Raw genomic sequence first — 45257 nt, forward strand, 5'->3', positions numbered from 1 at the left:
AATTTGAAGAACAATTTTTGTGGCTAGCGTCTTATTTCTTGAGGCTGAACACTTCTGTTCCGACCGCCCATTGACATACTCATTTTAACTCTTTATTCAACAGTTATTCACTAAAACATGGTTATCCCTTGATCTTCAACGTCAACGCATTCAGTGCTACGACTACGGTACTTAATGACATCAAGACGGCTCCAATCGCTGGGCTTAACAAAATCCCGATTGGCGCAAGAATACCTGCTGCTAAAGGAATGGCAAGAATGTTGTAACCAGCTCCCCACCATAGATTTTGAATCATTTTCTTTCGCGTTTGTTTGGCTAGATCCAAGAAATGCAGGATATCTTTTGGATCACTGTTGATCAAAACAACATCCGCTGAATCGATCGCAATATCAGTTCCTGCTCCAATCGCCATACCGATCGTCGCACGTGCTAAACTTGGGGCGTCGTTGATTCCATCACCTACCATGATGACTTTTTTTCCTTGTTCCTGATAACGTTTGACGATGTCTTCCTTGTCATTTGGTAAAAGTCCGCCATAATACTCTTCGATACCTAAGTATTGTGCGACCACTTCTGCTGCATGTGGATTATCACCAGTCAACATCACCGGAGTGATCTTTCTTTCTTTGAGACTTTGGATAAAGGTTTTTGCTTCTGCTTTGATGATGTCGCCTAAAGCCACTAATCCCACTAAACGATCATCGATCAATAGAAAACTGACTGTATTCCCTTGTTCTTCGTAAGGTGTCAATCGTTCCTTCGCCATCTCAAGTCCTAAACGTTTGATTTCTTTTTCGTTGACTACTTTTACATCTTTATCTGCTACTGTTCCAGTCAAGCCGACACCTGAAAGATTTTTTAGATTTTCTGCTTGATAAGGAGAAATATTTTGTTCCTTCAAATAACGCATGATCCCAATGGCTAACGGATGATTGGCGTTCACTTCTAAGGCACCTAGATATTTCAACAGTTCTTCTTTAGGATAATTATCGTTCAAACTTTCGATACCCGTGACGGTGAATTTTCCTTCCGTCAACGTACCTGTTTTATCCAACATGATGACATCTAGCTCATTGGCTTGTTCTAATGCACGGCGACTTTTGAGTAACAACCCATTTTTAGCCGCAATCGACGTCGAACGTGCCACAACTAGAGGAATCGCTAACCCTAACGCATGGGGACAGGCGATGATGAAGACGGTGACCATGCGTTCTAAAGCAGTAGGTAGATCGGTCAAAAGAAGCCATACAACAAATGCCAATAGGCCGGCGATCAATGCGACATAAAACAACCATTTCGCTACTTTATCAGATAATGACTCTAGTTTTGACTTTTCCCCTTGTGCTTGACGGACCATATCCATGACTTTGGCTAAATAGCTATTTTCACCAGTTCCAGTCACTTCGATCTCAATGGTGCCGTCTCCGTTGATCGATCCTCCGATCACTGAGTCAGGTGCTTGTTTTTTGACCCCTTTTGATTCACCAGTCACGGCAGATTCGTCCACGATCGTTTCACCTTTGAGGATCTTCCCATCCGTTGGCATTTTATCTCCTGCTCGAACGACTAAGTGATCTCCTTCTTTGACTTCTTTTAGAGAAACCGTCTCTTCTGTCCCATCTGTTCGTAATCGTTTGACCGTTTCGGGTAATAATTCTGCTAATTTCTGTAACGCATTACTTGCATTAGAAACGGCACTCATTTCGATCCAATGCCCTAATAGCATGATGACGATCAACGTCGCCAATTCCCAGAAGAAGTCCATCACATGAGTATGAGGGTTGATGAGATTTGCGATAAAAGAATAGACACTATAAACATATGCCACAGTGATCCCCATGGCAATCAAGGTCATCATTGCTGGACTTTTTTGCTTCAATTCCATTTTAGCGCCACTTAAAAAGGGTTGTCCGCCATAGATGAACAAGATGGTTGCCAGGATCAAGACGAGCCAATCAGAGCCAGGGAAAGTCACTTGAAAGGGAAATTCCATGCCCATCATGGGAGAAAACAAGATGATCGGAATCGCTAGCAACAATGACAGCCAAAATTTCTGTTTAAAATTTCCCATGTGCATCGAGTGATCCATCCCACCGCTCATATGGTCATGATGATCCATTGAACTGTGGTCCATTGAGTGCTGCTCATGCGTCATTGTCTCATGGTTCATTTTCGTATGATCCATCCCCGTATGATCCATCTTATGATGTGTCATGTTCGTTTGTTGTTTCGTTTCATCATGATGATGCTCTTGCATCGTTCGTTTTTCTTGCTCGTTCATTTTCATTCTGTCCTTTCCTTTGTTGAACCGCTTATTTCTTCATTTTTTGGTTTAGACTTAATGAATTGAGTAACACACTGATTGAGCTAAAGGCCATCGCTCCTCCGGCAATGATCGGATTCAGTAAGCCAAATGCAGCAAACGGAATGCCGATCGTGTTATAAATGAATGCCCAAAATAAGTTTTGTTTGATTTTTTTCAACGTCACACTTGAAAGCTCGATCGTTTGTCCAATCGACGAGAGTTGACTATTCATCAACGTCACGTCAGCAGTTTCCATTGCAATATCAGTGCCACTGCCCATGGCAATACCGACATTGGCTAAAGCCAAGGCGGGGGCATCATTGATACCATCGCCGACCATTCCCACTTGTTTTCCTTCTTTTTGCAATTTTTCGACATAGCCTGCTTTTTCATCAGGTAATACTTCAGCAAAGATGTGTTCTGGCGAGATACCCACTTCTTGTCCGATCGTCGTTGCAACCGATTGATTGTCCCCAGTGACCATATAAACTGCCAATCCTTGGTCTTGTAATTGTTTGATTGCTGATCGTGCGTGGTCTTTGATCTGATCAGCCACAGCGATCATCCCCAATACTTGTCTATCATCCGCAAGAAACATTACGGTTTTTCCTTGTCCTTCTAATTGTAACGCTTGTTCTTGATACGCTTCAAATGAAACGTTCATCTCGACTAGTCGTTTTCTCGTACCAATAAAATAAGATTTTCCATTGATTTCTCCACTGATCCCAGCACCCGGATGTGCTTTTGCTTGAAGTACAGGCAACGTCGTGATCGCCTGTTCTTTTCCATAAGTCACAATGGCTTTGCCTAAAGGATGCTCTGATCCTTGCTCTAATGTGGTGGCGATCGTTAACACTTCTTCGTCACCGATAACGTCTGTGACTACTGGTTTCCCTTGTGTGATCGTTCCAGTTTTGTCTAAAAGTATCGTGTCTAGATGTGTCGCAGCTTCTAATGCTTCTCCGCCTTTGATCAAAATACCCTTTCGTGCGCCTAGTCCTGTACCAACCATGATAGCAGTTGGTGTCGCTAGTCCTAACGCACAAGGACAAGCAATAACCAACACTGAAACACTATGGATCACTGCCAGTTCCCAGTTGCCACTGATTAGTCCGGTTGCTATTAAGGTAACGAAGGCAATGACTAAAACGATAGGTACAAAAATACCAGAAATCTTATCAGCAATTTTTTGGATCGGTGCTTTGCTTCCTTGGGCATCTTCCACCATTTGGATGATTTGTGAAAGGACAGTTCCTTTACCCACTTGAGTCACCGTCATTTCAAGAATCCCTGTGGAATTGATGGTTCCGCCGAAGAGTAGATCCCCCGTTTTTTTCTCAACTGGTACACTTTCTCCCGTCAACATCCCTTCATCGATTGCACTATCCCCTTTGATGACTTTTCCATCTGTTGGGATTTGTTCTCCAGGTCGGACGAGTAAGATATCCCCAATTTCTACTTCCTCGATCGGGATAGTCTTTTCTTCGCCATTTTTTATGACCTGTGCTGTTTTTTTCTGAAGAGACATCAACTGTTTGATGGCATCGCCGGTTTTGCTTTTCGCTGTGTGTTCCAAATATTTCCCTAACAAAATCAGTGTGATGATCATATTGCTACTTTCAAAATATAAGTCCGATGAATGTGTACTGAAAAAACCATTGTATACACTAAGCGCAAATGCGGCGGTCGTACCGATTGCCACTAATACATCCATATTGGGTGCATTTGTTTTGATGGCATAATACGCTCCTTCATAAAAGCGCCAACCAATATAAAACTGGACAGGGATTGCTAAAATCAGTTGAACCCATGGATCATGGAAAAAATGGACAAGCGTTCCATGAAAGCCTAACATCATTGCAATCATCGCAATCATCATAGGAAGCGTCAAGATAGCACCTATGATGACATCTCGCTTCATCTTTGTTAAATAAATTTGCTTTTCTTCTGCAATTTTTTGCTTATGTGCCTCATCATATAAAATCGCACCATAACCAATGGTTTCAACACTTTGGATCAGTTCTTCGATTGATACTTCCTGATAATTGACCGTCGCTTTTTCTGTTGCCAGATTAACAGTCGCAGATAATACACCCGGCTGTTCATTCAACTCTTTTTCGATTCGTGCAGCACAATTTGCACAAGTCATTCCAGTAATCACGAGTGTGTCTTTTTTAGCTGGATGCTCCATTTAAATCACCTCTGCTTGATAGCCTAAATCATTGATTGCTTGACATATCGTTGATGGTTGGATCACTGTTTCATCTAATGACACAGTTCCAATCTCTTTTTTTAAGTTGACATTGATTTTTTTAACACCCGGTAGTGCATTGACCGTTTCTTCCACTCGTGCAACGCAATGTTTACAGCTCATTCCTTTGATCGTTACTTTTGTTTTCATCGCTGGTTTCCTCCTAGTTGTTTTGATGGCAATGACATTGTCCTGGAATGCAATTGCACTGGATAGTTGTTACTGGCTCTTTTTTCTTTAGTTCTGCCATGATTTGGTCGATATCTGCTTGTGTCAAAGTTGCTTCTGAAACAAGATCTGCAATCGTCTCGCCGATTTTCTTCGCACAAATATGTGAGAATAGATTCTCTGCGGCACTTTGCACGGTATCTGTTTCAGACACAGCTGGATGATAAATGAATTTTTTTCCTTCTTGTTCTGTCCAAATCGCTTCTTTTTTGACAAGTCGTCCTAATAATGTTTTGACTGTTGCTGCTTTCCAGCCCATTGATTCAGAAAGGATCTGTGTGATTTCTTGGGCAGTGGTGTCTCCTAATGTCCAGATGACACGCATGATCTCCCATTCTGAATCACTGATTTTGATTGGCTTTTTCACTTCTTCCATATGTATCACTCTCCTCTTCGTTTACAACTGTAAACTTCATTCATAAATACAGATTACACTTGTAAACGAAAAGTGTCAACTACTTCTACTTCGCCATTGCTCTAAAAATTTTTTTTGCTGTCGCGGACCATTCAAAATGACTAATTTTCCTTCTGCTCCGTGTTCATAGATTTTTTTGATTGCTAAGGGTTCTCTTTCTTTCTTGAAACGCCAAACAAAAAGTAAAAAGTCCAAATATTCTTTGTCGAATTTTTCTATAAATTCTTCTGGAACATCTGGACGGGTACTTTTATCTAATTTTCGTTTGAGCGAACGTTTGACCACACGATACATCGCTCGGTATCTCGGCAAGCGAAGCATTAGGATCAAGTCAGCTTGTTCAATTCTATCTTTTGCAATCGATAGATAATTCCCTTCGATGATCCAATCCTTGTTATCAGCCATAAATTTTCCCTGTTCTTTTAACAACCACTGCTTGGCTGCTTTTCCATAGTCCGTTGCTAGCCACAATCGATCAAGGGCTAAAAGAGGGCTTCCTGTCGTTGCTTGTAAGCTTCTTGCAAGTGTGGATTTACCTGCACCGGACTGTCCAATAATCATTATTTTCATCTTGTCCTCCTTCGAATGGTCATCTTTTTATTTTACCTCTTATTCTTAATAACGCAAAAAAAGACCGAACCAATCGTTGGACTGATTCGGTCAAATTTTTTTAAAGTTGAGAAACTGGTTCTTTCAATGGATTTTTCTTATTATCACGACGTGCGATCGCTGGTAAGATCATACCTAGTAAAATCAAAATGATCGGTGTGACGATATTTGAGATCAATTGGAACCACCAAGCTTGTGGATCAGCAGCGTATTCCACTTTTGGTACCATTCCCAAAATACATGCAAACGCAGTGAAAGCAAAACACCAAGCACCAAAGATGAACCCAACTTTAGGATTTTTCACGAACTTATATTCTGACGTGAATTTTTTGTATGCTTTGTTCAACATCATATAGGCTAGGAATACCCATAAGTAACGCATTGGCATAACGACTGAATTTAAGTTCGTCAGCCATTTAACTAATTCATTCATATCTTTGATACCAATAATCGGTAATAGGATGATGATACCGACTAAGATACCAGTTAACATGTAACCATTGACCAACGTTCCTTTACGGTTACGTCTACGTAACCAACTTGGTACAAATTCTGGATCTGCATCGGCTAACAAAATCTTCAATGGCGCATCAATAGAAAATGCCAAGGCAGAAATTTGACCGACCATATTCGTCAATGCATAGATGATCATCAATGCATTACCGATACCATAATAGTTACCTAAGATTTGGAAGGCACTGTACGCACCGTTTGCCATTAAATCTTTAGGAATATTATCACTTGCAAATAACATACCCATTGCCACAGAACCTAAAACAGCACAGATACCGACCATCGCTGCTAAAAAGATCATCCCTTTTGGAAATTCTTTTGCGGGATTACGGGTAGAATTGACATAAGGAGAGATTTTCTCAGCGCCCCCTACAGCAAAGACTAACATCGAAACAGTCGTAAAGTAACTAAAGTCAAATTTAGGAATATACGTTTTGACTTGGTTCATATTCGCTGTTGCAAATTCCATCGTTGGATTGATGAATGGCGCAGTAACAGCAAGTAAAATGAATAATAATGACATGACGAACATCGCTGTACCTGCTAAACCACCGATAACTTTCAACGTTGATAAACCTTTTGTTGATAGATACAAGAAAGCTAAGAAAATGATCAATGAGATCACTGCGACCATTTGGACAGACATCGTATTGACGATATCGCCATTTCCTTGAACTGCCCAACCAGCTGCAATCAAAATCGCTTGTGGTTTTTGTGCTAAGTATGGAATGTGTACGACCCAATATGTCCAGGCAGCATAATAAGCTAAGCGTTTATTCGAAGTAGTATTTTCTACCCAAGAACTAACGCCCCCTTTACTATCTTTGAATGCTGATCCTAATTGACCGACGATCAGTGCATAGGGGATAAAATAAATAGCTAGGATCAATAACCATGAAGTGATTACTGAGATTCCTTGTTGCGCGTAGTTATTGACGACATTCCCCATACCCCAGACCATGTTGAATGCAATCAACGCTACTGTAAACCAGCGCAGTTGTTTTTCGTTCATCTGATTTCTCCTTTATAAATATTTAATAATTATTCATTGACTATCATATTCAATTTCCATAATGTTTACAACACTTCGTTATTTTATTTGTGGATTATTTTAGGTAAAACACATTGTTTTTACATTTATTTTTCATTTTATACTCTAACACCTAATCTAAAGGCTCACAAACACGAATTATTTTCTAACTATTTTGGAATTTTCAGAACAATTAAAATCTTCCGGTTATTTTAATCGCAGAAAAACCACAGTCCTCAAATAAATGATTACTGTGGTTTAACGGTGCTTTTTTGACTGTTTATTTGACTTTTTTAACAGATAGCCCACGCATGGCGTTTAAAACTGCTATCAGGGTCACGCCGACATCGGCAAAGACTGCATTTCCCATAGAAGCAAAGCCAATGGCTCCGAGAACCAATACGATTACTTTGACCCCAATGGCAAACACGATATTTTGTTTGACGATTTTCAACGTTTTTCTAGAAATTTGGATTGCCTCCGCAAGTTTTGATGGCTCATCGTTCATGATGACGACATCGGCTGCTTCAATGGCTGCATCACTACCCAAACCACCCATGGCGATTCCCACATCTGCTCGAGCTAATACCGGTGCATCATTGATGCCATCACCGACAAAGGCTGTTTTTTGAGCCGTTTCGCTCATCAATGCTTCTAATTTTTCTACCTTATCTTCTGGAAGCAGTTCACTATAGACAGTATCGACCCCTACCTCTTTTGCGACTTGTTCCGCAATCTTTTGGGCATCACCAGTCAACATCACTGTCTTTTTGACGCCGACTTTTTTCAATGTCTCGATAGCAAATGTTGCATCGGATTTGATCGTATCCGCAATAACTAAATAGCCCATGAGCTGACTATCGACAGCTAAATAGATCAATGTTCCTATTTCATGATTCTCTGGTTGCTCGACTCCATAACGAGCCAATAATTTTTGATTTCCGACAAGTACCTCTTGTCCCTTGACCTGTGCGTTGATTCCTTCACCAGCGATTTCTGCGGGTTCTTCGATTTCGTATAACGGGCCACTGTAGGTATCCATGACCGCCTTAGCGATTGGATGTGTCGATAGATTTTCCAGACTCGCAACATATTTCATAAATGCTTTCTCGTCGATGGTAGAAACAACTTTTTGTACGGCAAAATCACCCTTTGTCAGGGTACCTGTTTTGTCAAATACCACTGTTTCTGTACGAGCTAAAAGTTCTAGATAATTTCCACCTTTGACAAGTATCCCTTGTTTACTCGCTCCACCGATTCCTCCGAAAAAGCTAAGTGGAACAGAAATGACCAATGCACATGGACAAGAGATCACTAGAAATGTCAATGCTCGATAGATCCATTCAGAAAAATCTCCTCCATAAAGTAAGGGTGGGACAGTTGCTAAAAGAACAGCTAAAGCAACGACGATCGGCGTATAGTAACGAGCAAATTTAGTGATGAATTTTTCAGCAGGTGCCTTTTTACTACTTGCTGTCTCCACTAGTTCTAATAATTTACTGATAGTCGAATTTTCATAGTTCTTTTTTACTTCGATGGTTAAAGGATGGGTCTTATTGATAAAACCACTTAATACATTTTCACCACTCATCACTTCTTTAGGCAACGATTCTCCTGTTAATGCAGAAGTATCAACGAGAGATTGTCCCTTCAAAATCGTTCCATCCAAAGGAATTCTTTCACCTGGTTTGACCATGACCGACTCACCGATCTGCACTTCTTCTGGTTGCTTATTTACCAAGCCGGTTTCAGAGATCACATGAGCAACTTCCGGTCGGATCGCCAGCAACTCACGAATTGACCGACGAGACTGATCGACCGCAAAATGTTGGAAATACTCACCGATCTGATAAAACAACATCACAGCAACTGCTTCTGGATATTCACCGATCATCATCGCACCGATCGTTGCAATCGACATCAAAAAGTTTTCGTCAAACACTTGTCCTTTACGAATATTGAGGATTGCTTGCTTGATGACATCAAAGCCAATGAGAACAAAAATGGCGAAAAAAGTAATGAAACGAATAGGCTCATCAGGCTTCCATAAAAATAATAAAAGTAAGCTAAGTGTCGCTATGACGATACGCAACAACGCTGTTTTATTATCTTTTTCTGATTCATGATTTTTGCTTGTCTGGTTATTCACTTCGATTACTTTGACCTCTGGTTCTAATTGATGGATTTCTTCTGTTGCTTGCTTTTCAATCGCTTCAATGACAGCCTTGTCTGCATCGATCATCATTTTTCCAGTCGCAAAATTGACCGATGCTTCTTTTACACCAGGTATTGCTTGTACTTTTTTTTCGATTTTCATCGCACAATTGGCGCAATCTAACCCTTCTAATTGATAACTTTTCATTTCCAGTCCCTCCTCACTAAACATATGACTATCCCTTCATAAGTTATTATACATGAATGAGTATTCATATGTCAAATCATAGTAATAACAGAACATAATTTAAGTATCGTTCGGGAGAATCATTATTTCTGCGAGATGAAAAAGAAGTTTCTTATGTAAAAGTGACGAATGTTAAACTTTTACAATAGAAAATAAAGGAGGAAATACATGATTGATTTTAACGATCAATACCATATACTAGCAATGGCTTTACGACTGGGAAAAGCTGCCAACTTCAAAGCAGTCGGAAAGGAAGGAAAAGAAAACTATCAGTTTTTATTTTCAAAATTGATTAAAATGGTCGAAAATGATCAAGATTCCTTTTTTATTGAAACAGACAAAAAAAATGACTTGATACACTCTCTTGGACATACAATTGACTATTACGATGCCAAAAAAAAAGAAGACATTCAGCACATCATAGAAAACTTAAGAGAGGATGATCCCACCAGCTTTGTCATCATCCCCTCTTACTCTACTACAACAAGATTATTTCATGATCATATATACAGCTTGATCATTCACAAAAAGGAAGACTACATTGTCACTAAAATCGATAAATTAGAGTCAATGATCTCAAACTTTCAGCTTAAAGTTGATCCAAAAAATTTAGATAAACTCAGTGACATACTTTATTATTCCAAGTTTGACTATCGGAAAACAAGAATATCAGTAGACATATTCTCAAAACTTAAAAAAATATCTACTGAAAAACCCTTTGCTTTACATAACAAACTACGTGGTTATCCAGGTATTACAAATTGTCCGATACTTGAACCGTTAACAGCATTAAAATGGACTGTCTACAATTGCAACAAGCCAATTTTATCTGACGAAATCAAGAAGAAGCAAGTGATATATCCGAAGCTATGGCCATCAAAAGATCTTCGAGTGCGATTCTATCAAACATTTTTAGGTGACGATGAACAACATAATCGGCAATTTTCTATGTTATGGAATTACTACGTCATGCGAAAAATTGAAACTCAATTGGTTGATAAAGAATACATAGGAAAAATCCGCTGTCTTTCTATTAAATATTTAAGTAAAGTATTAAATGATCCAGCCATTCCAATAGAATTTAAGAAAAATCAAACAAATGAAGCAAGTAAAAGTAAATATAAAGTATTTCATTCAAGGTCAAAAAAACTAGAAACATTGCACACAAAAATAAGTAACATAATCAATAAAAAGTGCATGCCAATTGATGAATCTCAAAATAAAAACGCAGTGAATTCACAACATTTTACACTAAGTACTCGGATTGTTCCTACTTCATCAGATAACGTTAGCTACATAGGTTCTCCCTCAAAAAAAGAAAGCCAAGCGTGTTCAATACAAAGATAACTGTTTTCTTACGAATTTGAGATAAAGGGAAAAAAATCCAAGTAAAATCATCCTATTATTTCTATAGTAGGATTGCTTCAAGAAAATAAATAATAAGGAGAGTTATTATGCTTGATTTCGATAGACAATATCATCAATTGGCACTTGCTTTAAGATTAGGAAATGCAGCAGCTTTTGAAGTGGTCGGTTCAGATGGGAAAAAGAATTACCAATTTTTATTCTCTCGATTTATCAAAATGATCGAAAATGATGAGGACGGCACTTTGATCGATCACCCTAGAAAATCCCTAGTAATCCAGTCTTTAGCACGTACCATAACCTATTATGAAATGAAAAAACCGACAGAATTAGAAGCGGAAATCAGAAATATGAAAAGGAATGATCCAGCAAGTTTTATGATTATTCCCTCATACACCGTAAGTCCTTCTTCTCATCATAATCATATTTATACTTTGATCATCTACAAGCAAGAACATGACTATCTTGTCGCTAAAATAGATAAATTTTCGGCTAATACAAACATGGGTAATCATTTATCAACTATCCCAGCAGATCATTTGGAAAAATTAAGCAAAATACTTTTTGCAACAAAACTCGAACACCATAGCGAGTCTAAGATCAATATCATTGATGCAATCAATCAACTATCAGAAACGCCACCAAAGAACCTTGATTTTGACATGAGAGAATATGCGCTAGTTCCTGTTTGTCCTATCTTAGAACCACTTACTACCTTTCGAAGTGCCCTTTATCATTGCCAAAAGGCTACATTCACTCCACCATTTGCTGAAGGCAAAGTAAAACCAAAATTTTGTTCATCAATGGTATTTCGCAAGCGTTTCTATCAGACTTTTCTAGGTGAAAATACAAAGCATAATGAAAAATTTTCCCAGTTATGGAAACATTACGAACAGCGAAAAAACATCACTGGTCTAAAAGAAACTATCTCCAGAGATGATTTCGTCGATATTTCGGATGATTTCGTAAAGAAAGTCTACGAAGATCCTAAAACACCTAAAAAATTTGTCAAAAATCAATCCGTCGAGGTCGCGCCATATTATTATCATGTTTTTTATGATGGTTCCAGACGATTGAAACGATTGGATGCTCATATCAACGCAATCATCGATGGAACAGATCAACCATTAAAAGAGGGATTTCGACAAAAAGTAAAAGCTAAGAGCCAGCGGGTTGGGGGAACAGTCAAAACAGTCAAAGATAGGATTTTTTCTGATAGACAGACCTCTAAAAGTAACGCCACAGACGTGCCACTTCCAAATTCTCCAACACAAACGTCCCTTACACAAGCGAATTTTAATCATCGCGTAGTAGACGCAACCAACAAATCAAATTTTTTAAGTAAACAAAAGCCTAAAAGCCATACAGAAATCACTCGCTAAGTGAAACAAAAAAAGTAACTCTTTTGGACGATCAACTGTGCAAGAGAGTTACTTTTATATTTAGTCACTATTTAAACGATTTCTGCCCCAAATGGCATCAACGCTAGGCGTGCTAGTTTGAAGGATTGCTTTGCGAAAGGAATACCAATGATCGTGATACAAAGTAAAATCCCACTGATGACATGCCCTAAAGCAATCGGCAAACCTGACACGATCAACCAAATGATATTGACGATCAACGATACGCCATTGTTTGTATAGATGACTTCTTTTCCAAATGGTGCAAACGACAAAGACGCTAGTTTAAAACATTGCAGCCCGACCGGAATACCAACAATTGTGATACACCATAATACACCTGCTACCGCCCAACTAAGTCCGCCGAGTAAACCACCGAAAATAAACCAAATAATGTTTCCAATACAACTCATTGTTTCTTTCTCCATTCTAATAAGAGTCCTGATTTAACAATTTTCAAGCAGATAACGAGGTTGCGAAAGAAATGGTCAACCCGAAGAAATAAGGCGATGTTCGCAAAAAATACTTTTCAAATGTTTGTGGATTGCAACTTAGTTTCAAAGTGGTTACTTCTGTTCTCGTCGTTTATATGAGTTTAAAAAATCAATCTTTGCTTTTGTCTCAGACTCAATTGTCATAAGATAAGCGAATAGACCTTCGGGTACTTTGAAAACTGAAAAATCACTCGGACTTCCATTTTTTCATTTTTTCTATACTAGTATACCTATAAAATCAGCAACAAACAATTCTTCGTAATTTCTTCTTAATCTTTTGCGACTACTAATTAATGTTTTTTTGACAAAACTAGCCTATCGTACATCAGATTTACTTTTAACTAATTTAAGGTTACAAGAATTTGATTTGTGTCTTTTCTTTCTGAATAAATGATAGGAACAGCTCTTCTTAAAATTCGTTAAATGAACAAAATGCCCAGATAAGCAAACTAGCTCTTGAACTGACATGATGAATGAGCAAAGCAATCTTTTATCTATTAATTCTCTTTTTCCGCTGATTTTTTATACATCCTATATTTTAAACATAACACTTTTCTCCATTTTAATTTACAAATCCCCCCACATCAAACTCACTATATTGTTTTTTTAAAATAAAATTTCGAAAAAAAACTACGAAAATGTATGTAAAAACAGGCTTCATCCTCAAATATGTATCGTTATTTTTATAAAACGCTTATTTTTTAATAAAAACAAGAAACATAACAATCTCGGATGTGTTATGATATTATTGTAATCGATTACAACACTATAAAAATACATTATAAAGAGAGGGTTAATAGTATGATGGAAACAGAAAACGACCAATTGAATATGGAAAAACGTACAGTACCAGTTTTACTTGATCTCTCTAGTTTATTTAAATTTAATGGTGATGCTACACAAATAGACTCGAATACGGCTCAACTAACTACAAATGCACAATCTAAAGCTGGCGCATTGACGGGTATAACCGGCTTAAATATGATGAACGACTTTTCTTTAGATATGGATGTTAACCTAGGCACAAATAAAAATGGGGCTGATGGAGTGGGCATCGCATTTCATCAAGACTCGATTGGCGCTATTGGTAAATATGGTGGTGGCCTAGGGATTAGAGGTCTAAAGGCAGGAATTGGATTTGAATTAGATACTTTTTGGGAAGCGCCAGATGATCACGATACTTCATTTAACCACACTCAAATGAAAGGCCCTCATGCCGGATTTATTGCGACAGATAAATCTACAGATATTTTAGTTGCTTTAGCATCCATGCAAAATATTTCTGCACCAGACGGAAGCTTCAAAAATATTAAAATCAATTGGCGGGCTAGCGAAAATATATTAACTGCGGATTATGAAGAAAAGCATTTTGTACTCAATAATCCAGCTATAGATAAAAATGTAAAATATACATTCACTATTGCAGCATCTACCGGAGCAAGTTACAACGCTCATATTATTCGAATCAATACGTTTGATGCATCATTCACTAAACCAAAATTAACGGCAAACGATATCTCCGTTCCTAAAGATTCTGTGTTTGATCCATTCGATCCTAAAATTGGACTAAAAGCGACAGATGATAAAGATGGAGATATCACCGATAAAATCCGTGTGGCAAAAAACGATGTTGATACATCAAAAGTAGGAACCTACCAGGTTGTTTATACTGTGGCAAACAGTCAAGGCGAAACAGACTCAGCAACTATTTCAGTTAGAGTAATTGCACCAACCTGGCCTGATGGTGCACCTAATGGGTGGCAAAATTTTGCTGGTCAAGACTTAGAATTATTAAAAGATCCAGATAATTCATTATATGGTGACTTTGTTTTCCATTCTGAACAGCAAGCTGCGATCTTTAAACAATTTGTCGGAGAAGAAGCTCTTAAACCAGGAAACTACCGCGTTGTCGTGTATGCAAAGGGGTTAACAAGTAGCATTCCGACGCTTCCGTTAAAAGTTAGCTTGAAAAAAGATTCAGCTTCAGGGGAAAGTCGAGTATTGTTACTAGCTAATCCATTGGGGATTGGTGAAAAAGTTGAGAAAGGATATTATAAAGTATCTGCAGACTTTACTATAGCTAGTGATGAAACAAATCCGCTTATTACTGTGGAAAACTATCAAGGTGGATATATCGCCGGTATTTTTATTGATCCTATAGGCTAAAAATCAATAGAATTTTACAAAACGTAATAGTAAACTCAAAAAAAAACGCGCTGCAAATAATTGTTTTCGCTGAGAGCCAAACAAAATATTTAGCTTGCGGAGTAAGGGTATCAAGAAATACTAGACACTTGGTTAAATTAATAAGTAGCATTTTTTTCAAAATCTCTAAGCGATCGATAATTAAGAAAATCAAGCATCGTTTAGGTTGCTACAGGAGCTATGGCTATTTGAATATTCCCATTTGAGCCTGATCAATGACGCTGAATTACGCATCCTTGATCAGCGCTCTTTTTATTGTTTAGGTAAAAATATTGACACAAGTCCAACTAGTTAAAATAACTCTCTAGGTTGGCATTCTTTGAAAAAAGCTATTCGTGCGTATAAGAGAATCTCTAAAGTTGACGAAACACACTTGCTTGTCTGTAGTCTCTACAAAAAAGCGTCTACTTCAAACATTGGAAGCCATCAGGTTGAGCTAAATAGTGAGACATTCATCCCCCATTGAAATCGACTCTCTTGATTTTGCGTTTTTTTGCTTCTAGTAACCACTGTTCCATAAACTGGGCTGCTACTGTTCTTTCATGATCGACTGCTACAAAAATCGTTTGAACCAGTTCACCTGATTGCTGATCAGCTTCAGTCGTTTCGCTTTGTCTCGCTTGTCCAAAAGCGAAGATCATTGTTTTTTCTGTATCTTCCTGTTCCGCTACAATGGATATATTCAATGGATCTTTTATTTCTGTTAGCGTTAGTTCTTTCAAGAAGCGATTTTCTTGTTGCCTGATCAACGTATTGATCATTGGTAGATCTGCTTCGGTCGCTTGGCGAATGATCATTCAAACCACTCTTTTCTTTTTTTGACCGTTTCTATCCAAATATTGGCGATCGTTTCATGACCCAGTAGTGTCGGATGGACACCATCATCCCCTGTATATTTCTCATAGCCATAAGAAATGCCTAAAGAATTCAACGTGCCATCTAACGGAACGAAGACTGCTTGATATTCTTTTGCTAACTGACGAATCAAATGGATCTTCGGATCAAGATCACTACGCCAACTTCTACGATCGTCAGGCTCTGGCAAAACAAATGGTTCCATCAAGATGATTTTTTTGATGCCACTTTCCACTAAGCGATCAAGTAAATACCGATAATCGGCTTCAAAACGATCAAAAGATTCTTTTGTCGCAAAAGCTGCAGGTTCGCCTACATTGTGCCACGTATCATTGATACCGATCAAAATCGAGACGATATCAGGTTTCAAGTCGATGCAGTCTGTTTGCCAACGCTTCTTGAGGTCTGCCAACTTGTTCCCGCCGATTCCGCGATTGAAGAATGTCCAGGTTCTTTCTGGATCACTCGCAGCCAATTTTGCCGCTGTCAACAGTGCATAACCATGACCAAGATCGTCAGATCCTCTGCCCGCATCTGTAATACTATCCCCGATGAATAAAAGTCGTTGTTCCATCACACACCCTACTTTCTATGCCACTTTTACGTTATTATCCCACACACGCTTAGCCAAAGAAAGAAGGAACTGGCACATTAGTAATTTTGTAAGAGCTTTTTAAAAAACGCGCTCCACGAAAATTCGCAGAACGATTTTCGTGGAACGCGTCTTATTTCTTATGGGTAAATACGATTTAACAAACGTGGGAATGGAATTGCTTCACGTACATGATCGATCCCTGAGATCCAAGTCACTGTACGTTCTAAGCCTAAGCCGAAACCAGAATGTGGAACAGATCCGTATTTACGTAGATCTAGGTACCATGAGTATTCTTTTTCGTCTAAGCCATGGCTCTTGATTTGTTCAAGTAAGAAATCATAGTCAGTCGCACGTTCACTTCCGCCGATGATCTCGCCATATCCTTCAGGTGCGATCATATCTGCACAAATCACGACATCTTCTCTTGTTGGATGTGGTTTCATGTAGAATGGTTTGATCGCTTTTGGATAGTTCAAGATAAAGACTGGTTGTTCAAATGAGTTCGCAATGAACGTTTCGTGTGGTGAACCAAAATCATCGCCCCACTCGATATCGTCAAAGCCATTTTTCTTCAATAACTCGATGGCATCATCATACGTAATACGTGGGAAAGGTAATTTAGTATAAGTTTTCAATACTTCTTTATCACGTTCTAAGACGTCTAAAGCATACTCGCAGTTATCTAATACACTTTGAACTAAGAAAGCAACATATTGTTCTTGAACTTCTAAGCTTTCTTCTTGGTGTGTGAACGCCATTTCAGGTTCGATCATCCAAAACTCGATCAAATGACGACGTGTTTTTGATTTTTCCGCACGGAAAGTTGGTCCGAATGAGAATACTTTCCCAAATGCCATTGCAGCAGCTTCCATGTATAATTGACCACTTTGTGACAAATACGCTTTTTGATCAAAGTAGTTTGTTTCAAATAGATCTGTTGTCCCTTCTGGCGCAGAACCAGTCAAGATCGGTGGATCGATTTTAACGAATTGGTTGTTGTTGAAAAATTCGTAAGTTGCACGGATGATTTCATTTCGAATCTGCATCACTGCATGTTGGCGAGAAGAGCGTAACCATAAATGGCGATGATCCATCAAGAAATCTGTTCCATGTTCTTTTGGTGTGATCGGATAATCATGGCTTTCACTCACTACTTCAATGTTCGTGATCCCGATCTCATAGCCAAATTTAGAACGGCTGTCTTCACGAATTTCACCCGTTACAAGGATCGATGTTTCTTGAGAAAGATTTTTTGCCGTTTGGAAAACTTCCTCTGGCACTTCGCTTTTTACGACAACCCCTTGGAAGAATGCTGTCCCATCTCGTAATTGTAAAAAGGCGATTTTCCCACTTGAACGCTTATTAGCGACCCAAGCACCGATCGTTACTGTTTCGCCTACATGTTTTTTTGAATCGATGATTTGAATTTGTTCCACGTAAAATTCTCCTTTGTCCTATAATAATTTCTATTCGTTTTGACTTTTACTCTCAATAAAACGTCGGATTCGTCGGATTCCTTCTTCTAACGTTGCAAGATCCGTCGCATAACTCAAACGAACATTTTCCGGCGCGCCGAAACCTTCACCTGTAACTAAAGCAACCCCTGTTTCTTCTAATAGATCCTCGACCCACGGCGTCACTTGTTCATAGCCACATAGCGCTAGCGTTTCTTTGACGTTCGGAAACAAATAAAATGCGCCTTGTGGTCTTTTGACTGATACCCCGGGTAAATCAACAACAAGCGGAAACACGATGTCTAAACGTTCTTCGAATGCTTTACGCATCTCTTCAACGGTATCTTGTTCCCCTTGCAATGCTTCCACAGCCGCATATTGGCTGACTGCAGTTGGGTTACTAGTCGATTGTGAAGCAATCGCGATCATCCCATCAATGATTTTTTGATCACCGACCGCGTAACCGATACGCCAGCCTGTCATTGCATAGGTTTTTGAGACACCGTTGATGATCATCGTCTGTTCACGTATCGCTTTTGAAATCGTTGCAATTGGAGTAAACTCATTGTCATTATAAACTAATCGGCCATAAATATCATCAGCAACTATTAAAATATCATTTTTTACTGCCCATTCACCTATAGCTTGTAGTTCTTCTTTTGTATAGATCATCCCTGTCGGATTGGAAGGAGAATTGATAATAACTGCTTTTGTCTTGGGAGAACGTGCCTGTTCCAATTGTTCCAGAGTCACTTTGAAATCATTGACTTCTTGACCAGTGACAAAAACAGGGACACCTTCTGCTAATTTGACTTGTTCCCCATAGCTCACCCAATAAGGTACTGGAATGATGACTTCGTCTTTTGGGTCTAGGATCGTTTGGAACAAGGCATAGAGGGCAAATTTAGCACCGTCAGTCACAATCGTCTGAGAAGCGTCGTAAGTCAAGCCATAATAGGTTTTCAGATACGAAACGATCGCTTGTCTTAATTCTGGAATACCCGCTGTGGGGGTATAATAGCTTGCTTTTCCACTCTTGATGGCTGCAATCGCTGCTTCTTGGATATTTTCAGGCGTAGCAAAATCAGGCTCGCCTACGGTCAAACTGATAATATCTCTTCCTTGTGCTTTCAAGGCCTTTGCTTTTGCTGCAGTGGCTAGTGTTACGGAAGGCTCTAAGCGTTTCACTCTTTCTGACTGTTTCATCCCATCTATCCTTTCATCCGTCTTTTCTATATCTCGCTGATGACTTTGACTTCCTCTCCCGTTTCAAAAGAAAGTAAATAATAATTCAACTGATCATCAGAGGTTTTGGCCATGACTTCCCATACTGGTTCATCTTTGTACATCCCTAAAGAAGCTTTTTCCACTTGTTGATCGGGATGTTTCTGGCTGATTTCTTGGCGGGCAGCTTCTTCGGTCAACCCTGCTTTTTGCTCTAATACTTTTACTCGCTCACCCGATTTAGGAATGATCACTGCAATATCTTGCCCTTTATCATTTTGACCTGTTAATGAAAAATAAGTGGCTTCTCGAGTAAACCAATAGAATTGGTCCACTTCCTCAAGATTTGCATATTGTTCAGCTAGTTTTGTCGCCTCTTGTTTTGCTTGCGTCATTGGGCGTGTCGCGCGCAGATAAAAAATAGTACTGATCACGATTACTGCCAATAAAGCGATGATCAAGCCCAACAACACGCGATTGATCGTATGTTCTTTGTTTGTCTGATTCTTCAAGGACTGTCGCTCCTTCTTTTTTCATTGATGTCTATTATAACAGATTTCGAGGTAAAAATAGTCCTCGATCATGGCTTAATTTCTTCGTTTTTGTTTAAGAAATCATGGATGTCCTCACAAATTTGTTCAAAAGGTGCCTCTTGGACAGGCATCTTTTTAGGCAAGGCATGAATGATCCTCGCGCCATATTTTGCGGTCACCAATCGTCGATCTAAAATCAGCAAGACACCTTTGTCCGTTTCCGAACGGATCAAACGACCTAAAGCTTGTCTGACCTTCAGTGCTGCCTTTGGTAAGGATTCTTGATAAAAAGGATTGATACCTTCCGATTCTAAATACGCATTTCTCGCTTTGACCATTGGACGTTGTGGATGATCGAAGGGAAGCCGCGTAATGACGACTAGTTGTAACGCATCTCCTGGCAGGTCAACGCCTTCCCAAAAACTATCTGCACCGAATAGTACGCTCATATCAGAAAGAACAAAGCGTTTCAATAGTTTCTCACGACTGCCACCGATTCCTTGAGCTAAAATCTCTCTTCCTTGTTCAAGCATCGTCAAATGCATCCGTTGATACACCTTTTGTAAAATATCATGAGAGGTAAACAAGACCAAGATCGGTCTTTTTTCTTGTCTAATCAACTGGTATAACACATCCGTTAGATAGTCGACATACGCTGTACCACTTAATTGATTGATCTCTGGTGCTTCTTTTGGCACGAAGATCCGCGCTTGTTTTTCGTAATCATAAGGAGAGGCAATGACTTTCAGCGGAGTACCTTCAATTCCTAATCGTTTCGCTAAGTATTGACGATCTGGACCTACTTTCAATGTCCCTCCTATATATAAAATCCGTTCATAGCGCTGATACCAAACTGTATTTGGGATCAGTGCAGCAGTGAAATCGTGGAGATGGAACATCGTCTGCTGTGGTGTGGCTCCTGGAACGAACCAATGGACTAAACTTTCTTGCCAATTCTCCAGCCATTCTTCCATAAAACTTGCTTGTTGATCTAAACGATCAAACAAAGCATACAGACTTGCAAGATCGACCCGCATTTGCTTCGTCCAACTTTCTTGAAGCACTTCTAATCCCGAACGAATCCTGTGTTGCAATTCCTTTATTTCTTGGTAAAAAAGATGAAGATGGTCAATGGCTGTACTTGCCTCAAAAGATAATTTATCCATGTCTTCTTTCGAGATCATGACCTCTTCCGGGTAAACTTGTCTTTTTTGTTGAGGGATGATCTCCAGTAAACCTTCAGCTAAGCAAAGCTGTGCTTCACGAAGCGCGGACAACTCTTCTTTGTAAATATCAAGCCAACGCTGCCCCTCATGATTGGCTGGCAGATAGCCTTTGAAGCGATCGAACAAGCGGTCAGGCTCTTCGAATAATTGCACTTCCTTGTTAAAATAGCTCAAACTAAACCGTTGATCATTGACTTTTTCAGCAATCTCAGGCAAATGGTGCGCTTCATCAATCAATAAATAAGGACTTTCAGGCAACAACGGTGTCTTTCTTTGCGTTTCTTGGACTAAGAAAGCATGGTTGACGATCAAGAAATTGCTTTGCTTGATTTGTCGATGCAAAAATCGAATAAAATCTTGTTCATAAAATGCTTGTTTTTTTGCTAAAAAATCAAGCCCCCGATGGGAAACATCTGTAAAAAAGGCATGATTCAAATTCGTTAGATGCAACTCGTCTAAATCCCCTGTTTTCGTCTGTGTCAACCAGACAAGAACCGTCATTTGGTAGAGTGCATACTGCTTTTGCTCCTTTGGCTCAAGGAGTGTAGCTTTAAACCGTTGCAAATCGAGATAATGGCGGTAGCTTTTGATAATTGTTGCTTGGATCGGTTGATCGAATAATTGATTCAACAAAGGAATATCTTTTTCCATGATCTGCTCTTGTAAAACAAGTGAGACCGTACTGATCACTGCCGGCTTCTCCGGTGTAGCTAGATAGCTAAGAGGCAATAGATAGCCGATCGTCTTGCCCATACCAGTTGCAGCTTCGATCATCAAATTTTTTGATTCATCTTTGGTAAAATGATCATAAACAACATTCATCAAACGATTTTGTTCCTTACGATACATCAACGTTTTCCCAAATATTTTTTCTTTCGCTTGTTTTTTTCTTGGATAATCTTTATGACCATAGTAGACTTCTGAAAATAATTCGACTTCTTTTTTTTGTAAGGCGATTCCCTCGATGATTTCCAGTTCGTCCGATAAAGGTGGTGGCTGCTTTCTCAGCTCATTAGTGATTTGCTCGATGAATAACTTGGTATCCATCCCTGTATGATTGCTCAGTTTCACGATTTGTTCAAGTGTCACTAAAGGTAAGCGGCGCATCCGTTCTTCAATCAGTAAGAGCAACTGGGCTGTCACTTCTGCATCACTGTCTGCTTGATGGGGATTATTGTGGATAAAACCCAGACTTTCTGACAAATCAGCTAAACGAAAGCTCGGTTCGGTCGGTAAAAATATCTGTGCCAACTCGACCGTATCGATTCCCGGAATCTTTAATTTGGGGACACCACAGCGAGTCAATTCATGGTTCAAAAACTGATAATCGAAATAAATATTATGCGCCACGAAGATAGTATCCGCTAGAAGGTTGTAAATCGTTTGTGCTACATCTTCAAAATAGGGTGAACGATGGACACGTTGATTGGTGATCCCTGTCAAATGCTGGATCTGTTTTGAGATTTTTCGCCCAGGGTTGATATCCATCGAATAACGAGAGGTGATCCGCCCATCTTCGATCATGACACATCCAAATTGGATAATGCGATCTTCTTTTGGATTTGTCCCAGTCGTTTCAATATCGACGACTGCATAAGTTTTCGGTTTCAACATATCTTCCTCTTCTCTTCCCTCTAGTCTTCTTTTGAAATTATACTACAAAACACTTGAAAATTCTTAGGAAATCAACCTAATGTATACGTCTGTAGTTATCTCTGTTACTGAAAGAAGTAGTAAGTTCACTTCCTACCACCTTATCTCGTTATCTTTTATCCACCTAACCTGAGAGATGTTCTTAGATGAAGACGGTCAAAGAATATTATAAGAAAACACAAAAAAGCCCAGACCGCTAGGAACTAGCAGACTGAGCTTTTATTTAGTAGTGGGTTAATTAAGCTTTAACAACGTTAGTTGCTTGAGGGCCACGTTGACCTTCTTCAACATCGAAGTTTACTGTTTGGCCTTCTTCTAAAGTTTTGAATCCATCACCTTGGATAGCTGAGAAATGAACGAATACATCGTTGCCGTTTTCTGCTGTAATGAAACCGAAACCTTTTTCTGAGTTAAACCATTTCACTGTACCTGTTTCCATAATAAAAATCCTCCTTGTGTATCAAACACATATTTTGCAATTACTTGAATGGTGAATATCTGGAAGATGTTTATTTGAAACAAACTACCAAGATTACCGAACAAAAACTACATAGTTATTGTAGCACATTAATTACAGTTTAGCTAGCAAATTTTGGGCTTTTTTTATTTTTTTTTCATTCTTTTGCTTATTTCTCCAAAGAAAACGAACGTTTTTAATTTACGCTTAAAAAAAATTCAGTTTTCAGTTAGGTGATCTCCTCACATTTCTTCCTTGAGAAATAAGAAAAAGCCACGAAATCAAGTAAATGATCTGCATGGCTTTTCCTTACTTATTAAACAGATTATCCATAGTTTCTAGGTACTGTTCCTAGAGACTAATAACGCAATATCGCGGTCAAGCTCTTTTCGTCAGGCGCATCTTTTTGATCCAAGATAAAGACTTGTCCGCCATTGGTGATCACGTCGTCAGCTAGTTGATTCAATACTTGTCGACGGTCGTACTCTGTTTCTGGGTCTTCACCAAAACCGTCAGCGAGATTAGAGGTTGCGATAAATAAGTGAGAAATCTTTCCCTCTTTCGCTGCTGGCACGATGTCCACTAGTTGATCCAAGAATTTTTTATCTAGCAGTTGATTGTAGCTACTTGCTTCCTTCGCTGCCAGTTCATCCGAAAGTTTCTTTGCACCTGCTTCGATATCTTTTAAAGTTAATTGGGCAGGTGAAGCTGAGATCGCCACATCTGAACGGTAATAAGGGTTTTTCGCCACTTTTTTGAACATTGTTTGATTTTCAGGTAAAGCATACAAGTACACAGGCCATTTTTCAGGATTATCCAAGCTGTCTTTGAGAAATTCATCGACCGCTTGATAATAGTTGATCCAGTCAATTTCAACTTCTTCATCCTTAGGGTTAACTCCATGGAAAGTTGAACCTTCACTTCCGTTTGACGAGTAGTTGATCCCACCACCTGTCAGTTCAGATCCTAAAGCTGTCACCACATCTGTAGGTGCTCCTTTTGGTAGATCAACTTCTTTTACTTGTTTGTTGCTTACTTCGTAAAGCTTCATCGAGTCACGATTCAATCCTAGTAAATAATACGAGTAGTTAAAGTGTCCATTTTTGATGATCGCTAATAAATAAGGTAGGTCACTTACATAATATTGATCATCTACTGCAATACTCAAACGATGAACTATTGTACTTTCAGGAGACAAAATAACCGCGACACTCGCAGTGGCGCTGCGCCAAAATGAAGCATCTTCTAGTAGTTGATCGATCTTTTTTTGAAAAATCGACCAATCATGCTCCGCATATTTCTTTTCAAAACGTTTTTTTGCTTCTTTTGCAAAGTTCTTGAATTTGATCTGATCTTTTTCCACATCTTGATGTGCAACGTGAGTGTTTAGCATAATAGTAATAAATGGTCCTTTGACACCTGCTGAAGTCAGTTGTGACAGTAACTCTCTATCCTTTTTCGCCATAAACGTACCCCTCCTAAAAATCATTTCTTCAATACTACTAACTAAAGTCTACCACAACCATTTTTATCCATAAAACAAAATGGTCCCTGTACGAAAAAACGATTTCAGTTTCATCTTTAACTAAGCATTGCTTTCTTCAACTATTCTTCAAAATTTCATCAATGATTCGTTACACTTCCAAGCTAAATTATTCATACCTAACTGGTAACATGAAGAAAAGTAGAAATCGAGGTGTTTTTATGCAATTATTGATGATATTTAGTTTACTATGTATGACTGCTCTATTTGTATTCACTGCCTTTCGTCTAAATGAACCTGAGGCTCAACCTGTTCGAATCAAAAAGAATGAACGTTAACTTTCTCCTGTGTTCGTTTTTGTTTATCTAAAGTTTTTTTCAGAAAGATTGAAACTACGTACGCTCTCTGATAAAATTTTAATTTGTAGCAAATCAAATTAGAAAACAAGGAGATTGGACATGGGCACTAAGAAAAAACATTTCGCTTTACTGTTGGCAACGCTTCTTTTGACATTAGGATCATTTCTGCCAACTTTATCCGTATATGCAGATGAAACATTTTCTGTGAATTCCCAAGCAGCATTTGCTGTGGACGCAACAAGCGGAAAAATTTTATACGATCAAGACGGAGAAAAAACAATGGGGATCGCGTCGATCTCAAAAATCATTGGGTTGTACATCGTACTCGACCAAGTCAAAGAAGGAAAATTAGCCTGGGATGATGAAGTGGCAATCTCCGATTATGCTGAAACATTGAGTATCGCACCTAATTTATCGAATGTTCCCTTACATAAGGAGAATACCTACACTGTAAAAGAACTTTTTGACTCTGCTTTTATCCAATCAGCCAACGCATCAATGGTCGCTTTAGCTGAAAAGATCTCTGGCAGCGAAACAGCATTTCTGACTGTCATGAATGACCAGTTAAAAGAATGGGGCATTGAAAATGCAACGATCGTCAATGTTTCTGGCTTGAACAACGTGTACCTCGGCGCAAATCGTCCAGAAGGTACTGGCGAGGCAGATGAAAATCAAATGTCCGCAAAAGATGTAGCGATCATCGCACGTCATCTGTTACTTGATTTTCCCGAGGTACTAGAAGTGACGAGCACTGCAACAAAAATGTTTGGTGAAAATACACAATCACCGGTTGAAATGGTCAATTGGAATTGGATGCTTCCAGGTTTTATCAACTTCAAAGAAGGCGTTGATGGTCTAAAAACTGGAACGACTGATTTTGCTGGGGCTTGTTTTGTCGGTACCATCGAAAGAGACGGCAAACGAATCATTACAGTGGTCTTGAATGCGGAAGGCCATGAGCTAAATCCAAGCGTTCGTTTCACTGAGACGGCTCGTTTGATGGATTATTGCTATGATAACTGGTCAGTCAAAGAAATCGGCAAATCAAATGCAAGCATTCCTTCACTCAAATCGATCGATGTGAAAAACGGAAAAGAAACTTCCGTCAATGTCGTCTTAAAAAGCCCAGTCAGTGTCTGGGTCAGAAATGATATGGATACTGGTCAATTGACGATCACGCCAAAGATCGATGAAGAAAAAGTAAAAGACAATGAACTTGAAGCACCGGTCGTTAGAGGGACAAAAGTTGGCACAGCCACGATCACTTTAGCTAATGATCAATTAGGTTACTTAGAAGATGATGCCTCTCCAAGTACTGACATCATCACTGCTAGTTCGGTTGAAAAAGCGAATATCTTTGTGATTGGCTGGCGCAACGTCACTAATTTTTTCAGTAATCTATTCTAAATAAACATTCCAAAACGTTACATCAATTACTTACCCAAACAGTAAAAGGTGGCTCTTCTTCACGAATCGACGAAGCGCAATCAACCTTTACTGTTTGGGTATTGTTTTGTTTTTTACAGAAAATAAATGTATTTTCTATTTTTTCTTTTTTTATAACAGCATTTTTACAAATTTTTCGTTATACTGTAGATGGTAGATTGTTACTTGTAGGGTTGGTCTATGAGGGGCGAGTAACACTATCAGTTCGTGTTGAATAATCATCACTACTGTTATCCATCTGTTTTCCATTCGCAGTGATGACTACACGATTAGAAAAAGGAGTTGGTCATATGAATTTAACAAGAGATTTGATTTTTTCGATTCTCTATATTTTAGGGATGGTTGGGATCATCACCTGGCGTAGGAAACAAAAAGATCCAGCATTATTCTTTTATTGTGGTACTTGGACATTCGCATTGATGCTTACGTATTTCATTGTATTAGAGATCTTTTATGCGAGTTTTTATTTCTTGATCCCTCTCGCTTTTTTCAGTATCTTTGCTTTTTTTTACTTTACCGAAAAAAGGCGACTCCTGAATGGTTTGATATTCAATTTATTTTTGATTAGTTTTGGCACTTATTTATTACTTTTGCTTTTTGAGACCCAGAATATCTTTATTGGTGGTATTTTTGCTTTGATTGCGGTACCAGTTCTATTGATTTTACTATTTGGTGTGTATATTTTAGTCGTCTTTCTCATTTGGAATGGCATCATCGTCTTAAAAAGAGAATCACGTTCGTTAGCCAATCTTTTGACTTTGCTATTAGGGATTGCCTTGACGCTTTATTTAATAGCCACTGTATTTCTAATCAATTACTTGCCGGCGTGGGTCAATGTGCTATTTTCCGGTATAGCAGTCATTTTGATTTATCTGTTCATTGTCTTTTATAATTTTATGACTGTCTCTTTCTTATATCAGTTCAACCGACCACGTTACAACCAGAATTATATTATTGTGCTAGGAGCAGGTCTGATCAACGGGGAACGTGTCTCTCCTCTTTTAGCCAAACGGATCGATAAAGCGATCGCCTTTTATTGGGCACAAAGTCATGCTACGCTAAATCCTCCGATTCTTTTGATGTCTGGTGGTCAAGGTGCGGATGAAAAATTACCAGAAGCAATCGCCATGAAAAACTATGCTTTGGAAAAAGGGATTCCCGAGCGAGACATTTTAGTTGAAACAAATTCAACAACCACATTAGAAAATATGCGTTTCTCCAAAGAATTGATGGATCGTGAATCTGGCGGTGGCGCTTATCGTGCGATTTTCAGTTCCAATAATTACCATATTTTCCGTGCAGGACTCTTTGCGAAGCAAGCACAGTTAAAAGCTAATGGTATTGGTGCAAAAACAGCCTTTTATTATTTGCCGAATGCTTTTCTTAGAGAATATATTGCCATCTTGATGTTGCACAAAAAACGGCATATGGTCGTGTGTGGTACTATCTTTGGACTGACTGGTTTATTAGCTTTGATCACACTTATCGCCTAAAAAAAAGAAGTTGCGCTTCATGCAACTTCTTTTTTTCTTTCAATCAGTAAACTATTCTCTCTGATCTTTATTCATTGGTAAAAATAAAATTCCCTTTTTGATCATTACTTTTTGTGCGGAGTAGATTCCGTTATTTCCCGAACACATGAAACTGATCAAACAAATCATAAAAAAGAAACTAGCTGCTTCTCCTCCAAATAATTCGATCCCCATGACAAAACATGCAATTGGTGTATTCGTCGCTCCAGAAAACACGCCAATAAATCCTAATGCAGCTAGAAACGGAATCGAAACATGTAAGAGTGGTGCTAAAGTTGCCCCTAGAGTTGCGCCAATCTCAAATAAAGGGGTCACTTCCCCACCTTGATAGCCGGCGCCTAAAGAAAGGACAGTAAATCCTAACTTACCGATAAAATCATAGGAGTGTGCCTTTCCGGCAAAAGCATCCTGCAATAAAGGCAAGCTAAGTCCTAAATAGCGTTGTGTTTGTAAAATCAGTGCAACAACTACGACAATCCCTCCACCTATAAAATTTCTAGTGATTGGATTTTTGAACCATTTCATATACGACTTTTTCAAAAAGACGATTGAACGACTAAAGACCCAACCAATAATCCCAAAAGCGATACCCGCCACCATCAACTTGCCAAATAGTGCAGGACTCCACCCTGGAATTTCCCCCATCTTATAATGGATATGTGTGACACCAATGCTTTCCGTTACGAAGTTAGCAAATAAAGCAGCAAAAAAACTGGGAAAGATCGCTTCTGTTCGCATTTTGCCGATTGCTAGTACTTCAAGTCCAAACAATGTGCCTGCTAAAGGTGTCCCAAACACTGAACTAAATCCTGCACTGATCCCGCTGATGATCAGCACCTCTCGCTCGATAGGACTCAATTTTAATCCCCTTGCTAGATTTTCAGCTAAAGCGCCACCCATTTGGACTGCTGTCCCTTCTCGACCGACAGAACCGCCAAAAAGATGCGTCGTGATCGTACCGAAAAGCGTTAAAGGAATCAATCGGAGCGGGATTTTTTCTTCCCCGCCATTTCCTTGATCGATAACCAGATTATTCCCACGACTAGCATTTCCACCGTAACGTTGATAAAGAAACGCAAATAATGCCCCACTGACTGGTAATAGATACAATAACCAAGTATGTGCTTCTCGTAAATTCGTCACCACGGTTAAGCTATTTAGAAAAAAAGCGGAAAGTCCTCCCATTAGTACGCCTAAACAAGCAGTGATCCCTAACCACTTCACCATATATGTTCCTACTTTGAATGGACTAAGTAAACGTTGATCCATTTTTCTATTCCTCCCCACAAAAAAAGCCTACTAAAAAAACGGATTTTCCGATTTTTAGTAGGCGTCATTAGTCATCTATCGATCGACATTTAAAGGCGAACACCATCACCTATTCATTTACAGAAAGTCTATCATAAATTCCCAAGAAAAACAATGGCGCTATTTTTCTTTCTTCACGATGTCTGTAAATTCATAGAATGGTGCCAGCTTTACTAGTTGCTGATTGCACTGATCACTATCATGACAAATATAATTTCCTTTTTTAGTATACGTGCCATCTGATCCTGATTTCGTCGTGGAAAGAAACATCGAAACACTCGAAGTCTTATGGCAAATCGCGCAGACTCCTTTGATGATCGTCGGCGAAAGTGTGCCATGGACACCTTGTAGCCGCTCATCTGCATAATAGAGCAGATATTTCTTCTGTGTTCCTGGATCATTCCAGCCTACATAAGTATGCTCTTTAAGATCCAATGTTTGCCAATCTAGGTGTTTTAACTTTTTCACTTTTCGGAATATTTTTTCCACTTGGATTTTTGATGGTTGCTTGAATGGCGCAACATGTTCTTTTAAACGTTCGAGCAATTCTGTCGCTTTTTCTTTTTTCAAGTTTGTGTCCATAATTTGCTTCACAAAAGGTTCAAGTAAGGCGATTACTTGTGGATCATTTTCTACTACCTCATTGATTCGTTCTGTGGCTAATGCTTGGACAGTTGCAACAGTTTTTTTATCATTCACTGAATGATAGACATTTAACAGTTGCTCGATTTCTCGTTTGATAAAGAAATATTGATACGTTTTGATTGTTGTTTCCATGATTTTGAGTCCTTTCTTCTTTCAAAAGTAGCTCCTTTGAAGAAAAAAGAGTCCTTCAACAAAGTAAGCTTAAAAACTGAAGTCCTTGAACTCTGCTAAATAAGATACGTATGGCATCTTATCATCACCCCCTTTATGCTTTTTTCATCTATGTACATTTGCCTACTAAGAGTTAACCTTATAAATCTTGTTTCGTCAACTACTTTCCCACAAAAAAACAGTCAAAGGATTCCCATGATCGGGACCTTCAACTGTTTTCGTTCGGCTGGTCAAATAGTTAGATCGACTGTTTTTTTCCAAAATATCGTTGCCATTTTTGTTTCATTGTATCCGTTACTGGTTGCGCCGCTTCTTTCACTGCACAATACTTGTCAACAAATGTCACAATATAGCTTTCTTTGTATTTTGGTGGAGCGATCGTTGCTCCCCACATATGTTTCAAGATGATGTCGCGCTCTAAATCAGAAAGTTCAGTAATCTTTTCTGCATTTTTCAAAGCGATTCTAGGATGCACATACGCATGTGTTCCTTCATCAAATTTTGTCGTACGCCAGTCATAATAGAATAGGTCATGTAAAAGTCCTGCACGCGCAGTAGCTCTTGCATCTCCACCCCATTTTTTTGCTAATTTGTAACTATGATAAGAAACACTGATCGAGTGTTCTAATCTTGTCGAATGTACATGTTGAATATAATCAGCTAATTTTTGTACTGCTTCTGTTTCTAATAGATCTTCGATATAAGACATGTATTCTTCGTCTTCACGCCATTTTTCTGTCATAATTTTCGATCTGCCACCTTTTTGAATTTCATTTATCGTTGAAATTGTACATAGTATATCATTCATGTTCGGAATATTCTAGTGAGGTTGACTAAAAATCCAAAAAGCTTAATAGTTCCTTAATCAAGAAGAAAGATGATACAACAATATGCCCGTAGCTACGCCGACATTCAATGACTCAGCATGGCCATTCATTGGGATATAGATGTTTTTATCAGTTAACGCCAATAACTCTGACCGCACACCTTGCCCTTCATTCCCCATAATGATCGCATAATTTTTTGTTGGTACGACGGTTGGAAGAGAAACAGCTTCTTCGTTGAGTTCTGTACCGTAAATCGCAAATCCTTTTTCTTTCAATTCAGGAATGAGCGCGTCTAACTCTTGTTGGATGACAGGTAGATGGTAATTGCTTCCCTGCATACTTCTCAATACTTTGGTGCTATAAATATCTGCTGAGCCTTTCCCTAAGATCACACCTGCTAAACCAAACGCATCTGCTGTTCGGATCATCGTTCCGACATTTCCAGGATCTTGGACATTGTCTAAAAGCAACCAGCCTCCTGTATTGACTGACACTTGACTAACTTCTAACGGCATCACTGCTACGATTCCTTGTGGTGTCGGAAGATCAGAGATCACCGCCATCACCTCATCAGTGACTAAAAAGCAATCCAATGCGTGTTGTTCGACCCATGTCCCCCATTCTGACCAGCCTCTTTCTGTCAGAAAGATCTCTTTAGGCTTGAATTTGGCATTCACAGCTTCTTCGATCAAGTGGAACCCTTCAAGCAGGTATTCCTGTCCTTCTTCGCGGTGCTTCTTTTTATGTAATTTTTTTAATTCTTTGATTCTAGGATTTTTTGCTGATTGAATTTTTTTCACGTTTTCCACCTCACTTCATTATAGCATGGAATCAATCGTTGGGCTTGTTAGTTTTAGAAAAAATCGTTATCATAAATTTATCAAATAGAGGAAAGAGTGGTGCTTCAAATGAAAAAAGTTAAAATGAATGTTCAAGGGCGTGTCCAAGGTGTTGGTTTTCGTTATATGACAAAAATGGTGGCTGATCAATTGGGCGTGACCGGAACAGTTAAAAACGAAGATGATGGTTCTGTGACGATCGAAGCCGCTGGTGAGGAGGAAACTATCGATCAGTTCATCAAAGAAGTCAAGCAATCACCTAGCCCCAGTGGTCGTGTCCAATATGTCGACTTGCAAGAACATCCGATGATGGAAGAACGAAAGAAATTCGATGTGATCGGCTAACTTTTTCTTCTTGAACGCACATATGAAGAAAGTCGTTGTTGCCTTCTACTGGAAGATGATCTTCTCAATTGTCTGTTCTTTTACGTGCTCTTCCCTGTCCCTCGCATGATCTGCTAAACTTAAGGGGATTATTTGAATTTTCTATGAAGTTCATTGAATTATTCTCATATTTTTAGTATAGTTAAGCTTGTGTAAAAATTTTAAAAGAGGAAGTATTTTATGAATAAATGGAAAAATTGGTTACTAGGTTCTGGTCTTGTAACACTCTTACTTTTCTTATCTGGTTGTGTCAGAATGGATTCTGAAGGAAACCCTGATACATCTGGGATCGTCTATCGCGTATTAGTACATCCTATGGGACAAGCGATTACATATCTCGTGCAGAATTTCAACTGGTCATACGGTTGGGCTGTTATCTTGATGACTGTGATCGTGCGAATCATCATTTTACCTTTAGGAATCAGTCAATCGAAAAAGACGATGATCCAATCTGAAAAAATGCAAGCATTGAAACCTCAAGTCAGTGCCGCCCAAGAAAAATTAAAAGCGGCAACGACCCGAGAAGAACAAATGGCTGCACAAGCAGAAATGCAACAAGTGTATCGCGAAAATGGGTTAAGTATGACTGGTGGAATCGGTTGTTTACCTTTATTGATCCAAATGCCGATCTTCTCAGCGCTGTACTTTACTGCTCGCTATACAGAAGGTATCCGTGAATCGACTTTTTATGGTATCGACTTAGGAAATCCAAGTTTAGTCTTAGTTGCGATTGCCGGGATTGCTTACCTTATTCAAGGGTACATCTCAACGATCGGTATTCCTGAAGAACAGAAAAAAACAATGCGTACGATGTTGATCGTTTCACCTGCGATGATCGTTTTTATGTCGATCAGTGCTCCTGCGGGAGTGACCCTTTACTGGGTAGTCGGTGGTATCTTTAGTTGTCTACAAACATTTATCACAAATGTGATCATGAAACCACGATTAAAAGCACAGGTCGCAGAAGAATTGAAACAAAATCCACCGAAACAAGTCGTGACACCTCGCAAAGATGTGACACCTGAAGAAACGACGAAAACAACAAAAAAAATCAATACACAAGCAACAAAGAAAAATGCTAACGGTCGAAATGCCGGTAAACAACAACGTAAAAAATAAAAGGTTTGGGATGTTCGCATCCCAAACCTTTTTTTTTCAAGCTTTCACTTGATCCGTTTTATTTCGTAATGATTTGATCAAGACTAGCAATGCTTAAAGCCATGTCAGCGATTTGTTGCAACTGTGCTAAACGGTTGTTACGGACAGCTTCATCTTCGACCATGACCATCGTTTGATCAAAATACTGATCGATAACTGGTCTTAAGCTGACTAATTGCTCATAGTTTTCTTTAAGTGTACGTTCCGCAAACTGAGCTTTCACTTCCTCAACTGCTTCATACAATGCTTTTTCGGCATCATTTTCAAACAAGCTTGGATCAATCTCATTCGTTATTCCTTCGGCTTTTTTCGCTAGGTTCATCACACGCGTCAAGGCTTCCATCGATGGTTTGAAGTTTTCATCTTGCAAACGTTCTTTCAACAGACGTGCAGCGGCAAAAACGGTTGTTAAATTACTTTCCTTCGCATTCAAGACAGCATCGATCACATCATGGCGAATCGCTTTAGTCATCAACCGTTGACGCAAACGACCTTTGATAAAGTCGATCACATCGCTTCCTTGAACGAAGGCTAATCCAAAGCGCTCTTGATTTTCATTGATTGCAGCATTCACTTCTTGTTGTAATTGTGCTAATGGGAAAGCCCACTGTTTTTCTTCAATGATCCGAACGATCCCATAGGCTTGACGACGTAATGCGTAAGGGTCGTTTGAACCACTTGGCACCATTCCTACAGTGAAGAAAGAGAAAATACTATCTAATTTATCGGCAATGGCCAAGACCGCACCAATCGTCGTTTCTGGCAATTCACCTTCACTAGCGATCGGTAAATAATGTTCACGGATCGCTGTCGCAACTGCTGGATTTTCTCCATGCAACAACGCATATTTTTCACCCATGATGCCTTGGAGTTCTGGAAATTCTCCAACCATATTCGTCACTAGATCAAACTTGTAGATTTCGCCAGCACGTTGTAATACATCAAGTTCTTCTGTTGATAAACCGACAGATTTGCCGATAACAGATGCAATCACTTGCACACGTTGCATTTTTTCATAAATACTACCGATCTTCTCATGGAAAGTCACTGATTTCAACTTATTGACATAATGTTCGATCGGGAATTTTTTGTCTTCATTGTAAAAGAATTCCGCATCTTCTAAACGCGCAGTCAGTACTTTTTGGTTCCCACGAATAACGTTATCTAACTTCACGCGATCGCCGTTTCGTACAGCGATAAAATGTGGTAAGAGTTGTCCTTCAGCATTTCGCACATCAAAATAGCGTTGGTGTTCTTTCATGGAAGTCACGAGTACTTCTTCAGGTACAGACAGATATTTTTCTTCAAAATCACCAGCAAAGACAGTTGGATACTCCACTAGATTATTGACTTCTTCAAGTAAGTCTTCATCAAAATCAATATGCCAATCATTTTCTGTCGACAATTGCGTGGCTTGTTCCATGATCATTGCTCTTCTTTTTTGTGGGGAAGCAACTACAAATTGCTCAGATAGCTTTTCTTCATATTCCGCTGGATGAGCAAATGTCACATCTTCGCCTAAGAAACGATGCCCGCGAGAAGTACGTCCAGTTTTCACGTCTAAAAATTCAAACGGGATCACTTCTTCTCCGAATAGTGCTACGATCCAATGAATCGGGCGAATATATTCAAAGTCAAAGGAAGACCAGTGCATTGTCACAGGGAATGTCATACTTTTAATGACATCTATCAATCCTGCCAAGACTTCGATTGCTGGTTTACCTTGGGTATATTTCGTCACATAAACATATTCCACACCTTTGATTTCTCGGAAAGTGATATCATCTGTCGTCAGTCCTTGACCACGAACAAATCCTTGAGCTGCTTTGGACCAGTTGCCTTCAGCATCTAACGCGATTTTTTTCGCTGGCCCTTTTACTTCTTCTTCACTGTCAGCTTGACGTTCTGGCACATTTGTTACTTTGATCGCCAAACGTCTCGGAGTAGAGAACGTTTCGATTGCATCATATGTCAATTGATTGTCAGTTAAAAACGCTGCTGTTTTTTCTTCTAATTGTTTCATGCTTGGTGTCACCACATGCGCTGGCATTTCTTCCAAGCCAATTTCTAATAATAAGTCCTTTGCCATCTTATTCACCCTCCTTAACAGTCGTTGGATTTTCTGATTGATTATTCAGCAATGGGAATCCAAGTTTTTCACGTTCTGCAACAAAGATTTTCGCCACAGATTTCGCCATGTTACGAATGCGTGCCAAGTAACCAGCACGTTCAGTTACAGATACTGCACCACGAGCATCTAATAAATTGAAGGTGTGACTACATTTTAAAATATAATCATATGCTGGATGGACTAAATTTTCTTCAATGCAACGTTTCGCTTCTTTTTCAAAGCGATCAAAATTGCTTAATAGTAATTCTTGATCACTCACTTCAAATGAATATTTTGAGTGTTCGTATTCTGGTTGTTTGAAGATCTCGCCATATTTGACACCTGCTGACCATTCTAGATCATACACACTTTCAACTTCTTGGATATAAGAAGCTAGGCGCTCTAATCCATAAGTGATTTCTGAAGTGACTGGTTTACATGGTAAGCCGCCGACTTGTTGGAAGTACGTAAATTGCGTGATTTCCATACCATCCAACCAAACTTCCCAACCAACACCGGCACAACCCATCGAAGGGTTTTCCCAGTTATCTTCAACAAAGCGGATATCATGTTCTAACGGATCGATCCCTAACAAACGCAAGCTTTCCAAGTAAAGTTCTTGGATATTTTCTGGTGATGGCTTCATCACCACTTGGAATTGGTGATGTTGGTACAAACGGTTAGGATTCTCACCATAACGACCATCAGCTGGACGACGTGATGGCTCAACGTATGCGGCATTCCAAGGTTCTGGGCCGATTGCTCGCAAGAACGTGTAGGGACTCATTGTACCTGCCCCTTTTTCTGTATCGTATGCTTGCATCAGCATGCAACCGTTCGATGACCAAAATTTTTGTAATGTCAAAATCATTTCTTGAACTGTTTGCTTCTTACTCATAAAATTACCCCTTTCATCTTAACCAAGAATCAAAAATAGTAACAAAAAAAGTCCCTATGTTTGCGTAAACAAACATAGGGACGAAAATCTTCGCGGTTCCACCCTACTTCCGAGCGACTCGGCAGCTTCGTTGATCGTACTCACAAGTGCCTCTTCAAAAAACGTTAGCATCCGGCTCACACTCTCCCGAACTCGCTTGTGCCACTTGATTTTCTACTGATCTTGGTCCTCGTACGTATGTGATTATCGAATGTGCATCTTGAATGACATTCATCTATTGAAAAAACAATAGTTACTATCTAGGCTTTATAATAGACGTTAACCAAGTACTTTGTCAAATATTTTTGAAAAAAATCCATTATTTCAAACAACTTTTCATTCTTCTGTAGGATTTTCCTTCGTTGCCTCGTTGCTCGGTTTCATGATATGTTCCCAACTTTTCATTTGATCAATAAACTTTTTACTTTTCAAATGGATGCCTACGTATTCTTCATATAATAGATCAATCAATTGGCGGATCTTTTGTTTGGTTTCTTCTTTGAGGTCGATTCCGCTGATGCGATCATACGAGATTGCTGAAAATAGCCGTACGAAGTGTACTGCCCGTGGGTCCGCGTGATATCGATGGCGATCTAACTCCCAGTGATTTTCACATAAGACGCCACCATATTTGGATGAATAATCAAATTTTCCTTGCGTTTTTCCGCACACTGCACAATGGGTCCAGACTGGCGAGATGCCGAAGCGTTGCAATAATTGGATCTCAAAAATATTCGTAATGATCTCTGGGTCATCCCCTTGATCCATGCGTTGCAATGCTTGATGTGTAAATTGAAATAGATTCGGATCATATTGCCGATCCTCGATTGCTGCATCCACTAAGTTCAACAAATAAGTCCCATAACCACTGAGAAAAATATCTTCTTGTATCTTGCGAAACGAGTGGACATCTTTCACACTGTTGACAAAGGACAAACCGTCATTATGAAAATGACCAATATAAATTGCTTCCGTAAACGGCAACAATGCGGGTGCGATCGGTTGATTTTGACGATGGATCCCCTTGACATAAAACATCATTTTCCCTGCCGATTCTGTAAATATCTTGACTAATTTATCTTTTTCCTTGTAGTTGCGACTGGAAAGGATGATTCCTTTTGATTCTGCAAGCTGACTCATCGTCACCCCTCCTCTGAATTGAACGTAGACTGCTTGAGTTTTTAAATTAAAAAGAAGGAAAAAGTCATGCGAGCATCTTTGAAGTTGAGACAAGTAACTATTACTTTTATCCCAGACTCTCAATTGCTTCCATGACTTGGTTATCCTCTGATTTCTAGATCTGGATAAATGGTATTCAAGAAGCAACACTTCGATAATAAGCCCATAAAATCAAAAATGAAAAAGCCACTTTCGATTTTCCTGTCTTATTACTCAGTGCTGAACGCTTCTTTCACAACCTATGATAAACGGTGTTCGAAAGCTAACTCCTACGATATTAAGCCAAAATTTGAAAAAATATGAAAAGCTATTTTCTCAAATTCTTTCTTAATACTCGGAGTTGACCAGCTTTCTCACAACCTATGATAAACGGTGTTCGAAAAGCTGACCCTCAACACTAAGCTGAAAAATCAAAAAATATGAAAAGCTATTTTCTGATTTCCCAGCTTACTGCTCAGGTCATAGCACTTTTCTCACAACCTTGTTTAATACTCGTCTTGGCGATATCCAAAGTCTTGTAAATAGACTCGTTTGTCTCGCCAGTCTTTTTGGACTTTGACCCAGAGTTCTAGAAAGACTTTGTCTCCTAGCAGATTTTCAATGTCTCTTCGTGCTTTTGTCCCAATATCTTTCAGCATCTTACCGCCTTTACCGATAATGATCCCTTTTTGACTATCACGCTCCACGATGATCGTAGCTTGGATATGGATTTTATTATTCTCATTACGTTTCATCGTATCGATGACTACTGCAACTGAATGGGGTACTTCATCTCGTGTCAAGAACAAGACTTTTTCTCGGATCAATTCAGAAACGATAAAATACTCCGGATGGTCTGTGACTTGATCGTCTGGGAAATATTGTGGGCCTTCAGGCATTTCGTCCACTAAGACCTCCATCAAACGTTCGACATTGTTTCCTTCTGTCGCAGAGATCGGAACAACTTGAGCGAACTCCATTTGTGAGGAATAATCTTCAATGATCCCTAACAACTCATCTGGATGGACTTTGTCGATTTTATTGATCACTAGATACACCGGTGATTGGACATTTTTCAAGCGTTCAATGATGAAATCGTCGCCTTTTCCTCTTTTTTGATCGGCGCTGATCATGAACAATACCGCATCGACTTCACGTAAGGCACTATAAGCTGTTTCTACCATAAAATCACCTAAGCGATGTTTTGGTTTATGGATCCCTGGTGTGTCAATAAAGATCAATTGTGCTTCAGGAGTCGTATATACTCCTTGGATCTTGTTTCTTGTCGTTTGTGCTTTATCGCTCATGATCGCGATTTTTTGCCCAACGATCCGATTGAGCAATGTTGACTTACCAACATTTGGTCGTCCAACGATTGCTACAAATCCAGATTTATGTTCTGACATAATTACTCTCCTTTTAATTAAAAAACAGTTGATAGATTTTAGGACCAAATAAGATGATCCCAACGATCACAGCGAAGCAAGCAGTCATTAGAACTGCCCCAGCTGCCATATCTTTGATTTTTTTGCCAATGGGATGAAAATGGAAGTCTGTGAACATATCTACCACATTTTCAAATACCGTATTCATGATTTCCACGATCCATACAAGAAAGACAGAAAGGAGCAACCATAGCCACTCCATCCGATCCAATTGAAAGATAAGTCCCATGATCAAAGCAATGATCCCAAGAGCTACATGTTTCTTCATATTTCGTTCTTCATCAAAAACGGTTTTGACTCCTTGCAAAGCAAACTCCACTGACATCAAAAAATGTTTGTTTTTATCTACTTTTTGTTCTTCTCTTTTATCTTTTAAGTCCATAAGCATCTAAAATCTCTTTCTGTAAGCCAAACATTTCCGCTTCATCTTCAGGTGTCATATGGTCATAGCCATTGATGTGTAAAAATCCATGGACGGCTAAGAAGCCTAGTTCGCGATCATATGAGTGGCCATATTCTTCTGCTTGTTCTTTTGCCCGATCGATCGAGATCATGATATCTCCTAATACACGAGGCATTGGCTCATCGTACTCTTCAAAGATCACTGGAATCTCGTCTTCACCTTCATCTTCTAATGCAAAACTGATCACATCTGTTGGTGCGTCTTTGCCACGGTACGTACGATTGATTTCCTGGATAGACGGATTATCCATGAAAGTGACCGACATTTCCGTCTCATCTGATAAAGAAAGTTTTTTTGCCGCAAATTGAAGCAACTCTTCGATTTCTTTGATTTTCGTTTCAGATACAGTGTTTGTTTCATCGATAAATGTAATATCCATTAGCCATCGCTTCCTTCTTGCTATTCTTTTTCTTGTTTCATTTTTTCTGCTTCAGACTTCATCTTAGGGTATTTGATCCTTGAGTGGAAGGTACTGCTCAATCCACTAACAAGAGATTTTTCAACTTTGCGGATTTCTTTAAGGGTCAATCCACTATCATCAAGTTGGCCATCAGAAATCCGTTCTTCAATCAAATTATGCACAAAAGCCTCGATTTTTTCACTGGTTGGATGATCCATCGCTCGCACAGCAGCTTCGCAACTATCCGCGATATTGACGATCCCAGCTTCTCGCGTCTGTGGTCTTGGACCAGGATAACGGAATTGTTCCTCCGTTACTTCTGGATTACGTTCTTTTGCTTTGATATAGAAGTAGCGCATCAAAGTCGTACCATGATGTTGCTTACAGATATCGATCACCATTTGTGGCATATCGTACTCTTCTAAAATCTTCGCACCGTCAGTCACATGCCCAAAAATAATTTGTTTACTATCTTCAGGAAGTAAAAAGTTATGGGGATTTTCCGCGCCAGAAGGTAAGTTCTCTACGAAAAAGCTGGCATGTTTGATTTTACCGATATCATGGTAATAACAAGCCACACGTGTCAACAACGAGCGACCACCGATCTCAGCAACTGCATTCGCACTCAGATTTGCGACCATCATACTATGATGATAAGTACCCGGTGCTTCTTCTAGCAATTGCTTCAATAATGGATGGTTTGGATTACTCAATTCATTTAGAACGATCACACTGTCGTCATTCACTAATAGCTCGATATAGGGATGCAGACCGATCGTCAATAGATACGACAGAAATGCGCCCATAAAGCCGCACACAAGTGTCAACCATGTGGTACCATCACTAAAGCTCATGCCTTGATAAACCACTAAAACGACATCCATCATTAACGGAAAGACAACGACCCACATGATTGCTGGAAACCATTGTTCTGAAATACGTTGCCGTTTTAAAATCGCTGCTAAAAAGCCAGCAAATAGGTACGAGACCAAAATCACAGTCAAGAAATTCGTACCAATCGAATTGTAGAAAATGAATAGCGCTGAAACTGCTTGGAACAACGCAGCCATGATACCCGCTCTGCGATTCAAGAAAAAGTTCAAGACAAGCGGTACAAACGCTGCGGGGTAAAGTAACGGAATATAAGTTGCTTGTTCCGTTTGAAAGACTTGGAAAAATTTCATCAATAAAATACTGATGGACATCGCTGTTACGTAGAAAAGAATATACTCTGTTCGTTTGAATAGATCTTTATACTGGAGTGAATTGTAGAATAACACCCCAATTTGTAACAACACCGCTAGAATCATAGCGACAAGTGGAAAAATCGAAGTAGATTGACTCGTCAAACCTAACAATTCTAATTTTTTCATAGCCGCTGCATCGATTTGATTTCCTTCCCGAACAATGATCTCACCTTGGAAAATCATGACGGGTTGAATGGAATCTCGCGCCTCTTGCTTCAGATCTTCCGTACGTTTCTCATTTAACACATCATTTACAACAATTCCCTGATCGACTAAATAGCGGATCATTTCTTGTTGTTCTGCGGAAACATTTAAATATTGGATCTTATCCTCTGCTTCTTGTTTGAAATTATCTAAATCACTTTCTCGAACTTGCTTACTCATTTGTTCATCGATCAATTTCAAGCTTTCATCACGAACCGTCGTGATCTCGCTTTCTGACATATTCATGATCGTTGAGTAAAAACTATTTGGTAATTTCTGGTAGAACGCAACATCATCCGCATTTGAACTTTCGAATATTCGTTTCAATGCGGCTATCCGTTCTTCTACTGTTGGCTTTGGTACATTTTCATCTTCTTTTGCCTTACTGACTTTTTCTTCGTATTGTTTGTCGATCGTGTCATTCGCACGACTGATCAAAACAAACAGTTGATTGATCCGACGATCTTGTTCCGAAGCTAAGTCACTTTGGTAAGTATACTCAGGCGTTACTGCTTCAGCTGCTAATTTCCTTTTTTGTTCGGTTTCTTCCGTGTTTTCAATCGTTTTATTGGCACGGATACTTTCTTCGGCTACTTGTCCCTCTCTAAAATCATTGGGTTTTTGCTTCACGCTGCTAAACGTGATCCCACACATCAATAGAAAGAAAAGCAATAAGAGAAAAGGTGCTGCAGCTTTCCCTAATTTCGCTTGAAGCTGCTGCAATATTTTGTTCAACATGTGGTAATCCTCCTAAAAAAGCTATTCTTGATGAAGATCCGCTTTTTCATAAGCTTTGATGATTTCTGCCACGACTGGGTGACGAACAACATCACTCGCTTCAAAATTCACAAAATCAATTTTTTTGATTTGTTTCAGTGTTCGTTCTGCATGGATCAATCCACTCATCGTGCCTTTTGGCAAATCGATTTGGCTCGTGTCCCCATTGACGATCATTTTTGACTGATAGCCAAGCCGAGTCAAAAACATTTTCATTTGGGCAACCGTTGTATTTTGCGCCTCATCCAAAATCACAAAGGCATCATCTAGCGTTCTACCGCGCATATAAGCAAGTGGCGCTATTTCGATGATTCCTCGCTCCATCAAACGATTGGTATGATCCAACCCAAAAATTTGGTACAGTGCATCATAAACTGGTCGTAAATATGGATCAACTTTTTCCTTCAGATCACCAGGTAGGAATCCAAGATTTTCACCTGCTTCGACGGCTGGACGAGTCAAGATGATTTTTTGGACTTCGCCTTTTTTTAAGGCTGCAATCGCTAAAACGACGGCCAAAAATGTTTTCCCAGTACCAGCTGGTCCTACGCCAAAAACCACATCATGTTTTGCCACAGAATCGACGTATTTTTTTTGTCCGCTGTTTTTGACACGGATCGGTTTTCCATTGCGGTCTTTGACGATCTCTTGTTCATACATCTCAACAAAATAATCCAATGTCCCTTTTTGGGCCATTTTTAGTGCAGTGACCACATCAGGCATGCTGATATGGATCCCTCGTTTGATCAATTCTTGTAACGTTCGGATCACGGAAGCAGCCAAAGAAATATCGGTTTCTTCTCCGATGATCTGGATTACTTCGCCTCTTGTGTGGATCGTCGTTTCAGTTGTTTCTTCGATCAGTTTGATATGTTTATCATGTGACCCTAAAAGCATACTGATATCATCAGTTGCTGTTAATCTAATATCCAAAGAACTAGACGCTTCTGTCAAAAATAGACATCTCCTTTATTTCAAATCGTTCTTTCCTATTCTACCATAATCATGAAAAACTATATAGCGAATAAAATGAGACATCTTGAGAAAAAAGTTTTCTTCTGGAATTCAGATAAAAACCTAAATCCTCTTGTTTTTTTATGAACGATCATTTTATAGATGTGTCTTACAACACATCTTGTTTTTCTTTCCAATATCCTATTTGCTTCTATTCACCATTCTATCAGTCTATTTTTAAAAAAACTTGAGCGAACTAACTACTCAGTACATTGATTTATTGATATAATAGTGAAGGAAACGAGGAGATGACATGAAATCAGCTGTATTATTGAAAATAAAATCATTAGAATCAAGTTTTACTTCTAGTGAACACGACATCAGCAAGTTTGTAATTGAAAATCCTGAATATGTTATTTCAAATACTATCACAAATCTAGCCAAGAAAACGAATACTTCAGAAGCGAGTATCAACCGTTTTAGTAAAAAAATTGGCTTTAAAGGTTTTAATAAGTTTAAAATTGCATTGGCCCAAAGTATGAACCAATTAGAGGACCAAGAAAAATCCTTCGATGAATCAAACTTAATTGAGTACGTAACCCTTGATTACCAAAAGATGTTAACGAATACATGCGCAATGTTGGATACAAAAGATATCGAAGATGCCGCTTCGATGATTACACTCAATCGTAAAATATTTATCTTATCTATCTACAATACTTCTTTTGTCAGCAAGGAATTTGCTTTCAAGTTACGACAATTAGGCATGGAAGTTACTACCCTAAAAGAAAACCTAGAAACGCAATTAGCTATCGAAAATATGAGCAGTGATTCCGTTTTGATTGCTGTTGTTCCATCGGTCATCACTAAAGACATCATCCCCTTCTTGACGAAGATCAAACGAAAAGACGTAAAGACTATCTTGATTTCTAGTAATGATAATCCAAAAGTCAGCGATATGATCGATATTAAATTCATCATCCCAGATCATATGTCCGCAAACAATTCATTAGTCATGACAAATTCTATCATGACTTCTCTCGTTTTTGATATTATCTTTGCAACGATTTTACGAGACAATCGCGGATTGCGCCAACGTAAGTTAAGTAGCGACACAATCATCAACTCGTATGAATCAGCAGATTCAGCTATTTATGAATGGTAAAAAAATACTCAATCAACTTTTTCAGGTTGATTGAGTATTTTTTTATTTTTTTGCTACTTCCTGTAATAGCTTATGCGCCAATGCAAAATTCCCAATCGTCGCACTCGTATTATCTTGAAATATAGAAACAACAATAAAGTCAACCAAATCAGGAACTGCTACATAACTCGCATTGATCATTTCAAATTGTTCACGAACTTTTTCTATCAATCGTTCAGTGATTACGCCCCCACCAAAAATAATTTTCTCTGGGGCAAAATTCACTCGTAAATTATATGCCAGTTGTGCTAGATAATAAGCTTCAATCGTCCATATATCATCATTTTCTGAAAGCTTTTCTCCTTTGATCCCTGTTCGTTTTTCAATGCTGGGGCCCGCAGCTACGCCTTCAAAACAATCACTGCCATGATAAGGACAAACGCCAGAAAAATCAAAGTCGTTCTTGTGCCGGTTAACAAATCCATGTCCGATTTCTAGATGTGTAGTGCCTCCAATAAAATGATCATTCTGGATGACTCCTGCTCCAATGCCTGTTCCAACTGTGACATAGACACAAGAACTAGCGGATTTAGCATGCCCAACAGCGTATTCTCCGTAAGCACTCGAATTTACATCTGTTGTTAAAAATATTGGATTTGAAAACCATTTTTCTACTGCCTGAATAAAATTAAAACCACGCCACGCCTTTTTTGGAGATGCTAAAATTTCTCCATAAGTCGAAGAATTTTCATCAATATCTATTGGACCAAACGTTCCTATCCCTAATGCATCGACATGATATCGACTAAAGAAGTCTTTGACCTGTTCCATTGTTTTATCCGGATCTTCAGTTGGGAAAATACTTGTTTCAAGAATCTCAAACTGCTCATTACCAATTGCACACACAAACTTCGTGCCACCAGCTTCAATGCTGCCGTATCTTTTACTAGACATTTGATCCTCCTTTCAAAAACATGTAGGACTATGAGGTCGAGACAGAAGTGTTTAACCTCTAGAAATAAGGCACCACCCACGAAAATTGTTCTTCAAATT

General features: G+C 39.1%; 37 protein-coding genes and 1 riboswitch. Of the genes, 8 read left to right on the forward strand and 29 right to left on the reverse strand.

Annotated features, from left to right (window positions below; all coding sequences use genetic code 11):
- Positions 1 to 121: 121 nt before the first annotated feature.
- From copB to CUS89_RS12265, 7 genes are all read right to left on the reverse strand, one after another.
- Positions 122 to 2257, reverse strand: a complete 2136-nt coding sequence (gene copB / locus CUS89_RS12235; RefSeq protein WP_308726894.1) for a copper/silver-translocating P-type ATPase CopB — start codon at positions 2255 to 2257, stop codon at positions 122 to 124.
- Positions 2258 to 2312: 55 nt separating this feature from the next.
- On the reverse strand, positions 2313 to 4496 hold the full coding sequence (locus CUS89_RS12240; protein ID WP_104872333.1) for a heavy metal translocating P-type ATPase: 2184 nt from the start codon (positions 4494 to 4496) through the stop codon (positions 2313 to 2315).
- A complete protein-coding gene (gene copZ / locus CUS89_RS16410; protein WP_010734989.1) occupies positions 4497 to 4706 on the reverse strand; it encodes a copper chaperone CopZ in 210 nt (69 codons plus the stop codon).
- Between the two features lie 13 nt (positions 4707 to 4719).
- Positions 4720 to 5160, reverse strand: coding sequence for a CopY/TcrY family copper transport repressor (locus CUS89_RS12250; RefSeq protein WP_019723074.1), 441 nt, complete (start codon positions 5158 to 5160; stop codon positions 4720 to 4722).
- A gap of 75 nt (positions 5161 to 5235) precedes the next feature.
- Positions 5236 to 5769 carry a topology modulation protein gene (locus tag CUS89_RS12255; protein WP_104872334.1) on the reverse strand — a complete coding sequence of 178 codons (534 nt, stop codon included), beginning with the start codon at positions 5767 to 5769 and terminating at the stop codon, positions 5236 to 5238.
- A gap of 100 nt (positions 5770 to 5869) precedes the next feature.
- On the reverse strand, positions 5870 to 7333 hold the full coding sequence (locus CUS89_RS12260) for an APC family permease (RefSeq protein WP_019723076.1): 1464 nt from the start codon (positions 7331 to 7333) through the stop codon (positions 5870 to 5872).
- Between the two features lie 298 nt (positions 7334 to 7631).
- On the reverse strand, positions 7632 to 9713 hold the full coding sequence (locus tag CUS89_RS12265) for a heavy metal translocating P-type ATPase (protein ID WP_104872335.1): 2082 nt from the start codon (positions 9711 to 9713) through the stop codon (positions 7632 to 7634).
- 207 nt (positions 9714 to 9920) lie between these two features.
- Here CUS89_RS12265 and CUS89_RS12270 point away from each other — a divergent pair, with 207 nt between their 5' ends.
- Together CUS89_RS12270 and CUS89_RS12275 are read left to right on the forward strand one after the other, a co-directional pair.
- Positions 9921 to 11099: a hypothetical protein gene (locus CUS89_RS12270; protein WP_104872336.1), complete on the forward strand. Its 1179-nt coding sequence runs from the start codon at positions 9921 to 9923 to the stop codon at positions 11097 to 11099.
- Between the two features lie 107 nt (positions 11100 to 11206).
- Positions 11207 to 12499 carry a hypothetical protein gene (locus tag CUS89_RS12275; protein WP_104872337.1) on the forward strand — a complete coding sequence of 431 codons (1293 nt, stop codon included), beginning with the start codon at positions 11207 to 11209 and terminating at the stop codon, positions 12497 to 12499.
- Between the two features lie 71 nt (positions 12500 to 12570).
- On the opposite strand, the gene CUS89_RS12280 is transcribed toward CUS89_RS12275, so the two are convergent.
- The gene (locus CUS89_RS12280) at positions 12571 to 12930 is read right to left on the reverse strand and encodes a YccF domain-containing protein (protein ID WP_010734982.1); all 360 of its coding nucleotides are present in this window, start codon (positions 12928 to 12930) and stop codon (positions 12571 to 12573) included.
- Positions 12931 to 13812: 882 nt separating this feature from the next.
- Here CUS89_RS12280 and CUS89_RS12285 point away from each other — a divergent pair.
- The gene (locus CUS89_RS12285) at positions 13813 to 15177 is read left to right on the forward strand and encodes a lectin-like domain-containing protein (protein WP_181055366.1); all 1365 of its coding nucleotides are present in this window, start codon (positions 13813 to 13815) and stop codon (positions 15175 to 15177) included.
- Positions 15178 to 15668: 491 nt separating this feature from the next.
- Here CUS89_RS12285 and CUS89_RS12290 read toward each other — a convergent pair whose 3' ends face one another.
- From CUS89_RS12290 to CUS89_RS12325, 8 genes are all read right to left on the reverse strand, one after another.
- Positions 15669 to 16013: a hypothetical protein gene (locus CUS89_RS12290; protein WP_104872339.1), complete on the reverse strand. Its 345-nt coding sequence runs from the start codon at positions 16011 to 16013 to the stop codon at positions 15669 to 15671.
- Positions 16010 to 16645, reverse strand: coding sequence for an SGNH/GDSL hydrolase family protein (locus CUS89_RS12295; protein WP_066025745.1), 636 nt, complete (start codon positions 16643 to 16645; stop codon positions 16010 to 16012). The genes CUS89_RS12290 and CUS89_RS12295 overlap by 4 nt, the downstream gene beginning before the upstream one ends.
- Before the next feature lie 158 nt (positions 16646 to 16803).
- Positions 16804 to 18102, reverse strand: a complete 1299-nt coding sequence (asnS, locus tag CUS89_RS12300) for an asparagine--tRNA ligase (protein WP_019723081.1) — start codon at positions 18100 to 18102, stop codon at positions 16804 to 16806.
- 30 nt (positions 18103 to 18132) lie between these two features.
- Positions 18133 to 19326: a pyridoxal phosphate-dependent aminotransferase gene (locus CUS89_RS12305; RefSeq protein WP_104872340.1), complete on the reverse strand. Its 1194-nt coding sequence runs from the start codon at positions 19324 to 19326 to the stop codon at positions 18133 to 18135.
- A 26-nt stretch (positions 19327 to 19352) separates the two neighbouring features.
- On the reverse strand, positions 19353 to 19856 hold the full coding sequence (locus CUS89_RS12310; RefSeq protein WP_104872341.1) for a cell wall elongation regulator TseB-like domain-containing protein: 504 nt from the start codon (positions 19854 to 19856) through the stop codon (positions 19353 to 19355).
- Positions 19857 to 19924: 68 nt separating this feature from the next.
- The gene (locus tag CUS89_RS12315; RefSeq protein WP_181055367.1) at positions 19925 to 22714 is read right to left on the reverse strand and encodes a helicase C-terminal domain-containing protein; all 2790 of its coding nucleotides are present in this window, start codon (positions 22712 to 22714) and stop codon (positions 19925 to 19927) included.
- A gap of 280 nt (positions 22715 to 22994) precedes the next feature.
- Complete coding sequence (locus CUS89_RS12320) at positions 22995 to 23195, reverse strand: cold-shock protein (protein ID WP_005875554.1); 201 nt, start codon at positions 23193 to 23195, stop codon at positions 22995 to 22997.
- 376 nt (positions 23196 to 23571) lie between these two features.
- Positions 23572 to 24678, reverse strand: coding sequence for a baeRF6 domain-containing protein (locus tag CUS89_RS12325; protein WP_104872343.1), 1107 nt, complete (start codon positions 24676 to 24678; stop codon positions 23572 to 23574).
- 476 nt (positions 24679 to 25154) lie between these two features.
- On the opposite strand from CUS89_RS12325, the gene CUS89_RS12330 reads away from it, so the two are divergent.
- A complete protein-coding gene (locus CUS89_RS12330) occupies positions 25155 to 26462 on the forward strand; it encodes a serine hydrolase (protein WP_104872344.1) in 1308 nt (435 codons plus the stop codon).
- Between the two features lie 329 nt (positions 26463 to 26791).
- Positions 26792 to 27994 (forward strand): YdcF family protein, encoded by a 1203-nt coding sequence (locus CUS89_RS12335; RefSeq protein ID WP_019723698.1) that lies wholly within the window; start codon positions 26792 to 26794, stop codon positions 27992 to 27994.
- Positions 27995 to 28045: 51 nt separating this feature from the next.
- On the opposite strand, the gene CUS89_RS12340 is transcribed toward CUS89_RS12335, so the two are convergent.
- From CUS89_RS12340 to CUS89_RS12355, 4 genes are all read right to left on the reverse strand, one after another.
- Complete coding sequence (locus tag CUS89_RS12340) at positions 28046 to 29302, reverse strand: voltage-gated chloride channel family protein (protein WP_104872345.1); 1257 nt, start codon at positions 29300 to 29302, stop codon at positions 28046 to 28048.
- Between the two features lie 51 nt (positions 29303 to 29353).
- A riboswitch (Fluoride riboswitch) is annotated at positions 29354 to 29421 on the reverse strand.
- 40 nt (positions 29422 to 29461) lie between these two features.
- Positions 29462 to 30118, reverse strand: coding sequence for a FusB/FusC family EF-G-binding protein (locus CUS89_RS12345; RefSeq protein WP_104872346.1), 657 nt, complete (start codon positions 30116 to 30118; stop codon positions 29462 to 29464).
- 277 nt (positions 30119 to 30395) lie between these two features.
- On the reverse strand, positions 30396 to 30899 hold the full coding sequence (locus CUS89_RS12350) for an HD domain-containing protein (RefSeq protein WP_104872347.1): 504 nt from the start codon (positions 30897 to 30899) through the stop codon (positions 30396 to 30398).
- A gap of 123 nt (positions 30900 to 31022) precedes the next feature.
- The gene (locus tag CUS89_RS12355) at positions 31023 to 31784 is read right to left on the reverse strand and encodes a TrmH family RNA methyltransferase (protein WP_104872348.1); all 762 of its coding nucleotides are present in this window, start codon (positions 31782 to 31784) and stop codon (positions 31023 to 31025) included.
- 108 nt (positions 31785 to 31892) lie between these two features.
- Here CUS89_RS12355 and CUS89_RS12360 point away from each other — a divergent pair, with 108 nt between their 5' ends.
- Positions 31893 to 32168, forward strand: coding sequence for an acylphosphatase (locus tag CUS89_RS12360; RefSeq protein WP_019723693.1), 276 nt, complete (start codon positions 31893 to 31895; stop codon positions 32166 to 32168).
- A 219-nt stretch (positions 32169 to 32387) separates the two neighbouring features.
- On the forward strand, positions 32388 to 33326 hold the full coding sequence (yidC, locus tag CUS89_RS12365) for a membrane protein insertase YidC (RefSeq protein WP_019723692.1): 939 nt from the start codon (positions 32388 to 32390) through the stop codon (positions 33324 to 33326).
- 58 nt (positions 33327 to 33384) lie between these two features.
- Here yidC and glyS read toward each other — a convergent pair whose 3' ends face one another.
- From glyS to CUS89_RS12405, 8 genes are all read right to left on the reverse strand, one after another.
- Positions 33385 to 35454, reverse strand: coding sequence for a glycine--tRNA ligase subunit beta (gene glyS, locus CUS89_RS12370; RefSeq protein ID WP_104872349.1), 2070 nt, complete (start codon positions 35452 to 35454; stop codon positions 33385 to 33387).
- A gap of 1 nt (position 35455) precedes the next feature.
- The gene (gene glyQ / locus CUS89_RS12375) at positions 35456 to 36373 is read right to left on the reverse strand and encodes a glycine--tRNA ligase subunit alpha (RefSeq protein WP_010734964.1); all 918 of its coding nucleotides are present in this window, start codon (positions 36371 to 36373) and stop codon (positions 35456 to 35458) included.
- 375 nt (positions 36374 to 36748) lie between these two features.
- Positions 36749 to 37552, reverse strand: a complete 804-nt coding sequence (gene recO, locus CUS89_RS12380; protein ID WP_104872350.1) for a DNA repair protein RecO — start codon at positions 37550 to 37552, stop codon at positions 36749 to 36751.
- Between the two features lie 524 nt (positions 37553 to 38076).
- Positions 38077 to 38976: a GTPase Era gene (era, locus tag CUS89_RS12385; protein ID WP_010734962.1), complete on the reverse strand. Its 900-nt coding sequence runs from the start codon at positions 38974 to 38976 to the stop codon at positions 38077 to 38079.
- Positions 38977 to 38989: 13 nt separating this feature from the next.
- A complete protein-coding gene (locus tag CUS89_RS12390) occupies positions 38990 to 39397 on the reverse strand; it encodes a diacylglycerol kinase family protein (RefSeq protein WP_181055368.1) in 408 nt (135 codons plus the stop codon).
- Positions 39381 to 39857: an rRNA maturation RNase YbeY gene (gene ybeY, locus CUS89_RS12395; RefSeq protein WP_104872352.1), complete on the reverse strand. Its 477-nt coding sequence runs from the start codon at positions 39855 to 39857 to the stop codon at positions 39381 to 39383. The genes CUS89_RS12390 and ybeY overlap by 17 nt, the downstream gene beginning before the upstream one ends.
- Positions 39858 to 39877: 20 nt before the next feature.
- The gene (locus CUS89_RS12400; protein ID WP_104872353.1) at positions 39878 to 42067 is read right to left on the reverse strand and encodes an HD family phosphohydrolase; all 2190 of its coding nucleotides are present in this window, start codon (positions 42065 to 42067) and stop codon (positions 39878 to 39880) included.
- Positions 42068 to 42088: 21 nt separating this feature from the next.
- The gene (locus CUS89_RS12405; RefSeq protein WP_010734958.1) at positions 42089 to 43060 is read right to left on the reverse strand and encodes a PhoH family protein; all 972 of its coding nucleotides are present in this window, start codon (positions 43058 to 43060) and stop codon (positions 42089 to 42091) included.
- Between the two features lie 313 nt (positions 43061 to 43373).
- On the opposite strand from CUS89_RS12405, the gene CUS89_RS12410 reads away from it, so the two are divergent.
- Entirely contained in the window at positions 43374 to 44225 is an 852-nt protein-coding gene (locus tag CUS89_RS12410; protein WP_104872354.1) for a MurR/RpiR family transcriptional regulator, read from the forward strand.
- A 42-nt stretch (positions 44226 to 44267) separates the two neighbouring features.
- Here CUS89_RS12410 and CUS89_RS12415 read toward each other — a convergent pair whose 3' ends face one another.
- Positions 44268 to 45158: an ROK family protein gene (locus tag CUS89_RS12415; protein ID WP_104872355.1), complete on the reverse strand. Its 891-nt coding sequence runs from the start codon at positions 45156 to 45158 to the stop codon at positions 44268 to 44270.
- Positions 45159 to 45257: the final 99 nt, after the last annotated feature.

It is taken from the genome of Enterococcus mundtii (assembly GCF_002947535.1).
In the GTDB taxonomy this organism is placed as follows: domain Bacteria; phylum Bacillota; class Bacilli; order Lactobacillales; family Enterococcaceae; genus Enterococcus_B; species Enterococcus_B mundtii_B.

Coding starts and splice junctions, on each gene's coding strand:
- copB (WP_308726894.1), bottom strand. CDS start 2,257: ATGCAAGAGCATCATCATGATGAAACGAAACAACAAACGAACATGACA.
- CUS89_RS12240 (WP_104872333.1), bottom strand. CDS start 4,496: ATGGAGCATCCAGCTAAAAAAGACACACTCGTGATTACTGGAATGACT.
- copZ (WP_010734989.1), bottom strand. CDS start 4,706: ATGAAAACAAAAGTAACGATCAAAGGAATGAGCTGTAAACATTGCGTT.
- CUS89_RS12250 (WP_019723074.1), bottom strand. CDS start 5,160: ATGGAAGAAGTGAAAAAGCCAATCAAAATCAGTGATTCAGAATGGGAG.
- CUS89_RS12255 (WP_104872334.1), bottom strand. CDS start 5,769: ATGAAAATAATGATTATTGGACAGTCCGGTGCAGGTAAATCCACACTT.
- CUS89_RS12260 (WP_019723076.1), bottom strand. CDS start 7,333: ATGAACGAAAAACAACTGCGCTGGTTTACAGTAGCGTTGATTGCATTC.
- CUS89_RS12265 (WP_104872335.1), bottom strand. CDS start 9,713: ATGAAAAGTTATCAATTAGAAGGGTTAGATTGCGCCAATTGTGCGATG.
- CUS89_RS12270 (WP_104872336.1), top strand. CDS start 9,921: ATGATTGATTTTAACGATCAATACCATATACTAGCAATGGCTTTACGA.
- CUS89_RS12275 (WP_104872337.1), top strand. CDS start 11,207: ATGCTTGATTTCGATAGACAATATCATCAATTGGCACTTGCTTTAAGA.
- CUS89_RS12280 (WP_010734982.1), bottom strand. CDS start 12,930: ATGAGTTGTATTGGAAACATTATTTGGTTTATTTTCGGTGGTTTACTC.
- CUS89_RS12285 (WP_181055366.1), top strand. CDS start 13,813: ATGATGGAAACAGAAAACGACCAATTGAATATGGAAAAACGTACAGTA.
- CUS89_RS12290 (WP_104872339.1), bottom strand. CDS start 16,013: ATGATCATTCGCCAAGCGACCGAAGCAGATCTACCAATGATCAATACG.
- CUS89_RS12295 (WP_066025745.1), bottom strand. CDS start 16,645: ATGGAACAACGACTTTTATTCATCGGGGATAGTATTACAGATGCGGGC.
- CUS89_RS12305 (WP_104872340.1), bottom strand. CDS start 19,326: ATGAAACAGTCAGAAAGAGTGAAACGCTTAGAGCCTTCCGTAACACTA.
- CUS89_RS12320 (WP_005875554.1), bottom strand. CDS start 23,195: ATGGAAACAGGTACAGTGAAATGGTTTAACTCAGAAAAAGGTTTCGGT.
- CUS89_RS12325 (WP_104872343.1), bottom strand. CDS start 24,678: ATGGCGAAAAAGGATAGAGAGTTACTGTCACAACTGACTTCAGCAGGT.
- CUS89_RS12330 (WP_104872344.1), top strand. CDS start 25,155: ATGGGCACTAAGAAAAAACATTTCGCTTTACTGTTGGCAACGCTTCTT.
- CUS89_RS12335 (WP_019723698.1), top strand. CDS start 26,792: ATGAATTTAACAAGAGATTTGATTTTTTCGATTCTCTATATTTTAGGG.
- CUS89_RS12340 (WP_104872345.1), bottom strand. CDS start 29,302: ATGGATCAACGTTTACTTAGTCCATTCAAAGTAGGAACATATATGGTG.
- CUS89_RS12345 (WP_104872346.1), bottom strand. CDS start 30,118: ATGGAAACAACAATCAAAACGTATCAATATTTCTTTATCAAACGAGAA.
- CUS89_RS12350 (WP_104872347.1), bottom strand. CDS start 30,899: ATGACAGAAAAATGGCGTGAAGACGAAGAATACATGTCTTATATCGAA.
- CUS89_RS12360 (WP_019723693.1), top strand. CDS start 31,893: ATGAAAAAAGTTAAAATGAATGTTCAAGGGCGTGTCCAAGGTGTTGGT.
- yidC (WP_019723692.1), top strand. CDS start 32,388: ATGAATAAATGGAAAAATTGGTTACTAGGTTCTGGTCTTGTAACACTC.
- glyS (WP_104872349.1), bottom strand. CDS start 35,454: ATGGCAAAGGACTTATTATTAGAAATTGGCTTGGAAGAAATGCCAGCG.
- glyQ (WP_010734964.1), bottom strand. CDS start 36,373: ATGAGTAAGAAGCAAACAGTTCAAGAAATGATTTTGACATTACAAAAA.
- recO (WP_104872350.1), bottom strand. CDS start 37,552: ATGAGTCAGCTTGCAGAATCAAAAGGAATCATCCTTTCCAGTCGCAAC.
- era (WP_010734962.1), bottom strand. CDS start 38,976: ATGTCAGAACATAAATCTGGATTTGTAGCAATCGTTGGACGACCAAAT.
- CUS89_RS12390 (WP_181055368.1), bottom strand. CDS start 39,397: ATGGACTTAAAAGATAAAAGAGAAGAACAAAAAGTAGATAAAAACAAA.
- ybeY (WP_104872352.1), bottom strand. CDS start 39,857: ATGGATATTACATTTATCGATGAAACAAACACTGTATCTGAAACGAAA.
- CUS89_RS12400 (WP_104872353.1), bottom strand. CDS start 42,067: ATGTTGAACAAAATATTGCAGCAGCTTCAAGCGAAATTAGGGAAAGCT.
- CUS89_RS12410 (WP_104872354.1), top strand. CDS start 43,374: ATGAAATCAGCTGTATTATTGAAAATAAAATCATTAGAATCAAGTTTT.
- CUS89_RS12415 (WP_104872355.1), bottom strand. CDS start 45,158: ATGTCTAGTAAAAGATACGGCAGCATTGAAGCTGGTGGCACGAAGTTT.